The sequence below is a fragment of the Exiguobacterium alkaliphilum 12/1 genome (genome assembly GCF_000714435.1).
In the GTDB taxonomy this organism is placed as follows: Bacteria; Bacillota; Bacilli; order Exiguobacteriales; family Exiguobacteriaceae; genus Exiguobacterium; species Exiguobacterium alkaliphilum.
Map to the genome: position 1 here is coordinate 1 of NZ_JJMW01000069.1, position 57377 is coordinate 57377.

General features: G+C 52.5%; 62 protein-coding genes, 2 tRNA genes and 1 pseudogene (1 of these 65 running past the window's edge). 58 read left to right on the top strand and 7 right to left on the bottom strand.

Features of this window, described 5'->3' with window-relative positions:
• Positions 1-16: 16 nt before the first annotated feature.
• Positions 17-484, bottom strand: a complete 468-nt coding sequence (locus tag RT52_RS14455) for a hypothetical protein (RefSeq protein WP_034818075.1) — start codon at positions 482-484, stop codon at positions 17-19.
• 181 nt (positions 485-665) lie between these two features.
• Here RT52_RS14455 and RT52_RS14460 point away from each other — a divergent pair, with 181 nt between their 5' ends.
• The 22 genes and pseudogenes from RT52_RS14460 to RT52_RS14565 all read left to right on the top strand — a co-directional run bounded on the left by RT52_RS14460 (position 666) and on the right by RT52_RS14565 (position 23078).
• Positions 666-2312 carry a Na/Pi cotransporter family protein gene (locus RT52_RS14460; protein ID WP_034818076.1) on the top strand — a complete coding sequence of 549 codons (1647 nt, stop codon included), beginning with the start codon at positions 666-668 and terminating at the stop codon, positions 2310-2312.
• A 108-nt stretch (positions 2313-2420) separates the two neighbouring features.
• A tRNA-Met gene (locus RT52_RS14465) sits at positions 2421-2494 on the top strand.
• A 7-nt stretch (positions 2495-2501) separates the two neighbouring features.
• Positions 2502-2575: transfer RNA gene (locus tag RT52_RS14470), tRNA-Ile, on the top strand.
• Positions 2576-2688: 113 nt separating this feature from the next.
• Complete coding sequence (locus RT52_RS14475; protein WP_034818077.1) at positions 2689-4158, top strand: alpha-amylase; 1470 nt, start codon at positions 2689-2691, stop codon at positions 4156-4158.
• A gap of 84 nt (positions 4159-4242) precedes the next feature.
• A complete protein-coding gene (locus tag RT52_RS14480) occupies positions 4243-4851 on the top strand; it encodes a superoxide dismutase (RefSeq protein ID WP_034818078.1) in 609 nt (202 codons plus the stop codon).
• 155 nt (positions 4852-5006) lie between these two features.
• Positions 5007-7064, top strand: coding sequence for a peptidoglycan D,D-transpeptidase FtsI family protein (locus RT52_RS14485; protein WP_034818079.1), 2058 nt, complete (start codon positions 5007-5009; stop codon positions 7062-7064).
• Positions 7065-7216: 152 nt separating this feature from the next.
• Complete coding sequence (locus tag RT52_RS14490) at positions 7217-8155, top strand: PstS family phosphate ABC transporter substrate-binding protein (protein WP_034818080.1); 939 nt, start codon at positions 7217-7219, stop codon at positions 8153-8155.
• Positions 8156-8238: 83 nt separating this feature from the next.
• Positions 8239-9182, top strand: a pseudogene (pstC, locus tag RT52_RS14495) (phosphate ABC transporter permease subunit PstC).
• A gap of 1 nt (position 9183) precedes the next feature.
• The gene (gene pstA / locus RT52_RS14500) at positions 9184-10095 is read left to right on the top strand and encodes a phosphate ABC transporter permease PstA (RefSeq protein WP_034818081.1); all 912 of its coding nucleotides are present in this window, start codon (positions 9184-9186) and stop codon (positions 10093-10095) included.
• A gap of 103 nt (positions 10096-10198) precedes the next feature.
• Positions 10199-10960 (top strand): phosphate ABC transporter ATP-binding protein PstB, encoded by a 762-nt coding sequence (gene pstB, locus RT52_RS14505; protein WP_051690389.1) that lies wholly within the window; start codon positions 10199-10201, stop codon positions 10958-10960.
• Between the two features lie 15 nt (positions 10961-10975).
• A complete protein-coding gene (gene phoU / locus RT52_RS14510) occupies positions 10976-11638 on the top strand; it encodes a phosphate signaling complex protein PhoU (protein ID WP_034818082.1) in 663 nt (220 codons plus the stop codon).
• A 117-nt stretch (positions 11639-11755) separates the two neighbouring features.
• A complete protein-coding gene (locus RT52_RS14515; protein ID WP_034818083.1) occupies positions 11756-12523 on the top strand; it encodes a DUF4912 domain-containing protein in 768 nt (255 codons plus the stop codon).
• 14 nt (positions 12524-12537) lie between these two features.
• Entirely contained in the window at positions 12538-14721 is a 2184-nt protein-coding gene (locus tag RT52_RS14520; protein WP_034818084.1) for a 1,4-alpha-glucan branching protein domain-containing protein, read from the top strand.
• Between the two features lie 101 nt (positions 14722-14822).
• Positions 14823-14987, top strand: coding sequence for a 50S ribosomal protein L33 (rpmG, locus tag RT52_RS14525; RefSeq protein ID WP_255344260.1), 165 nt, complete (start codon positions 14823-14825; stop codon positions 14985-14987).
• Positions 14988-15041: 54 nt separating this feature from the next.
• The gene (locus tag RT52_RS14530) at positions 15042-15581 is read left to right on the top strand and encodes a 5-formyltetrahydrofolate cyclo-ligase (RefSeq protein WP_034818085.1); all 540 of its coding nucleotides are present in this window, start codon (positions 15042-15044) and stop codon (positions 15579-15581) included.
• A complete protein-coding gene (locus RT52_RS14535) occupies positions 15575-16345 on the top strand; it encodes a DUF92 domain-containing protein (protein ID WP_034818086.1) in 771 nt (256 codons plus the stop codon). Before RT52_RS14530 ends, RT52_RS14535 begins: the two co-directional genes overlap by 7 nt.
• Positions 16346-16514: 169 nt before the next feature.
• Positions 16515-17471, top strand: coding sequence for an L-lactate dehydrogenase (locus RT52_RS14540; RefSeq protein WP_034818087.1), 957 nt, complete (start codon positions 16515-16517; stop codon positions 17469-17471).
• 123 nt (positions 17472-17594) lie between these two features.
• Positions 17595-18647, top strand: coding sequence for a rhomboid family intramembrane serine protease (locus RT52_RS14545; protein WP_034818088.1), 1053 nt, complete (start codon positions 17595-17597; stop codon positions 18645-18647).
• A gap of 15 nt (positions 18648-18662) precedes the next feature.
• Positions 18663-19685 carry a M42 family metallopeptidase gene (locus RT52_RS14550; RefSeq protein ID WP_034818090.1) on the top strand — a complete coding sequence of 341 codons (1023 nt, stop codon included), beginning with the start codon at positions 18663-18665 and terminating at the stop codon, positions 19683-19685.
• Complete coding sequence (locus tag RT52_RS14555; protein ID WP_034805884.1) at positions 19682-19876, top strand: YqgQ family protein; 195 nt, start codon at positions 19682-19684, stop codon at positions 19874-19876. Before RT52_RS14550 ends, RT52_RS14555 begins: the two co-directional genes overlap by 4 nt.
• Positions 19877-19963: 87 nt before the next feature.
• Positions 19964-20932 carry an ROK family glucokinase gene (locus tag RT52_RS14560; protein ID WP_034818091.1) on the top strand — a complete coding sequence of 323 codons (969 nt, stop codon included), beginning with the start codon at positions 19964-19966 and terminating at the stop codon, positions 20930-20932.
• A gap of 229 nt (positions 20933-21161) precedes the next feature.
• Positions 21162-23078 carry an LTA synthase family protein gene (locus RT52_RS14565; RefSeq protein ID WP_034818092.1) on the top strand — a complete coding sequence of 639 codons (1917 nt, stop codon included), beginning with the start codon at positions 21162-21164 and terminating at the stop codon, positions 23076-23078.
• A gap of 77 nt (positions 23079-23155) precedes the next feature.
• Here RT52_RS14565 and RT52_RS14570 read toward each other — a convergent pair whose 3' ends face one another.
• Entirely contained in the window at positions 23156-23335 is a 180-nt protein-coding gene (locus RT52_RS14570; RefSeq protein ID WP_034805892.1) for a DUF2759 domain-containing protein, read from the bottom strand.
• 157 nt (positions 23336-23492) lie between these two features.
• On the opposite strand from RT52_RS14570, the gene RT52_RS14575 reads away from it, so the two are divergent.
• Positions 23493-24113, top strand: a complete 621-nt coding sequence (locus tag RT52_RS14575) for an MBL fold metallo-hydrolase (protein ID WP_034805894.1) — start codon at positions 23493-23495, stop codon at positions 24111-24113.
• 37 nt (positions 24114-24150) lie between these two features.
• Here RT52_RS14575 and RT52_RS14580 read toward each other — a convergent pair whose 3' ends face one another.
• Positions 24151-24414: a DUF2626 domain-containing protein gene (locus RT52_RS14580; protein WP_034805897.1), complete on the bottom strand. Its 264-nt coding sequence runs from the start codon at positions 24412-24414 to the stop codon at positions 24151-24153.
• 252 nt (positions 24415-24666) lie between these two features.
• On the opposite strand from RT52_RS14580, the gene RT52_RS14585 reads away from it, so the two are divergent.
• The 13 genes from RT52_RS14585 (at position 24667) to gcvPB (ending at position 33420) form a co-directional block, all read left to right on the top strand.
• Positions 24667-25053, top strand: coding sequence for a Spx/MgsR family RNA polymerase-binding regulatory protein (locus RT52_RS14585; RefSeq protein WP_034805899.1), 387 nt, complete (start codon positions 24667-24669; stop codon positions 25051-25053).
• Positions 25054-25111: 58 nt separating this feature from the next.
• Complete coding sequence (locus RT52_RS14590) at positions 25112-25930, top strand: ATPase, T2SS/T4P/T4SS family (protein WP_034818093.1); 819 nt, start codon at positions 25112-25114, stop codon at positions 25928-25930.
• A complete protein-coding gene (locus RT52_RS14595; protein ID WP_276324958.1) occupies positions 25918-26874 on the top strand; it encodes a type II secretion system F family protein in 957 nt (318 codons plus the stop codon). Before RT52_RS14590 ends, RT52_RS14595 begins: the two co-directional genes overlap by 13 nt.
• Positions 26875-26886: 12 nt before the next feature.
• Complete coding sequence (locus RT52_RS14600) at positions 26887-27198, top strand: prepilin-type N-terminal cleavage/methylation domain-containing protein (RefSeq protein ID WP_034805903.1); 312 nt, start codon at positions 26887-26889, stop codon at positions 27196-27198.
• Positions 27195-27632: a prepilin-type N-terminal cleavage/methylation domain-containing protein gene (locus RT52_RS14605; RefSeq protein WP_034805905.1), complete on the top strand. Its 438-nt coding sequence runs from the start codon at positions 27195-27197 to the stop codon at positions 27630-27632. Before RT52_RS14600 ends, RT52_RS14605 begins: the two co-directional genes overlap by 4 nt.
• The gene (locus tag RT52_RS14610; protein ID WP_034818095.1) at positions 27619-27855 is read left to right on the top strand and encodes a hypothetical protein; all 237 of its coding nucleotides are present in this window, start codon (positions 27619-27621) and stop codon (positions 27853-27855) included. The genes RT52_RS14605 and RT52_RS14610 overlap by 14 nt, the downstream gene beginning before the upstream one ends.
• Positions 27791-28285 carry a hypothetical protein gene (locus tag RT52_RS14615; RefSeq protein ID WP_156028828.1) on the top strand — a complete coding sequence of 165 codons (495 nt, stop codon included), beginning with the start codon at positions 27791-27793 and terminating at the stop codon, positions 28283-28285. The genes RT52_RS14610 and RT52_RS14615 overlap by 65 nt, the downstream gene beginning before the upstream one ends.
• A 29-nt stretch (positions 28286-28314) precedes the next feature.
• On the top strand, positions 28315-28551 hold the full coding sequence (locus RT52_RS14620) for a hypothetical protein (protein WP_162174549.1): 237 nt from the start codon (positions 28315-28317) through the stop codon (positions 28549-28551).
• Positions 28544-29029, top strand: a complete 486-nt coding sequence (locus tag RT52_RS14625; protein ID WP_034818101.1) for a shikimate kinase — start codon at positions 28544-28546, stop codon at positions 29027-29029. Before RT52_RS14620 ends, RT52_RS14625 begins: the two co-directional genes overlap by 8 nt.
• Positions 29026-29364, top strand: a complete 339-nt coding sequence (locus RT52_RS14630) for a hypothetical protein (RefSeq protein WP_034805919.1) — start codon at positions 29026-29028, stop codon at positions 29362-29364. The genes RT52_RS14625 and RT52_RS14630 overlap by 4 nt, the downstream gene beginning before the upstream one ends.
• A 148-nt stretch (positions 29365-29512) precedes the next feature.
• A complete protein-coding gene (gene gcvT, locus RT52_RS14635; protein ID WP_034818103.1) occupies positions 29513-30586 on the top strand; it encodes a glycine cleavage system aminomethyltransferase GcvT in 1074 nt (357 codons plus the stop codon).
• A 24-nt stretch (positions 30587-30610) separates the two neighbouring features.
• Positions 30611-31945: an aminomethyl-transferring glycine dehydrogenase subunit GcvPA gene (gene gcvPA, locus RT52_RS14640; protein WP_034818282.1), complete on the top strand. Its 1335-nt coding sequence runs from the start codon at positions 30611-30613 to the stop codon at positions 31943-31945.
• Positions 31945-33420 (top strand): aminomethyl-transferring glycine dehydrogenase subunit GcvPB, encoded by a 1476-nt coding sequence (gene gcvPB / locus RT52_RS14645; RefSeq protein ID WP_034818104.1) that lies wholly within the window; start codon positions 31945-31947, stop codon positions 33418-33420. The genes gcvPA and gcvPB overlap by 1 nt, the downstream gene beginning before the upstream one ends.
• Positions 33421-33510: 90 nt before the next feature.
• Here gcvPB and RT52_RS14650 read toward each other — a convergent pair whose 3' ends face one another.
• Positions 33511-33891: a rhodanese-like domain-containing protein gene (locus tag RT52_RS14650; RefSeq protein ID WP_081825815.1), complete on the bottom strand. Its 381-nt coding sequence runs from the start codon at positions 33889-33891 to the stop codon at positions 33511-33513.
• Between the two features lie 163 nt (positions 33892-34054).
• On the opposite strand from RT52_RS14650, the gene mntR reads away from it, so the two are divergent.
• Entirely contained in the window at positions 34055-34486 is a 432-nt protein-coding gene (gene mntR, locus RT52_RS14655; RefSeq protein ID WP_034805927.1) for a transcriptional regulator MntR, read from the top strand.
• 167 nt (positions 34487-34653) lie between these two features.
• Positions 34654-35181 carry a hypoxanthine phosphoribosyltransferase gene (hpt, locus tag RT52_RS14660; protein ID WP_034818284.1) on the top strand — a complete coding sequence of 176 codons (528 nt, stop codon included), beginning with the start codon at positions 34654-34656 and terminating at the stop codon, positions 35179-35181.
• Between the two features lie 36 nt (positions 35182-35217).
• Here the strand turns inward: hpt and RT52_RS14665 are convergent, their stop codons facing one another.
• Positions 35218-35628 (bottom strand): SA1362 family protein, encoded by a 411-nt coding sequence (locus tag RT52_RS14665; RefSeq protein WP_034805933.1) that lies wholly within the window; start codon positions 35626-35628, stop codon positions 35218-35220.
• Between the two features lie 15 nt (positions 35629-35643).
• Positions 35644-36585, bottom strand: a complete 942-nt coding sequence (locus RT52_RS14670; protein WP_034818105.1) for a DUF1385 domain-containing protein — start codon at positions 36583-36585, stop codon at positions 35644-35646.
• A 139-nt stretch (positions 36586-36724) separates the two neighbouring features.
• Here RT52_RS14670 and aroQ point away from each other — a divergent pair, with 139 nt between their 5' ends.
• From aroQ to spo0A, 15 genes are all read left to right on the top strand, one after another.
• On the top strand, positions 36725-37162 hold the full coding sequence (gene aroQ, locus RT52_RS14675) for a type II 3-dehydroquinate dehydratase (RefSeq protein WP_034805937.1): 438 nt from the start codon (positions 36725-36727) through the stop codon (positions 37160-37162).
• Positions 37158-38225, top strand: a complete 1068-nt coding sequence (locus RT52_RS14680) for a M24 family metallopeptidase (protein WP_034806041.1) — start codon at positions 37158-37160, stop codon at positions 38223-38225. Before aroQ ends, RT52_RS14680 begins: the two co-directional genes overlap by 5 nt.
• 29 nt (positions 38226-38254) lie before the next feature.
• Positions 38255-38821, top strand: a complete 567-nt coding sequence (gene efp / locus RT52_RS14685; protein ID WP_024371514.1) for an elongation factor P — start codon at positions 38255-38257, stop codon at positions 38819-38821.
• Between the two features lie 114 nt (positions 38822-38935).
• Positions 38936-39388 (top strand): acetyl-CoA carboxylase biotin carboxyl carrier protein, encoded by a 453-nt coding sequence (gene accB, locus RT52_RS14690; protein ID WP_034818107.1) that lies wholly within the window; start codon positions 38936-38938, stop codon positions 39386-39388.
• A gap of 7 nt (positions 39389-39395) precedes the next feature.
• Positions 39396-40739, top strand: coding sequence for an acetyl-CoA carboxylase biotin carboxylase subunit (gene accC, locus RT52_RS14695; protein WP_034805940.1), 1344 nt, complete (start codon positions 39396-39398; stop codon positions 40737-40739).
• 113 nt (positions 40740-40852) lie between these two features.
• Positions 40853-41236, top strand: coding sequence for a transcription antitermination factor NusB (gene nusB, locus RT52_RS14700; protein ID WP_024371517.1), 384 nt, complete (start codon positions 40853-40855; stop codon positions 41234-41236).
• 65 nt (positions 41237-41301) lie between these two features.
• Positions 41302-42138 (top strand): bifunctional methylenetetrahydrofolate dehydrogenase/methenyltetrahydrofolate cyclohydrolase FolD, encoded by an 837-nt coding sequence (folD, locus tag RT52_RS14705; RefSeq protein WP_034818109.1) that lies wholly within the window; start codon positions 41302-41304, stop codon positions 42136-42138.
• Positions 42131-43480, top strand: a complete 1350-nt coding sequence (gene xseA, locus RT52_RS14710) for an exodeoxyribonuclease VII large subunit (protein ID WP_034818110.1) — start codon at positions 42131-42133, stop codon at positions 43478-43480. The genes folD and xseA overlap by 8 nt, the downstream gene beginning before the upstream one ends.
• On the top strand, positions 43449-43679 hold the full coding sequence (gene xseB, locus RT52_RS14715; RefSeq protein WP_034805943.1) for an exodeoxyribonuclease VII small subunit: 231 nt from the start codon (positions 43449-43451) through the stop codon (positions 43677-43679). The genes xseA and xseB overlap by 32 nt, the downstream gene beginning before the upstream one ends.
• Positions 43676-44545, top strand: a complete 870-nt coding sequence (locus RT52_RS14720; protein ID WP_034818113.1) for a polyprenyl synthetase family protein — start codon at positions 43676-43678, stop codon at positions 44543-44545. The genes xseB and RT52_RS14720 overlap by 4 nt, the downstream gene beginning before the upstream one ends.
• Before the next feature lie 122 nt (positions 44546-44667).
• Complete coding sequence (gene dxs / locus RT52_RS14725) at positions 44668-46560, top strand: 1-deoxy-D-xylulose-5-phosphate synthase (RefSeq protein ID WP_034818285.1); 1893 nt, start codon at positions 44668-44670, stop codon at positions 46558-46560.
• Between the two features lie 6 nt (positions 46561-46566).
• Positions 46567-47388, top strand: a complete 822-nt coding sequence (locus RT52_RS14730; protein ID WP_034805945.1) for a TlyA family RNA methyltransferase — start codon at positions 46567-46569, stop codon at positions 47386-47388.
• 134 nt (positions 47389-47522) lie between these two features.
• The gene (gene ahrC, locus RT52_RS14735; RefSeq protein ID WP_024371524.1) at positions 47523-47972 is read left to right on the top strand and encodes a transcriptional regulator AhrC/ArgR; all 450 of its coding nucleotides are present in this window, start codon (positions 47523-47525) and stop codon (positions 47970-47972) included.
• Positions 47973-47985: 13 nt separating this feature from the next.
• Positions 47986-49683, top strand: a complete 1698-nt coding sequence (gene recN / locus RT52_RS14740) for a DNA repair protein RecN (protein WP_034818115.1) — start codon at positions 47986-47988, stop codon at positions 49681-49683.
• Positions 49684-50415, top strand: a complete 732-nt coding sequence (gene spo0A, locus RT52_RS14745) for a sporulation transcription factor Spo0A (protein WP_081825817.1) — start codon at positions 49684-49686, stop codon at positions 50413-50415.
• A 624-nt stretch (positions 50416-51039) separates the two neighbouring features.
• Here spo0A and RT52_RS14750 read toward each other — a convergent pair.
• On the bottom strand, positions 51040-51285 hold the full coding sequence (locus tag RT52_RS14750; protein ID WP_034805950.1) for a DUF2627 family protein: 246 nt from the start codon (positions 51283-51285) through the stop codon (positions 51040-51042).
• A gap of 131 nt (positions 51286-51416) precedes the next feature.
• Between RT52_RS14750 and RT52_RS14755 the strand changes: the two genes are divergently transcribed.
• The 5 genes in view from RT52_RS14755 to lpdA are tightly spaced (at most 41 nt apart) and all read left to right on the top strand, a layout consistent with a single transcriptional unit that may run on beyond the window.
• Positions 51417-53054, top strand: coding sequence for a sigma-54-dependent Fis family transcriptional regulator (locus tag RT52_RS14755; protein WP_034818117.1), 1638 nt, complete (start codon positions 51417-51419; stop codon positions 53052-53054).
• A 41-nt stretch (positions 53055-53095) separates the two neighbouring features.
• The gene (yqiS, locus tag RT52_RS14760) at positions 53096-54073 is read left to right on the top strand and encodes a phosphate butyryltransferase (RefSeq protein WP_260577598.1); all 978 of its coding nucleotides are present in this window, start codon (positions 53096-53098) and stop codon (positions 54071-54073) included.
• A gap of 23 nt (positions 54074-54096) precedes the next feature.
• Positions 54097-55218 carry a Glu/Leu/Phe/Val family dehydrogenase gene (locus RT52_RS14765; RefSeq protein ID WP_034818119.1) on the top strand — a complete coding sequence of 374 codons (1122 nt, stop codon included), beginning with the start codon at positions 54097-54099 and terminating at the stop codon, positions 55216-55218.
• Between the two features lies 1 nt (position 55219).
• On the top strand, positions 55220-56311 hold the full coding sequence (gene buk, locus RT52_RS14770) for a butyrate kinase (protein ID WP_034818121.1): 1092 nt from the start codon (positions 55220-55222) through the stop codon (positions 56309-56311).
• Positions 56295-57377, top strand: partial view of a dihydrolipoyl dehydrogenase gene (lpdA, locus tag RT52_RS14775; protein ID WP_034805965.1) — the 5' portion only. 327 nt of this gene lie beyond the right edge of the window; 1083 of the gene's 1410 nt are visible here — the first part of the coding sequence; it begins with the start codon at positions 56295-56297; its stop codon lies beyond the right edge, outside the window. The genes buk and lpdA overlap by 17 nt, the downstream gene beginning before the upstream one ends.

Consider the following 57377-nt stretch of genomic DNA (forward strand, 5'->3'; position numbering starts at 1 on the left):
TTAGTGTCTCATATAGCTAGGTCAGTCTAGATCTCGGTTGTCTTTTGTTTGGGACAGGTGCACGAAGTAGCGGCCATGTGACATAGACGACGAGAATGAGCAGTCCGCCAGTGAACCAATCAGGTACGGCATGATAGAGCAGAATCACGATGAACATCGGGACGATCGTCATGGCGACTGTATACGGCCAAGCTTGTCGATACGGCCAAGCCTTCTGTTGGCGCATTCTCGTGACGAGCTGGACGTAAAGCGAGACGAACGCGACCGTCATCATATAGAAGAAAAAGATAGCGAAGCCGTGTAAGAACAGCCACATCGGCGCGAAGAAATCGGGCTGTAATATGATGTAATCGACGAGCGTGACGAGAACGGTGAAGCCGATACTCGCGAGCATGTAAGCGTGGAGCGGGGCGAGACGTAGTCTGAGCGCTCGTTTCGTCGGAACGAGACTATGGCGTAAAAAAGCGGCAGTCGAGGTAAGCATAAGTTGAAACTCCTATCTGTTATAATACAATTTTTAAAAATAGATAAAAACGAGTACAGTGGTTTAATAAAACCTTAACATTAAACGTGTTTACATTCGGCGGGTGAAGAAGGCATAATGAGTAGGGCATTAACAACCAAGCAAACACAACCAATTCACAATCAAAAGGAGTACAAAAATCGTGGAATACAATTTGCAAGAAATGTTATTCATGTTTTTTGGAGGTTTAGGGATCTTCCTCTTCGGAATCAAATCGATGGGAGACGGCCTTCAAAAGTCAGCAGGAAATCGTCTGCGCGACATCCTTGATAAGTATACAACGAATCCATTTCTCGGGGTACTCGCCGGGATTATCGTAACCGTCTTGATTCAATCGTCGTCAGGTACGACCGTCATCACGGTCGGACTCGTCAGCGCCGGCTTCATGACGCTCCGTCAAGCGATCGGGGTCATCATGGGGGCGAACATCGGGACGACCGTCACGGCGTTCATCATCGGTTTCGATGTCGGTGCATACGCACTTCCGATGATTGCAGTCGGTGCCGTCTTCTTATTCTTCTTTAAGAAAGAAAAGTTCCAACATCTTGGACAAGTCGTGTTCGGACTCGGTGCACTTTTCTACGGTCTTGAACTCATGGGTGACGGGATGCGTCCACTCCGTTCAAGCGAATACTTCATCGATTTGACACAATCGATGAGTGAAAACCCGTTCCTCGGCGTCATCGTCGGTACGGTATTCACGGTTCTCGTTCAGTCGTCTTCTGCGACGATCGGGATTTTGCAAGAGCTTTACGCGGGTGGATCAATCGAACTCGATGCAGCCCTCCCGGTATTGTTCGGTGACAACATCGGAACGACGATTACGGCTATCCTTGCCTCAATCGGTGCTTCAGTGGCGGCACGCCGCACAGCAGCGGCACACGTTATCTTTAACTTGATTGGTACGGTGATCTTCTTGGTCATCTTGCCACTCTTCACACAATATATTTTCTGGATCACAGACCTTCTCGCCATCGAGTCGAAAATGCAAATCGCATTCGCTCACGGTACGTTCAACGTAGCGAACACGTTCATCCAGTTCTGGTTCATCGGAGCGATTGCTTGGATGGTGACGAAACTCGTACCGGGCGAAGATTCAATCGTCGATACGAAGGCACAGCATTTAGACCCAATCTTCATCCAACAATCACCTTCTATCGCTGTCGAACAAGCGAAATACGAAGTGATTCGCATGGGTGACTTCGCGAAGCTTGGCTTGGACGAGGCACGCAACTACATGGCGACTGGCGACAAGAAACACTCTGAAAAGTCAGCGCACATTGAAGAAGCGCTCAACTCGCTCAACGCGAAAATCACAGATTATCTCGTCAAACTCGCTGCGGTCGATTTGACAGAGCAAGAATCAAAAGAACACAAAACGTTGATGCACGCGATCAATGACATCGAGCGAATCGGTGACCATGTCGAAAACATCATCGAATTGATTGACTACAAGACGGCGACTCGCGTGACACTCTCGGAAGACGCGCAAAAAGAGTTGACGGAAATGTACGACTTGACGCGCGCAACACTTGAAAAGTCGCTTCAAACACTCGCTAGCGGGGACATGAACGAAGCCCGTCAAGTAATCGAGATGGAAGCGAAACTCGATATGCTCGAGCGTCAGTTCCGTAAAAATCACGTCGTCCGTCTCAATACGGGTGAATGTGACGGCCAAGCCGGCATGTTCTTCGTCGATATGCTCTCGAACTTGGAGCGCATCGGTGACCATGCGATGAACATCACAGAAATCACGCTTGAAGATGCTAACAACGAAATGACTGTCTAACGCCGAACCTTCGTCCACGCACTCGTGGACGAAGGTTTTTTTTCGAGTTCTCTTGATTTGATTGACAGTGGGTCTATCATTCAGTATATTATTACTGTATAACAACATGGCGGTGTAGCTCAGCTGGCTAGAGCGTACGGTTCATACCCGTGAGGTCGTGGGTTCGACTCCCTCCGCCGCTATTCATAAGGACCCTTAGCTCAGCTGGTTAGAGCAGACGGCTCATAACCGTCCGGTCGTAGGTTCAAGTCCTACAGGGTCCATTGTTGACAGCTTTCTTATATGAAAGCTGTTTTTTTTGTTTTCAAAGTCGAAGACGTGGGTAAATATTCGTTAGCATTTTGTTTTTTGAAAAATATGAAATGAGGCGAATGAGATGGAACGAAATCATACGATGATGCAATTCTTTGAGTGGCATGTCCCGGCTGACCAGAAGCATTGGAAACGGTTGAAAGAACGGGCCGAGGAATTGAAAGAAGCTGGCATTACAGCGTTCTGGTTGCCCCCGGTCACGAAAGGTCAGAGCAATGAGGACACAGGGTATGGCATTTATGATTTGTATGATTTGGGCGAGTTTGATCAAAAAGGAACGGTCGCCACGAAATATGGAACAAAACAAGAGCTGCTCGAAGCGACGGAACACGTCCAGTCGCTCGGGATGCAAGTGTATATGGATGTCGTCTTGAACCATAAGGCTGGGGCGGATGCGACAGAGAAGTTTGACGTGCTCGAAGTCGACCCGGAAGACCGGACGAAAGTCTTGTCTGCAGAGCCGTTCGAGATCGAGGGGTGGACGAAATTCGACTACGAGGCACGCAATAACAAATACTCTTCATTCAAGTGGAACTTCCATCATTTCAACGGGACGGACTACGATGCGGCGACGGAACATAGTGGCATCTTCTTCATTCTCGGGGAAAACAAGAAGTGGAACGATAACGTCGATGACGAGTTCGGGGTATACGATTATTTGATGTTTGCCAATATCGACTATCACCATCCGGAAGTGCGAGAAGAAGTGCTCCATTGGGGCAAATGGTTCATCGAAGAGACGAAATGTGACGGCTTCCGGCTCGATGCGATCAAACATATCAACTATGATTTCGTTAAAGAGTTCAGCCAGACGATGAAAGATGAGAAAGGGGAAAACTTCTACCTCGTCGGTGAGTTCTGGAAGTCCGAGCTCGAAGATTGCCGTGCTTTCCTCGACAACATCGATTATCACGTCGACTTGTTCGATGTGCCGCTTCATTACAACTTGCAGCGCGCGTCCGTCGAAGGGGAATCGTTCGACATGCGGACAATTTTTGACGATACGCTCGTCCAGTCACACCCGCTCCACTCGGTCACGTTTGTTGATAACCACGATTCCCAGCCGGCCGAAGCGCTCGAATCATGGGTCGAGGATTGGTTCAAACAAATCGCATACGGTCTAATCTTGCTTCGTCAAGACGGTTACCCGTGCGTGTTTTATGGCGATTACTACGGCATCAACGGACCACATCCGTCCGATGGGAAGAAAGAAGCGATCGACCCGCTCCTTTACGCCCGTCGTGAGAAGGCGTATGGCCAACAAGACGACTATTTCGATAACGAGCATGTCATCGGCTGGGTCCGACACGGTGTGGAAGAAATCGAGCGCTCCGGCTGCGCCGTCATCATCTCGAACTCGGAAGAGGCTGAGAAGCAGATGTTCGTCGGGGAACATCGCGCCGGAGAGAAATGGGTCGACTTGACGAATACGGTCGACGCGGTTGTCGAGATTGATGAAGACGGAAATGGGGTATTTAAAGTGGCGGCAGGGTCAATCTCGGTATGGGCGTTGCCGGAAGCGGACGTCGAGTAAAGCATTACAATTGAGAATGCCGTCACAAATCTGTTACATTTAGAACGAACGTTGTTCACACCAAATTTAAGGGGGATTTTAGTTATGGCTAAATTTGAATTACCACAACTTGATTACGCATACGATGCACTCGAACCACACATTGACGCACGCACGATGGAAATCCACCACTCGAAGCACCACAACACGTATGTCACGAACGTAAACAATGCACTCGAAGGAAAAGACGTGGAGTATTCTTCACTCGAAGAATTGCTTCAAAACCTCGATTCACTTCCTGCTGACATTCAAACGGCCGTCCGCAACAACGGTGGCGGACATTGGAACCACTCGTTCTTCTGGAAATTGCTCAAGAAAAATGAGAACGGGGCGCCATCTGGCGAACTCGCGTCAGCAATCGACGAAGCGTTCGGCAGCTTCGACGCGTTTAAAGATGAGTTCGCGAAAGCGGCAGCTGGTCGCTTCGGCTCAGGCTGGGCTTGGCTCGTCGTGAAAAACGGCAAGCTCGAAGTCACATCGACACCGAACCAAGATTCACCGATCATGGAAGGCGTTCAGCCGATTCTCGGACTCGACGTTTGGGAGCACGCGTACTACTTAAACTACCAAAACCGTCGTCCAGATTACATCCAAGCATTCTTCCACGTCATCGACTGGGATTATGTGGCGAAGCTCTACGCAGACGCGAAATAACCAGATTTCCCGAGATTCTGTCGAATCTCGGGATTTTTTATACATTTAATTATTTTGTAAACAAATTATGATATAGTGAAAAACGAGTCGAAAATAGAAGTTAACACAGCACCTATACTTATAGAAGAAATTGATTGAGGAAGGAGACAACGGAATTGGCCAGAAACCGCGTGAACGTACCGAAAAAACGGCGCAACCACCTTCCGTTACGCTTGAATTTACTATTCTTTATCGTATTCATCTTGTTCGCGACACTCATCTTCCGATTAGGCGTCGTCCAAATCGTCAACGGGGAATTGATTGCCCGTGAAGTCCAGAAGACGGAATCGAGTAAAATCAAATACGAGGTGCCGCGCGGAAAGATTTATGATCGAAACGGGCAAGTGCTCGCGGATACGATTTCGAACTACTCCGTCATGTATCGTCGCTCGCAAGTGACGAAAGCGGATGAACGGCTCGATGTCGCCCTCAAACTTGCAGAGATTTTGGACGTACCCGAAAAAGATCGCAAAGTGACAGAGCGTGACCGCAAGGATTATTGGATCGCCATCGATCCAGAGCGGTCCCAGGAACGAGTCCAAACGCTACTCGCCGACTTGTCCGAGGAAGAGCGGGCGGCGTTATCGAATCAGGACGTCGACCAATTATTGCTCGATTCAATCACGGATGAAGAGATTACGTTTGATGATGCGACAGAAGAGATTATCGCCATCAAACATAACATGGAGTCGGGCTACGCTCTCGACCCGCAGCTGATTAAAGTCGGGGCCTCACCGAAAGAGATGGCCTTGATTGAAGAGAACTTGGAACTGTTGCCTGGTGTCAGCGTCGAACCGTATTACGAGCGGGAATATCCGTTCGGACAGACGTTCCAAAGTTTCCTTGGGAGTTATCGTCAAATCCCTGCTGAGCAGCGGGCCTCGTATCAAGCGAGAGGGTATGGCTTGAACGATCGGGTCGGGACGTCTTATCTCGAGCAACAGTACGAAGACGTGTTGCGCGGGACGCCGGCCTATGACGTCTTCACGACGTATAAAGGGCAACCTGTCGGAGAGCCGACGCGCGTGAGCGGGAATCCCGGAAAAGACATCGTCTTGTCGACTGACATCGAGTTCCAAAAGGAAGTCGATGAGATTTTGAAGAAAGCGATTCGGGCAGGCCGTTCAGGAAGTCCGAACTTCGATCGTGCCTTTGTCGTCGTAATGAATCCGCAGACGGGTGAACTGCTTGCCTTGTCCGGACAAGAACTCGACTTAGAGACGAATGAATTCAAAGATGTCTCGACAGGTACCGTGCTCCGCGCGAGCCAAATCGGTTCAACGATTAAAGGCGCGACCGTCGCGTTCGGTCTCGAAGAAGGGGTCATTCGCCCAGGCGAATACATTTATGACACCCCGATTCGGATTGGGTCGTCGTTAAAATCTTCATATCGTAACATGGGGAACATTAACGACCTCGACGCGCTCGCCTTGTCGTCGAACATCTACATGTTCCAAATCGCTCTTCGTCTCGCGGACTACTATTCGACGGGACAAATCGTCGGAGACAACGTCACGCAGGCGTTTAACACGATGGAACACTATTATAAACAGTTCGGTCTCGGTATCGAGACTGGGATTGACTTGCCGTTCGAGTCGACTGGTTTCAGAAGTGTGCCGGACCGTGTCACGCTCCTGATGGATATGTCGATCGGGCAGTACATCTCGTACACACCGATTCAGTTGGCCCAGTACACGTCAGCGCTTGCAAATGGCGGCTATCGGGTTCAACCGCACTTGTTGAAAGAAATTATCGAGCCGGGATCGCTCGATGAAGCGAACAAGCAAGTCGTCAGCACGTTCCAACCGAACGCGCTCAACAAAGTCAACGTTCGAGACGAATATATCGAACGTGTGCGTCAAGGGTATCGCCAAGGTGTCGAGAGCGGTACGTCGCGTATCCTGCAGCAGACGGGGATGACGGCGGCCGGAAAGACCGGGACGGCGCAAGCCATCGCCGAAGGACCGGATGGACAGGCGAAACGGAATGCGAACGGAGAACCGATTAAGACGTTCAACTCGAACCATGTCGGGTGGGCCCCGTACGATAATCCTGAAATCGCTTGGGCCATCATCATGCCAGGTCTTGAAGGGGAAGGCGTCAACACGCGCGTCGCCCACGATATCATGAAGGCCTATTTCAATCTTGAAGATGTACAAGCGCAACTCCAGTAAAGGAGCCACTTCGGTGGCTTCTTTTTTTGTCTTTACAATTCTTTTACGTTCCGTTCATTTCTCGTTAATAGTAGTTTATTAGGATGTTAATTGTAGGACAGAACAACAGAGCTACAACCAAATTCAAAGGAAACTCAAGGAGGACGTCAGAAATGTCTTGGATGAAAAAATCGGCACTACTCGCTTCAATCACTTCGGTGGCACTTGTAGGTGCAGCATGTGGGAACAATGAAGAAGGAAATGGCGCAGCCGAAGGTGACGCACTTTCAGGAAAAGTCGTCATGGACGGATCGTCAACCGTATTCCCGATCATGGAAGCTGTCGCTGAAGAATTCTCGGCAGAGCAACCAGACGTTGAAGTGACGGTCGGTGTGTCTGGGACGGGTGGCGGATTCAAACGCTTCGTAACAGGCGAGACAGACTTCTCGAACGCATCACGTGAAATCAAAGAAGAAGAAGCGGCGGAAGCGGAAGCGAACGGCGTGGAGTTTACACAACTATCGGTCGCACTTGATGGACTTTCACTCGTCGTCAACCCTGAGAACGACTGGGCACAAGACATCACAATCGATGAGTTAAACAAAATGTGGACAGACACGAACGTGAAGACGTGGCAAGACGTTCGTTCGGACTGGCCGGATGAAGAAATCACATTCTTCGCACCAGGTAAAGATTCTGGAACGTTCGACTTCTTTAACGAAGCGGTGCTTGACGACACAGACATCCGTCAAGACGCACAGTTGTCAGAAGATGATAACGTCCTCGTCACTGGGGTAGCTGGAACGAAAGGTGCAATCGGGTTCTTCGGTTACGCGTACTACATCGAGAACGAAGGCACGCTTCGCGCGTTGGCGGTCGAAGGGGTAGAGCCGAACCAAGAGACAATCAACGACTTGTCTTACCCGCTCTCACGTGAGATTTACACGTACGTTAACAACGCGTCATTGAACGAAAAACCACAAGTTGCAGCGTTCGCACGATTCTTGAACGAGAACGCGGCCGAGTTGTCGGAAGAAGTTGGCTACGTCGGAATGGAACAGGCACGTTACGACGAGAACGCCGGTATCATCGACGAGCTCGCCGGAGAATAAGTAGGCAATCGGTGGAAGGCGAGAGTCGATCTCGCCTTCTCGCCGTGCTTTCTAGTATGAAGAGGTAGGGAGCGATACACGAGATGAATCAACCAAACAAAGATTTTTCGATTCGAGAGATGATCGAATCCAATAAACAAAAAAATACAGTACGACGAACGTATTTGATAAAGTCATGCCGTTCTTACTATTCTTGAGCGCATTCGTGTCGGTCGTTACGACCATCGGCATCGCCTTGACGCTCGGATTTGAACTGTTCAAGTTTTTCGAACGTGTCCCGGTCAGCGAGTTCCTCGGGTCGACCGAATGGTATCCGCTAAGTGCCGATCCACGCTTTGGCGTCTGGGCGCTCGTCGCCGGTACGTTGAAGATCACCGTCATCGCGATGATCGTCGCGGTACCGCTCGGCCTTGCTTCTGCGGTTTATTTAAGTGAGTACGCCTCGGAACGGGCACGTACGATTTTAAAGCCGATTCTAGAAGTGCTCGCCGGTGTCCCGACAATCGTCTTCGGATTTTTCGCCTTGTCATTCGTCACGCCAATCTTGCAGGCGCTTATTCCGGGCTTAAAGATTTATAACGCCCTCAGCCCAGGGATTGTCGTCGGAATCATGATTATCCCGATGATTGCCTCGATTTCGGAAGACGCGATGAGCGCCGTACCGAAAAAGATTCGTGACGGTGCGCTCGGACTCGGTGCGACGCGACTTGAAGTGGCCGTAAAAATCGTCATGCCAGCCGCCCTCTCAGGTATCATCGCCTCGATCGTGCTCGGTATGAGCCGTGCCATCGGAGAAACGATGATCGTAACAATCGCCGGTGGATCGCAGCCGAACTTCGAGTTCAACCCGCTCAACGCGATTCAAACGATGACCGCTTATATCGTCCAAATCGCCAAAGGTGACGCCGGATATGGCACGATTGAATATTACAGTATCTATGCGGTCGGTGCGTTATTGTTCGTCTTCACGCTCGTGATGAACTTGTTCGCCAACTGGGTGACGCGCCGCTTCAGAGAGGAGTACTAATATGGCATTGCCGAACAGTGAGTTCAAGAATGGAAAGAACTATATCGACCATGAGACGGTTTCCCGTCGCATCAAGAGTCGGTTACGATTAAATGAGATTTTTAAATATGTATTTTTGGCGGGTCTCGTGTTCGCCTTACTCGTCTTGTCGACGCTCATCTATGACGTCGTGACAAAAGGTGGCGGTTGGGTCAACCTCGACTTCCTACGGAACTTCCCGTCACGCCGTGCGGCCCAGGCCGGCCTCTACCCGGCGTTGATTGGTACGCTTTGGCTCATGATGCTCATCGTACCGATGGTGTTCATCGTCGGGGTCGGTGCAGCGATTTATCTAGAAGAATACGCCCCTAAAAATCGGGTCACGTCGTTCATCGAAGTGAACATCTCGAACTTGGCCGGTGTCCCGTCAATCGTCTTCGGTTTGCTCGGTCTCACGTTCTTTGTCCGGACGGCGGGCTTTGGGAACTCGGTCTTGACCGGGGCGTTGACGCTCGGGCTGATGAGTTTACCGATCGTCATCGTCGCGTCGCAAGAAGCGCTACGTTCCGTCAAGATGGAACTACGTCACGCCTCGCTCGCGCTCGGTGCCTCGAAGTGGCAAACGACGTTCAACGTCGTGTTGCCGTCGGCACTCCCAGGGATCATCACCGGTATCATTTTGGCCGTGTCCCGTGCAATCGGTGAGACGGCACCGCTGATCATGATTGGGGCGGCGACGTTCATTTCAACGACACCGAACAATATTTTCTCTGACTTCACGGCACTGCCGATTCAAATCTATAACTGGACGAGCCGTCCGCAAGCTGAATTCCAAAACTTGGCCGCAGCCGGAATCATCGTCTTGATGACCGTGCTCATCACGATGAACTCGGCCGCAATCTATATCCGGAACAAGTATACGAACCGACATTGATGTCGAAGCAGTAACGAGGAGGACTCTCGAGATGATGAAACAAAAAGAACAAAAAGGAGCTCACAACGTGAACACTACGACGATTCAACCGACTGAGACGGTGATGCAAAAGGACAGCGCCTACGTCGTGAATAACCTCAACTTATGGTATGGGGACGACCAAGCGTTAATCGACGTCAACCTAGACATTAAAAAGAATGAAGTGACGGCCATCATCGGTCCGTCCGGTTGCGGGAAATCGACGTTCATTAAAACGTTGAACCGGATGGTCGAGCTCATCCCGTCTGTTCGGACGAACGGAGAGATTCTATATCATGGCCGCAACATCTTCGATCGCGACTATCGGGTCGAAGACCTCCGTACATCGGTCGGAATGGTGTTCCAACAGCCGAACCCGTTCCCGAAGTCGGTCTATGACAACGTCGCTTACGGGCCACGGACACACGGCATCAAAAACAAGAAAGTACTCGATGAGATTGTCGAACGTTCGCTCCGAGGAGCAGCGATTTGGGACGAAGTGAAGGATCGCTTGAACGAGAACGCCTACGGTCTCTCAGGCGGTCAGCAACAGCGTCTCTGTATTGCCCGGACACTCGCGATTGAACCGGACGTCATCCTCATGGACGAACCAACGTCGGCACTCGACCCGATTTCGACACTCAAAGTCGAAGAGCTCGTCCAAGAGTTGAAAGAAAAGTATTCAATCATCATCGTCACGCACAACATGCAACAAGCGGCGCGCGTGTCAGACAAGACGGCATTCTTTTTGAACGGGGAAGTCGTCGAATTCGATGCGACCGACAAAATCTTCTCGAATCCAACGGACAAGCGGACTGAAGATTACATCTCAGGCCGGTTCGGTTAAAAAGGGGAGACAATCATGGCACAAAATCGCACATTTTTTGATACGAAGTTGATTGATTTAGAAGACAAAGTAGTGAAGCTCGCCAATCTGACGATGCGTCAGACGGCGACGGCAATCGAGGTGCTTGAAAAACACGACCTCACGCTCGCCCAGACCGTCATCGACAACGACAATGAGCTCGATGACCTCGAACTTGCAATCAATGATGAGGCCATCCTGCTGATTGCGAAGCAACAACCGGTCGCGACCGATCTTCGTCGCTTGATCGTCACGATGAAGTCGGCGACCGACCTTGAGCGCATCGCGGATTACGCGACGAACATCGCGAAAGCCGTCACACGCATTGAGCACGTCCCGTACGTCCTCGATATCCGACCGCTCAAACAGATGGCCGAACAATTGATCGATATGCTTGAACTCGCGACACGCGCCTATCGCAAAGGGGAAGTGAGCCGGGTCCGTGAATTGAACGAGATGGATAAGGTGATTGATGACTTGAATTTGCAGGTCATCAAGCAATACATCGGTAATCTTCCGAACATGACGGTCGGCACGAACGATGTTTATGAGTTTTCGAACATTGCTCGCTACCTTGAACGGATGGGTGACCACGTCACCAATTTCGGAGAACATTTGATATTCCTTGAAAAAGGGAAACATTATGATTTAAATCAGTGACAAAAGTGGTAAAGGACAACAGACATGTTGTTCTTTACTTTTTTTGTGCAGGAAATCACGGAACAAAGACGAATAGTAAACTACATGCATTTTTTTTAGGAAGGGAGCCACATATAGATGGAAGAGAAAATCGTGTCCTTGAAGGAAAAAGGGCTTACGTTAAAACAGATTGCAGAACAATTAGACATGCCAATCGGAAAAGTCCAATATGCTTGGCGAAAATGGCGTGCCCAACATGGGGACGTCACAGCAGCTACGGCCGCACCGACACGAAAGGCCGAAGGGAAGAAACAGATGAAATCTAGCAAGAAGGCAACTAAATCAAAATCAACGAAGCAAGTTTCTACAACGCTTCAGTCTGACACGTCACACCAATCACCGCTCCTCGAACAGGCGCCTGACGGCTTTTGGAAACTTCCGGACCGTTACGATGTCGATTTGATGCATGCCGTCGTTCAATCGCCGAACTCGGTTTACGTCTATTGGGAAGTGTCGGATACTGTGAAAGAGACGCTGGCGATGCAGTTCATGCGCCCGTGGGAGGACTTGCCGAAAGCGTTCCGAATCTTAGACGTCACGCTCCTCGACTATACGAGCGGGCACGCGAACCGTTCATACACGTTCGAGTTGCCGGAAATGACGAATAGCTGGTTCGTGCGTCCGCTCGACCCGAACACGACATACGTGTTCGAGTTTGGCATCCGGACGATGGAAGGCGAATTCTTACCGCTCGTGGCCTCGACTCCGCTCGACACACCTCGGGCAGAACCGGCTGGAGTCGGGCGATTCGCCGAACCGGTCCGTCGTTGGCAATACGGTGAAGTCGAATCACCGGAACTACTCGACACGTTACCTAAATACGCTGCATACCGATTCGTGCGCTAAGGAGGACTTTTTAGATGAAACCAGGTTATTTTTCACTCGTCCTTCATGCCCACCTTCCGTACGTCCGGCATGAAGAAGAACATCGTTTAGAAGAGAGATGGGTGTACGAAGCCATCTCCGAGACATATATCCCGATTTTATGGCAAGTCGATCGCTTAAAGCGGCCGCTCAATTGGACGGTCAGTATCTCACCGCCAGTCGTGGAGATGCTCGCCGACCCGCTCGTCCAAGATCGATACGTCGCCCATTTAGATGAGATGCTCGAACTGATCGCGCTTGAACTGTCCGGGGAACGAAGCGAGGCGGAAGTCGGCACGCTCCATTTCTACGAGCGTCGCTACCAAGATTTGAAGAACACGTTCCTGCATTGGGATAAAAACTTGAACCAGGCGTTCCGTACATATCGTGAGCACGGATACATCGACATGGTGACGTGTACGGCGACACATGGGTTCAACCCGCATCTGTTCACCGACCAAGCCGCCCGAACCGAGATTCGCAGTGGTCTGAACTGCTTCGAGCGTCATTACGGATTCCGTCCGACCGGCATTTGGTTGCCAGAATGTGCCTACACGCCTGGAGTCGATCGCATCTTGTACGAGGAAGGGGTACGCTATACGTTCGTCGATGAACACGCCCTCCTTGATGCCGACCCGACACCGAGCAAAGGTATCGGGGCACCGGTCTATTCACCGCATGGGGTGGCGCTCTTCCCACGCGACCAAATCATCTCCGGTAAAATTTGGAGTTCGATGATCGGATACCCGGGTCACCCGGACTATCGTGAATTTTATCGCGACCTCGCCTATGACCGCGATTGGGATTACATCCAGTCGTTCATGCATCCGGAAGGGATCCGGTTCGATACCGGCTTGAAGATGCATCGCATCACCGGCGATACAGACGAGAAAGATTATTACGTCCGTGATTGGGCGGAACATCAAATCGCAAACCATGCGACCGACTTCGCCGAGACGCTCGAAGCGCATCTCGAGGCGCACGGTGCTCAAACGTTCCCACCGTTTCTCGTCACGGCACCATTTGACGCGGAGCTGTTCGGGCACTGGTGGTTCGAAGGACCTGAGTTTTTAGGGCAAGTCGCAGAGCGGCTTGAACAGTTCGGGATTGAGACGATCACGCCGGCGTTGTTCCTCGAACGTCATTTCCAAGACCTTGAGACGGTCCACGTATCGATGAACACGTGGGGACGTAAAGGCTATGGGGACGTCTGGATCAACGAGCGCAACGAATGGATGTTACGGCACCTTCACATGATGGAAACGCAACTCGTCAAAGACGTGGCCGATTATCGAGGTACGTCACCGCTCGCCGACCGCGCACTGAAACAATTGATTCGGCATTATGTGCTTGCCGTCTCGAGCGACTGGGCGTTCATCTTGGACGGACAGACGACGGCACAGTATGCAGCGGATCGTTTCCGTGAACATACCCGCCTCTTCGCTGAACTTGAGACTGCCCTCTATGAGAATAAGCTGACAGACGAGGTGCTCGACGCACACTTCCGTGCGTATCCGTTCTTGCAGGACGAAGACCTTGAAGTCGACACGTTCCTCTCGCCACACGACTACTATGTGACGAAAGAACGTGAGGCGGAAGCTGACGCGATTCTCGTCTTGACTCCAGAATATACGGGCAACGTCGTCGGTGGCCTCGGACAACGCGTCGTCGAAGAAGTGGAGGCGCGAGCGAAACAAGGTGAAACGATGTATGTCCTTACCCCTTATAAAGAAGGGTTGCTCGAGTACGAACGTCATGACAACGTCCACGTCTATCGCGTCCGCTTGACGAGCCCGTTTTTAGAGCATGTGATGAATCAAGTCGCCGCACAAAACGTCGGTTACGTGAAGCTCGTCCATGAACTCGTTAACGCGGTCCGTTTCAAAGCCGTTCATCATTTTGATTGGATGACGATTCCGGCGGCACGTTCACTTGCGAAATCGCTGGCTGTTCCGTTATACTCAACTATGTTGTCATTTGAAACGACGCGCAATCCCCATGGTCATGGTGGCTTGTTCGATGCGATTCATCGAATTGAGAACAGTGTCCTTGCCGAGGCGGACACCGTCTATGTCGGTGCCGACGTCTCAATCGATGAGCTCGCTTCGCGCTATGCGGTCAAAGATAACGTCACAAACTGCTTGTCGCTCGATGCCTCGCCGTACAAGCAGAACGTTTGAAAAAGTACGTGAAAACACCTTGCTTTTTCAATAAAAAATTGGTAGGATAATTGAGTATGCTTAGACTGTAAAGCAAAAGCACTTGATACAACATCAGTAAGATGGGAGTGAACGAAATGCGCGTTAAAATCACACTAGCTTGCACAGAAACAGGCGATCGCACGTACATCACGAAGAAAAACAAACGTAACAACCCTGAGCGCCTCGAATTGCGCAAATACAACCCACGTCTCCGCCGTCACACGCTTTATCGCGAAGTGAAATAATGAGACTGGCCGTCACTCATGTGGCGGCCTTTTTTTTCGAAAGGAGCGAGTGATATGGATGCGAAACAAGCACTCAGACGAGCGGTACATGCTCGGATTACTGAATTAGCTAATCGCGATGAGGCCGATGCCGCCATCGTACATAACGTGATGAGACTACCGGAGTGGATTGAGGCGAAGGCGGTTGCCCTGACCCTCTCGTTCGGACTTGAGGTCGACACACGGCCATTGATTGAAGCAGCTTGGCAGGCAGGAAAAACGGTACTCGTGCCGAAAGTAACGACAGAGGGGCTCACGTTCCATCGAATCGAGTCTTATGATGACCTCGAACCTGGGGTCATGGGGATATTAGAGCCGACGACCCAACAAATCGACGGTGACGTCGACTTATGCGTCGTCCCGGGGCGTGTGTTCAACCGCTCTGGCTACCGAATCGGATGGGGCGGGGGATATTACGACCGCTTTCTGGCGTCGTATGCCGGCCAAACGCTATCCCTTGCCTACAGTGTCCAAGTGTTAGACGACATACCAATTGAAGCGCATGACATTCCGGTCGGAGTGATCGTGTCGGAAAGGGAATTGATTCGATGTTAGCCATATTTCTCGTAACCTGCTTGGTCGCCTATGCCGGATACCGGCTGAAGTCGCTCACGTTATCCGGTGCCGTATTGACGGTCGTAACGGGGACGGTGATTGGCTATGGTTTCGGCTGGTTCGGTCTCTATTTACTAGGCGTGTTCTTCTCGACATCTTCGCTCGCCTCGAAGTATCGTGCCGTCGACAAGGCACCGGTCGATGAAATCGTTGAAAAATCCGGTCCCCGTGACTACGTCCAAGTTCTCGCAAACGGCGGAATTGGCATGTTAACCGCGCTCGCGATGGCATACACGTCGAATGAGGCATGGCTCTATGCCTACATTGTTTCGATTGCCGCAGCGACGAGTGACACGTGGGGCTCTGAGTTCGGTGTGCTCGCAAAGCGAAAGCCGCGCTCCATCCTCACGTTTCGACCGGTCGAACCGGGGACGAGCGGCGGTGTGTCACTATATGGGACGGTCATGTCGATTGTTGGAGCCGCCACAATCGTGTTGGCGACCTATCCGTTTATGACGCTCGATTTCGAAGTGACGCTCGCGTTAATCGCACTCGGGTTGATTGGTAGCGTCGTGGATACGTTGCTCGGCGCGACCGTCCAACGGAAGTACCGATGCCGAGTATGTGGAAAGCAGACCGAGAAGCAGATGCACCACGGAGAAGCGACCGAATACGTCAAAGGTTGGCATTGGCTCGGGAACGATGCGGTCAACTTCGCTTCGATTACGGTCGCCGCCTTGATTTGTTTTTTCGTCTTCGGATAAGGGTAGTACAGTGAATGAAGATGTTTCAAACGAATGTGAATTTCGTCACAATATTGCCAAAGTGAAAACGGTTTCTATTGTATTGAGTGTTTGTGAATGATGTTACAATCTTTATGTAACAGATATTACTAAAACATGAAACAGATTGTTCGAAGGGTGGAAAATCAACATGGAAACATTAAATCATGCAAAAGTAACACGCGTCGCGCTCGTCGGTGCCGGTGCAGTCGGTGCGAGCTTCGCATACCAATTGACAACAGCGAGCCTTTGTGAAGAACTCGTAATCATCGATATTAACAAAGCCAAAGCAGAAGGGGAAGCCATGGATTTGAATCACGGCGTCTCGTTCGCTTCTTCACCGATGCGTGTATGGGCCGGGGATTATGCGGACTGTGGGGCGGCAGATATCGTCGTGATCACGGCAGGGGCACCGCAAAAGCCGGGTGAAACGCGTCTTGACCTCGTCGAGAAGAACGCGAAAATCATGAAGTCGATGATTGGGGAAATCATGGCATCAGGATTTGACGGGATGATCATCATCGCATCGAACCCGGTCGACATCATGACCCACTTGGCGTGGAAATATTCTGGACTTCCGAAACATCGCGTCTTCGGATCAGGCACGGTGCTCGACACGTCACGTCTCCGTTACATGCTCGGTGATTACTTCAACGTCGACCCGCGCAACTGTCACGCGTACATCATGGGTGAGCACGGGGACACGGAGTTCGCGGCATGGAGTAACGCCCGAATCTACGGCAAGTCGGTCGAGCAGTTGCTTGAAGAGAACGACGAATACACGTGGGAAGACCTTGAAGATATTTATGTCAACGTCCGTGATGCGGCTTATCATATCATCGAGCGTAAAGGCGCGACGTATTATGCGATTGGTCTCGGACTGCTTCGCCTCGTCAAAGCGGTGCTCCGGAACGAGAACACGCTTCTCACGGTCGGGGCCTACTTGGACGGTGAGTACGGGCTACATGACATTCATATCGGCGTCCCGGCCATCATCAATCGCCAAGGGGTGCGCCAAGTCGTCGAAATCGAATTGTCTGAAGAAGAGAAACAAAAGATGCACCATTCAGCAGACGTCTTGATGAAGACGATGCAGCCCGTGCTATAAGTGAACGAGAGAGTGCAGCCGGCTTCGTGCCGGCTGTTTTTTTGACGGGCATATAAGGGAGGTCTCCTTTTTGTCGCCGCTTCAGAATTGGATTACAATTATAGGGAAGGGAGGGGATTTCAGATGACGAGCTCATTTTGGGAAGACATCTATCAGAACGTGTTGGCGGGGGGGCGCGTCGAAGGGATCCTCGAGCCGTCTCGGGCGCTACTCTTGTTTGACACGAAAGCGGGAGACGTCTATCACCTGTACATAAGGACCGATAAGGCGTGGGCTAACCACGTCGGGATGGACATCGAGGCGATTATGAATTCGTTCCGCCTTGCCCGTCTAGGGAAGAGTAAGTTACGCATCCATCTGTATGGGGAGCCGCTCGTCGACGAAGAGCGAGTCGCGTCGCTCACGTTCAAGATTCCGGCGAAAGTGACGATTGAGCGGCATATCACGTCAGAAGACATCGGGGAGGCCGACTATCGTCCGCTCGCGCTCGCGCTTGATCAGGAGCGCAAAGCGGAATTGAAACGACGGTTTGCGTTTGGGAAGCCGCAGGCGGTGTATGTATTTATGTTTGTGACGTTTTTCATCATGTGGCTTGCCGAGTCGGTCGGGTCGACGCTCGACCCGAACACGCTCATTCGATTCGGGGCGAAAGTGAATCCGTTGATTGACGAAGGGGAGTGGTGGCGTCTTCTGACGCCAATGTTCCTCCACATCGGTTGGTTCCATTTCGGCATCAACATGTTCGCGCTCTGGTCGCTCGGGCCGCTCGTGGAACGGATGTACGGGTCGCCGCGCTTCGTCATCATTTATCTGTTGGCGGGCATCATCGCGTCGACGGCGTCGTATGCGTTCAGTGATGCCATCTCGGCAGGTGCGTCGGGTGCGCTTTTTGGACTCGTCGGCGCCTTGCTCTACTTTGGGATTCGGGATCGATCACTTTTTATGAAGACACTCGGTCCGCCGTTATTCATTATGTTAGGATTGAATGTAGGACTTGCGTTCGTACTCGGGGCAAGCCTCGACCATTCCGCCCACGCCGGCGGTCTCGTCGGCGGCTTCTTGATGGCGGGTGTCGTCGGTCTCCCGGACGAGACGCGATACATGCGACGCGTCGTGTTCCTCGTTAGCGCAGTCGCGCTTACTGTCGCCTGTTTCCTGTATGGCTATTTTCGATGACAAAGGGGTAATCAAATGATTGATACGTTGAAACAACTTGTAGAAATACCGAGTCCATCGGGGATGACCGATGAAGCGATTGAGTTTGTCGAGCAACAGCTCGCGAAGCTCGACGTAAAGACGAAACGTCTGAATAAAGGGGCGCTCCTTGCCACGTTCGACGGAAAGGTGGGCCCGGCCCGCTTGCTGACGGCACACGTCGACACACTCGGGGCGATGGTGAAAGAGATTTTACCGAGCGGCCGCCTTCGCCTCACGCAAGTCGGCGGTTATGCGTGGACGGCGATTGAGGGGGAGAACTGTCTTGTGCACCGCGAGTCGAATGAAGCGGTCGAAGGGACGATTTTGGTCCATCAATCGAGTGTCCACGTTTATCGAGATACGAATAGCGCCGAACGCTCTGCCTCGAACATCGAGGTCCGGCTCGATGCTGACGTTCATTCTGAGGAAGATGTGCGAGCGCTCGGCATTGAAGTCGGAGATTTCGTCTCGTTCGATCCCCGTTTCAAGCAAACGGACACAGGATACATCAAGTCACGTCATCTCGACGATAAGGCATCGGTGGCGATTTTGCTCGATTTGGCCCGTGACCTCGTTGCCGCCGAGTTGCCGCATCCGGTCCACTACTTGATCTCGAACTATGAGGAAGTCGGGTTCGGCGGCAACGCCGGGATTCCGGACGATGTCGTCGAATATATCGCCGTCGATATGGGGGCGCTTGGAGACGGTCAACACTCGGACGAGTATACGGTCTCGATTTGTGCCAAAGACTCGTCTGGTCCGTACGATTTAAAGTTACGTCGCCAATTCACTTCGATTTGCAGAGACGAAGGCATCGCATTCAAAATCGACGTCTATCCTTTTTATGGTTCGGATGCATCAGCGGCAGTCAGTGCCGGCCATGACGTTCGGCACGCCCTCGTCGGCCCGGGAATCGAGTCGAGCCATAGTTACGAACGGACACACGTTTCTTCGCTCGAGGCGACACGTAAGCTGTTGCATCGATACGTACTCTCGCGAATGGAGGGGCATGTATGAAAAACTTCTATGACGTGCAACAGTTTTTGAAAGGATTTGGGACCATCATTTACATTGGTGAGCGGGATGCTGAAATCAGCTTGATGATGATGGAACTAGATGAACTTCATGCGGGTGGCATCATCGAGCAGCGCGATTATGACACGGCAAAGATCATTTTGACACATGAATTAAAAAATTCGATAGATTGACAGAAAAACCCCTTGTGCAAATGTTTGCACAAGGGGTTCGATAGTGTAAACTATTGAATGAAAGCGATTTATTTGACATGAGGAGTGATGGATATGAAATGGTTATTAGGAATCGACATCGGTGGTACGACGGTGAAAATGGCCGTCCTTGATATGAATGGCATCATTTCGGACAAGTGGGAGATTACGACAGATATTCGTGAGAACGGGGTACATATTCCAAAAGATATCGCGACTTCTTTCAATGCTTATCTTGTAGAATCAGGAAAGTCTAAAGAGGACTTTGCCGGGGCCGGCATCGGGGCACCAGGATTCATCAACTTCTCGGAGGGGATTGTCGAGTATTCACCGAACATCGGATGGAAAAACTTTGCGCTCGTCAGCGAGTTCGAGAAAGCGGTCGGATTGCCGGCTGTTCTCGAGAACGATGCGAACGCGGCCGCGCTCGGCGAGATGTGGAAAGGTGCCGGAGAAGGGGCGTCGGAGCTCCTCGCCGTCACGCTCGGTACAGGCGTCGGAGGCGGTGTCATCACGAATGGAAACATTGTCCACGGGGCAGCGGGAATGGCCGGGGAAATTGGACATATCACCGTCGAGCGTGATACGGCGAAAGCGGTCAAGTGTGGATGTGGCCGCACCGGATGCATCGAGACGATCGCCTCGGCGACGGGCGTCTCGCGTTTGGCGCTACAAAAACGTAAAAATCGGACAACGTCGTTGAATGAATTGAAAGAAGTGACCGCTCGCGATGTGTTCGAAGCGTACAAAGCGAACGATGAAGTGGCAACCGAAGTCGTCGAAGAGATGACGGAATACCTCGGTCTGACGATTTCGAATATCGCCAACACGCTCAACCCGAAGATCATCGTCATCGGTGGCGGCGTCTCGAAAGCGCGTGAAGCACTCCTTGAACCGCTCGATGCCCAGTTCAAACGATTCGCGCTCGAACGCGTGTATGAGTCGACGACGTTCAAAATTGCGGAACTCGAAAACGATGCCGGTGTCATCGGTTGCGCCTGGCTCGCCCGGAAACACTTCTTGCCGACACGCGTCTAACTCGATGTCAGACTGTCACGCCTATGCGACTCGCATAGGCGTGTTTTTTACGTGGAACGGGTATTGAGTAATGTAAATTTTGTAATCGTGGAGTTGATTTTTTGTTAAAAAAGGGGTAAGATTTGAACTTGATACTGGACTGATACCGTTCGTGAAAAAGAGAACAAACTATACACGAACCTCATACGACTGCGGTCGTTAAAAACTGAAAAGAGGAGGAGACCGTCAGATGAAGTCATCTCAACGCTTCTCGAAGCTAACTATGCGACTGAATGAAACGGTCCGCGCTTCGTTTCAAGAATATCGTTTATTCTGGATTTTTACTTTATTGCTTTGGACGAAGACGTACATCGTATACCAATTTTTCTTCAACATTCCGATTGAAAACACTGCGCAAGCCTTCATTTTACTAATCAGCCCGATTAGTTCGACGCTGTTCCTGTTCGCGTTCAGCTTCTTCTTCAAAGGCAGTAAACAAAAATGGGTGATTTTCACGCTCTATGCGTTCGCCTCGTTCATCTTGTTTGCGGATGCTGTCTATTATCGGGAGTTCACAGACTACTTGACGATGCCGGTCATCTTGCAACCGTCGAACATGGAGACGTTGTCGACATCGTTCACGTCATTGCTTGAATGGAAGGACTTGATCATCCTTGGCGATGTGCTCGTGTTGCCGTTCATCCTTTGGAAAGTGAACACGCGTCAGAACGCGGCATCCCATCGACGTGCGCTCGTCACATTCGTGGCGGCCGTCGCGGTGTTCCTCTTCAACTTGTCGCTCGCGGAGACGGAACGCCCAGAGCTCTTGACACGCTCGTTCGACCGCGAACTGCTCGTCAAAAACATCGGGACGTTCAACTTCCACGTGTACGACGCGATGCTCCAGACGAAGACGTCGGCGCAAAAAGCGATGGCAGATGGGTCGGAGCTTGCTGAAATCGAACAGTTCACCCGTCAAAACTATGCGGCGCCGGACCCGGAGCTGTTCGGGAAGTATAAGGGCAAGAACGTCATCGTCGTCTCATTCGAGTCGGCTCAAAACTTCACCCACAACATGAAGGCTTCAAACGGCGAGTACATCACGCCGAACTTGAACAAACTGATTGAAGAGTCACACTTCTGGCCGAACTATTATCACACGGTCGGACAAGGCAAGACGTCCGATGCCGAGTTCGCCCTCGACAATTCGCTCTACGGACTTCCGCGCGGAGCCGTCTACTTCACGAACGCCGATAACGAATATCAGGCCCTTCCTGAAGTGATCAAAGAAGATAATTATTATTCGGCCGTGTTCCATGCGAACAACAAATCGTTCTGGAACCGCGACCATATGTATAAGAACGTCGGGGTCGACGAATTCTTTGACGAGAAGAGCTATGACCTTGGGAACCCAGAAGACATGACCGAGTGGGGACTGCTCGATGATAGTTTCTTCGAACAGTCGATTCCGATGCTTGAAGAGCTTCCGCAACCGTTCTATGCAAAGTTCATCACGCTCACGAACCATTTCCCTTACACGATGCCGAGCGAAGACTATGAGCTCGTGCCGAAGTTCGAGACGAACTCGACGACGCTCAACAACTTCCCGCAGGCGCTCGCCTATCAGGACTATGCGCTCGGGCTGTTCATCGACGAGTTGAAGGCGAACGGCATGTGGGACGACACGATCTTCATCGTCTACGGGGACCATTATGGCATTTCGACGAACCACAACGCCGCGATGGCTGACTTGCTCGGGAAAGAAGAATTGACGCCGTATGACGTGGCGAAACTTCAACAAGTGCCATTCGTCGTCCACCTACCTGACCAAACAAAAGGTGAAGTGCATGAAACGATCGGCAGTCATGTTGATATGAAGCCGACAATTCTCCACTTGTTAGGCATGGATACGTCCGACTTGATCGGATTCGGAAACGACCTGTTCTCGAAAGAACGGAACAGTCGCGCCATCTTCCGGGACGGCACCGTGTTGACCGACGAGTACGTTTGGACGCAATCGACATGTTATGATGCGCAGACAGGCGAAGTCGTCGAGGACGCTTCGCTCTGTGGACCAGTCAACGAAGAGGCAGAGTCGATTCTACAGATGAACGATGATTTGATTTACTCCGATTTGTTGCGTTTCAAAGAACAGTCGAATAACTGATTGAGAAAAGCGTCGTCCGTTCGGACGACGCTTTTACTGTACAAAAAAAACGACCGAAGTCGTTTTTTAGTACTTCATTAGCTTGGAATTCCACCGTAAATCAATGTCGCGATACCGAAAAATCCGAAGACGAGCACGGTGACGGCTGCAAAGGCGAGTGGAAAGAATTGACGCTTCTTGAATGAACGGGCCATTCCCCAAATCGCAACGAGTGCCACGATGAGTGAGATCCATCCAAATGGCTCATACAAATGCATGACGAGTTCCCCCTTTATTATACGTCATGAAATTCATAAAAATTTCACTGAAATATCACTATTATTTTATCCGAAATATGTGACGCTGTCGAGCAAAGAAAGGCGCTGCTACAATTTTGCCACAATATCGATTAGAATGGATACGGAGGTGTTCATAATGAACGTTGTAAAAATCACATCCGGCTTGGCACAAGAGAACGGTTATGTCGTCGAACAGGACGGAACGGTCGTCATCATCGACCCGGGGACGGATGATAGTCGGTTCTTTGAGGCGGTCGAACGGTTCGGCGGATTACACGCCATCTTGTTGACCCACGCCCATTTCGACCATATCGGCGGCATTGATGCGTTACGCGATCGCTTTAACGTGCCCGTGTACGTCCACGAAGCAGAGCGGACGTGGTTAACCGATGACGAAAAGAACGGGGCGGCCAAATTTCATTTGCCATCCGCTTCGATGCGACCTGCGGAACGAACGTATCAAGGAAAAACACTTGAGATTGGGGCGCTCGCGTTTGAGCTGCATCACACGCCGGGACATTCACCTGGGAGTGTGACACTCTATCTTCCAAGTGACAAAATCGCGTTTTGCGGCGACTTGATCTTTAAGCAATCGGTCGGGCGCACCGATTTGTATGGCGGCGACCAGGCCACGTTGCTCGGATCGATTGACCGGCTTCGCCAACTGTTACCAAAAGAGACGGTGCTCTATTCAGGTCACGGCCCGAAAACGACACTCGGGGCCGAAATCACGTCCAATCCTTTCTTTAGCCGATGAACGAAAAAAGATTGTCTCGTCATGAGACAATCTTTTTTTACATTTGGAAGTTACTCCAATACGTGAAGACGATGAAGAAGACCGTCAAATAAGCGCCAAACACGTAGACATACGTTTTTTCAGTCAGTTTCAAATAGCCGAGTGCGACGAAGAAAATAGTTTGAGCCAAAAAGACAAGACCCATAACGATAAAATCATTCGTGTAATGACTGTCGCTTTGATCTCCACCGAGCGCGCCCACGAACGCAAGCGCTGCGATCAACCCAGTCCAAAATCCAAGGACACGGTACATTCTCGCCATGTTAATCCCCCCATACGTACATTATTCCATTCTCATTCACTATTTTACCAACACATTAAAAAAAATGCTACGGAAACGTGTGAATTGAGCAAAATAATCGTGAAAAATATGTGAAATCTTATCGTTGAACAATCTTGTACAAAAAAATAAAAAAAGTTGTACAAACACTGTACATTATTGTCTAACCATTGTATAATCATCTTACACACAACATGTACGAGCGGAAACCGAACTTATAAGGAGGCAATTATAATGGCAAATGAATTGATGTTTTATACGTATCCAAGTTGTACGTCATGTCGAAAAACGAAGGCGTTTTTGCAAGAACAGCAACTCAACGTGAGTGAACGTCATATTTTCCGTGACGCTCCTTCGGTAGATGAATTGAAGACGTTGCTCACATTGTGTGACAACGGCGTCGAATCACTGCTAGCGACAAGAAGCCAGGCGTTCAAGCAATTGAACGTTGACGTCGATGATTTGAAATTGAGCGAGTTGCTTCACTTGATGAGTGAAAATCCAAAGTTGCTGAAACGTCCGATTTTGACGGACGGTAAAGAAGTCATTGTCGGATATGACAAAGTGTCAATCGAGACGTACGCACGTCGCCATGATTTAACTTCAGCTAACGTTTCATAACACAAGTCCACTTTCCTACAGGTGGGCTTTTTTTTATGCTTATCGCGAGGTGGGGACAATGCGTACAGTTACGAGGCGATTGATTGAATTGGCGCGGGAGCATCGGGCAAGTGATGTGCATTTCATGCCGAATGAGCATGATGTGGCGGTCCACTTTCGGTCTGGGACGCGGTTGGACGTGGTCGAGACGTTAGGCAGGACGGAGTATGAACGATTGACGCTACATATGAAATACTGGTGTTCATTGACGGAAACCGATCAACGGGTCCCGCAATCTGGAATGTACAATGCGGAGACGGCGATGATTCGAGTCACGTTCTTGCCGTCGTTCGAGCATACGTTAATGTCATGGCGTATGCCGAACGTGTCGTTCGATTTACATGAACTAGTGGGAAAGGAAGATCAAATGCTGTTTGAGCGATTCGCGATGATGCGACACGGACTCTTTTTAATTGGCGGAGCGACCGGGGCAGGGAAGACGACGGTGTTATACGCCTTGCTCGAGCGGATGAATCACCGACGGATTGTCACGATTGAGAACCCGCCGGAACAACCGATTACCGGTGTTATCCAATTAGAGGTGAACGCGAAGGCGGGCCTCGATCATCGCAGTCTTCTGAAAGAGACGCTGCGGGCCGACCCTGATGTCATCGTCATCGGCGAGGTTCGGACGAGCGAAGAATTGAAAGTCGCGCATGATGCAGCGCTTAGCGGGCATCTGACGATTGCGACGTTTCACACATCCACGATTGAAGACGGGGAACGCCGTCTCAGAGAGTTAGCGGGCGACATGGAAATCAATCGATACTGGTGTGTGCTTCACCGAGGAGAGGAGATGACATGTTCATGGTCACTACCCGAGTCATGTGTGAACTGAACACGATCCGTCGATTTTTAAGGTTACAGTCACGAGGTGTCGGATTGAAAAAGGCGTTTGAGACGCTCGAGATGCATGAACGTGGAAAGCGTCGCCAAAGCGTGACGAACATGCGTGTCGCGCTCGAAGAAGGGGCGTCACTCGCCGAAGTGTTTGCGACACTCGTCTCGAACGAGCGGATGCGAGAGTTGCTCGAGACGGCGGAACGCGGACACCATTTTATTGAAGGGCTCGAGCAAGTGCTCGCCTTGTCGGAAATGCGGTCCTCCCTTGAACAGGAGTTGAAGCAGCTAGCCCGATACCCGCTCGTCATTATGACGATGTTGTTTGGTCTAGGCACGATTTACGCCCTGTATATTTTTCCTAAGCTGTTGACGATGGTCGAGCTCGAACGGTTGAGCGGCATGAACGCGATTTTGTTATCGAAGTGGTTCTTCCCGGGCTTGTTCGTCTGTTTCCTTGTTGCGGCGGCCGGTCTCTATCGTCTTGGAAAAGCCGGGGTCATCCGCATTCCGCTCATAGAGCGGGGGCAGCGACTATACGTCACGTACTTGTTCGTCAGTGAACTTTCGCTACTTCAGGACGGAGAGGCGTCAGTGCGCCACATCGTTGAGCGGTTGGCTGTAGGGGACGGCGAAGTGGCGATGATTGCGAGACGAATACATGACCGGATGTCGGCCGGCTATGAGCTTGAAGCGGCCGCGAGGGACGAACCGTTTTTAGACCACGAAGTTGTGAGTCTGTTTGGCGTCGGTTCCGTCAGCGGGGAGCTGGGTACGATGATGGCCGTCCATCGGGAACTCGTCTTTGAAGAGATGGAAAGTTATTGGAAAGAACTGATTGCCAAGGCGGAACCGGCGTTATATGGTGTGTTAACGGTCATGGTGACGATGATGTTTTATACGATTTATTTACCGGTACAACTGATTATGGGTCAACTATGAGGAGGAATTAAGATGATCAATCGGGATACGGAACGCGGTTTCACACTTGTCGAGATGGCAGCGGTCTTGTTGATTATTTCTGTTTTGTTGTTACTGCTCGTCCCGTCGATGACGGACGGGAAGAGCCGAGCCGACAGCGTCAGTTGCGAAGGGAGTGTCCGCATCGTCGAGTCAGAGATTAACCTCTATTATGCGGAGCATAAAACATATCCTGAGACTCTCGCGGTCATCAAACGCGGCGGCGCGACGGATCCACTCACGTACAGTTGTCAGTCGACGGCGTATACGTACGCGCCGGCAACAGGCACGCTCACAAAAAAATGAGGCAAGATGGCTATACGTTCATTGAGATGGCGGCGGTGCTGCTCGTCTTGTCATCGATGCTACTACTGGCAATGCCGGCGGTACGTTCGATTGACCGCCTCGCTTTAATCGACTTCACTGAAGGGCTCTTGTCCGACATCGCGGAGGTGGGCCAGTATCCTTATGTCGCCGCTGACGAGAAATGCGTGCCGCGCTTGCGCTGGTACGTGAAAGAACGGCGCTATCATATCACATGCGGATTGACGTCGATTAAGACGGTCCCAGTTCCAGATGGGATTGTGCTCAGTCTGCCGACGTCAAGCGAGATTGTGTTCTCGAAGACGGCGGCTTCGTATGCCGGGCAATGGAAATTTTCTTCAGGCACCCAATCGATCACACTAAAGTTTCGGATGGGGACGTACGAACCGGAGGTGATTCGAAGTGAGGGGTTTTGAACGAGGTGTCACGCTATGGGAGATTTGTCTGAGCCTGGCATTGCTACTTGGATGGATCGGAGTACTCGTCCCGTTTATCGTGAACGGCAATGAACGAATCGAACGATTGGAAGCGACGGTCCGGCAGTATGAAGCGTTGCAACGGGAGGTGTTGATCGATGCAGCTAACCCGAGCGGGCGAGGACGTGTCTGTGTTGAAGAGTTATGTCTGCCGACCCTTTGAGCGCGGGTACACGATGTTAGAACTGACGTTTGTACTCATGCTCGTCCCGTTGTTCGTCGGACTTCTCGTCCATCTGCTCTCGCTCGGTGAGACGTTGTATGAGCAGCCGAGAGGAAATGTGACGACGACTTCTCAGCTGTTCGTCCGTAAAGTCATCGACAGTCGGGATTGTGCCGTCAAGGACGGCCGTCTCATCGGTGTATACGTGCGTCCGGACGAGACGACGTGGTCGTGGACGTTGAAACAGATTAACGGCAACTTGGTCATGGTCGGGGACGGGGGAGGGAATCTATTATTCGTCAGAGGAATCGAACAGTATCGTGTCGAATCGGTAGGGCAGGGGTATCAAATCCGGTTCGACGATCGGCATGGGAAGCGGGAAAAATACGTGATGTGCATGAGAGCGGCTTCTTCCTCCTCTCTTCCTTGATTGTCGTGACATGGATACTTGGCGCATCGTTGTTTTGGTATACTGATATTGAACGAAGTACGGAACGGCTGTCCCGTGATATTCTCGCCATCCGGTTCGAAGCGCACTTGCTCGTGGCGAAAGCGAACTGCAAGGCGAAAGCTGCCGCCATAACGAGACCGACCGGGACAGTCTCGTGCCGACCGCTCGGGAGCGGGACGACGGAAGTCGAAATCCGGCTCGTGACGGGCGAGCGACATAAAGAGGTGATTTATTTCGATGAGTAAGCCGTTTTATATCATCGGGTTTATGGGTACAGGTAAAACAAGCGTAAAACGATATCTTGAAACAACAAATCATGTCGTCGACTTAGACGAACAGCTAGAACGACATGCCGGTATGGACATTCCGTCCTTCTTTGATCAACACGGGGAAGTTGCCTTTCGTGAACTCGAGAGTGAGCTTTTGCGATCGACGAAGGCGGAGTATATTATGACCGGCGGGGGCATCGTGGAGCGTCCGGGAAACATTAAATGGATGAAGGCGCACGGTACGGTCATTGCGCTAGATTTGCCGTTCGAATTGTGTTGGGAACGGATTCGTCATTCAAGCCGCCCGCTCGTCAAAGGCGGCAAAGAGAACGTACGCGCCTTATATGACCGTCGTCTACCGCTTTACCGGGAGGCGGATATCGTCCTCGATGCCTCACGTGGTACAGAAGACGTCGTTCGACAATTAAATCGATTGAAGGAGGAGAACGAATGATTTGGATTAACTTGGGCATCGTCGTGCTCGCGCTAGTCGGGCTCGGCTTATATGGCTTTCTTCTATACAAAAAGAAGATGGCAGGGGACGTCCGGCGCGTCAAACGCCTGACCGAACGTTTTCAGATTCGGATTGGCGTGATTCAACAGTTGATTGATGAGATTAAACGTCACGTCGACACGGTGAACGCGTCCGTCGCCGAAATGAAACGGTTATCGGTCAAAGTGAAGACGGAGTCGGTCGAGCTGAAAGATGCATCGATCGGTTTGACACAAGAAATCAAACGGACCGCAGGAATTGAAAGCTCGCCCGTTTCCACTGAGAGCAAAATATGAAATAATGAGGATGAAAACGTTTCCGTTTTCCATCCTCTTTCTTTTTGGTCGTTTTAGGCTAGGCAGCAGCTGTGAAAATTGATAGAGTGATAGTGGAAACGAAATATTTCATTTGTTTTTATTTTTATGTTCGGGATTGGGGGATAATATGGAGAAAGTTACGCTTAAACGTACGCCTTTGTATGACTTGATCGCACCGAAGGCGAAAATGGTGGAGTTTGCGGGGTTTGATATGCCGATCATGTTTTCAACGATTAAAGAAGAGCATATGGCCGTCCGCGAAAATGTCGGGATGTTCGACGTCTCGCATATGGGGGAAATTCGGATCGAAGGGCCTGACGCGTTACAAAACGTCCAACGGCTCGTGACGAATGACGTGTCAAAACTTCAAATCGGCCAAGCCCAGTACAACTTGTTCTGTTTACCTGACGGCGGTGTCGTCGACGATCTGCTCGTCTATCGATTAGACGAAGACGCGTTCTGGCTCGTCGTCAACGCCTCGAATATCGAAAAAGATGTCGCGCACGTCAACGCTTACGTCGAAGGGGACGTCACTGTGACGGATGAGTCGGATGCATACGGTCAAATCGCAGTCCAAGGGCCAAAAGCAGAGGAAATCCTATCCAAATTGACGGATTTACCGCTCGCAGAGATTAAATTCTTCCGTTTCCTCACAGGAGACGTGGCTGGTGTGTCGACGATCGTCTCTAGAAGTGGTTACACCGGCGAGGATGGTTTTGAGTTATATGCGCGGGCAGAACACATCGGTCGGATTTGGTCAGCGCTCGAGAACGAGCAAGTGACACCGTGTGGGCTCGGTTCGCGTGACACGTTGCGATTTGAGGCATGTTTACCGTTATATGGCCATGAACTCGACGAGACGGTCACGCCGTTCGAGGCGAACGTGAACTTTGCGGTGAAGCTCGATACAGACTTCATCGGGAAAGACGCACTCGTGAAACAAAAAGAGGATATTCCGCGCCGGATGATTGGCTTGAAGCTACTTGGGCGAGGCATCGCCCGTCAAGGCGCGACTGTCGAGTTTGACGGAGAGACGATTGGCGTCGTCACGACGGGTACGATGCCACCGACCGTGAACGAATCAATCGCCTGGGCTCGGATCGATCGCCGCTTCGTGGAAGAGACGCACTTCATCGTCGACGTCCGGGGGAAAAAAATAGAAGCCGAACGCGTACCGACACCGTTTTATAAACGTAAATAAACAGGGGGATTCAGAATGAACAGAATGGAATTTCGCTATTTGCCGATGACAGAACAAGATGAGCGTGACATGTTGCACACGATCGGCGTCGAGTCGATTGATAACTTGCTTGAAGACATCCCGGCCTCATTACGAGAGTCGGCATCGCTGTCAGCGATCGGGGCACCGCTCCCTGAAGTGGATCTCGTCCGTCATATGACGAAACTCGCCGAGAAAAACATGCATACGAAATCGCATCCGAGCTTCCTTGGCGCGGGCATGTACGATCATTTGTCGCCGAGCGTCATGAACCATATGTTGCTTCGCTCTGAGTTTTACACGGCATACACGCCGTACCAACCTGAAATTTCACAAGGAGAACTTCAAGCGATGTTTGAGTTTCAGACGATGATTTGTGAATTGACAGGGATGGATGTCGCCAACTCATCGATGTACGATGGCATCACGTCGCTCGCTGAGGCAACATATCTCGCGAGCGCCCACACGAAGAAAAAACGTATCGTCGTCTCGGGGGCGGTCCATCCTGAAGCGAAAGACGTGATTCGGACGTATGCTGGCGGCCCAGGGCTTGACGTAGAAGTCACACCGGTCGTCGACGGCTTGACGTCGGGCGATCTCGATTTGACAGATGCCTCGTGTCTCGTCGTCCAGTACCCGAACTTCTACGGTCGAATCGAAGATTTGGCGTCGCTTGCGAAAGCGGCACACGATGCGGGGGCGCTCTTCGTCGTCTCGAGTAACCCGCTCGCGTTGGGCGTACTCGAATCACCAGGTGCGCTCGGGGCCGACATCACGGTCGGTGATGCGCAACCGTTCGGGATTCCTCAAAGTTTCGGTGGGCCATCGTGTGGTTACTTTGCCGTCAAAAAGGCACTCATGCGTAAACTGCCAGGCCGACTCGTCGGTCAGACGGTCGATGAGGACGGCAAACGTGGGTTCGTGTTGACGCTTCAGGCGCGGGAGCAACATATCCGCCGTGATAAAGCGACGTCTAACATCTGTTCGAACCAAGCGCTCAACGCCCTCGCTGCATCCATCACGATGTCGGCGCTCGGGAAGTATGGGATTCGCGACATGGCGGTCCGCAACATGCAGACGGCGCACTACATGAAAGAGTCATTGAAGGCAGCCGGTTATGCCGTGATTGATGAAGGTCCGATGTTCAACGAGTTCGTCGTCGATTTCGGTGTCGACGCCGACGACGTGTCGCGCCACTTGCTCGACCATGGCATCATCGGCGGATTACCGCTCGGGACGTATGAGGCGGAGCGCCGCACACAGATGCTCGTCTGTGCGACCGAGCTCCGGACGAAAGAGGAAATTGATCAATTTGTTGAAGTGGTTGGGGGGATGAACTGATGCAACACGAACAAACGCTCATTTTTGAAGTGTCACGTGCCGGCCGGACCGGCTACAACTTGCCGACACCGACAGTACCAGAAGTGGACCTCGAGTCGCTACTACCGGCATCGATGATTCGAAAACAAACGGCTGAGCTACCGGAAGTATCTGAACTCGACGTCGTGCGCCACTATACGTCGCTCTCGACGCGGAACCATGGCGTTGACTCTGGTTTCTATCCGCTCGGGTCGTGTACGATGAAGTACAACCCGAAAGTGAATGAAGACATGGCACGTCTTCCTGGCTTCGCCCACATCCACCCGCTCCAACCGGTCGAATCGGTTCAAGGGGCGCTCGAGATGATGGTCGATCTTCAAGACAAGCTCGCTGAAATCACGGGAATGGACGAAGTGACGCTTCAACCGGCCGCAGGTGCCCACGGGGAATGGACGGGCCTCATGCTCATTAAAGCGTTCCATCATCATAACGGGGACATGCAGCGGACGAAAGTACTCGTACCGGACTCTGCTCACGGTACGAACCCCGCTTCCGCTGTCGTGGCAGGATTCGAGACGGTGACGGTCAAATCGGATGCGCGTGGTCTCGTCGACTTGGACGATTTGAAAGCGAAAGTCGGGGATGACACGGCAGCGCTCATGTTGACGAACCCGAACACACTCGGCTTGTTCGAAGCGGACATTCTCGAAATCAGTAAAGTCGTCCATGAGGCGGGCGGGAAGCTGTATTACGACGGTGCCAACTCGAATGCGATTCTCGGAATCGCCCGTCCGGGGGATATGGGCTTTGACGTCGTGCACTTGAACTTGCACAAGACGTTTACAGGACCGCACGGCGGTGGTGGACCGGGATCGGGTCCGGTCGGTGTCAAGCGGGACTTGATACCATACTTGCCGACGCCGATCGTCCGAAAAGCGGAATCGGGCTACACGCTCGACTATGACCGTCCGCAGTCGATTGGCCGAATCAAACCGTTCTACGGAAACTTTGGCATCAACGTCCGGGCGTATAGTTACATCAAGACGATGGGTGCGGAAGGATTGACGCGCGTGTCGCGTGAAGCCGTCTTGAACGCCAACTACATGTTCGCCCGATTGAAGGACGCGTTCGATGTGCCGTACGACACGTATTGCAAACACGAGTTCGTCTTGTCCGGCAAACGTCAAAAAGCGCTCGGCGTCCGTACGCTCGATATCGCCAAACGCTTGCTCGACTTCGGCTATCACCCGCCGACGATTTACTTCCCGCTCAACGTCGAGGAGTGCATCATGGTCGAGCCGACGGAGACCGAGTCGAAAGAGACGCTCGACGCATTCTGTGACGCGATGCTCCAAATTGTGAAGGAAGCAGAAGAGAATCCTGAAATCGTCCAGACGGCGCCGCATACGACCGTCGTCAAGCGACTCGACGAGACGCTCGCTGCCCGGAAGCCAGTGCTCAAATATGAGCACCGACAGCCTTCATCAATCAATTGACCAATGAAACGAGGCCCGCTCCCGTCAAGAGAGTGGACCTCGTCCTAAAAAAACGGCCGATCCTCTGCGATGAGAATCGGCCGTTTTGGCTTAATCTTTTTTGATTTTGCCTTTCCAGTTCTTGAATCCGCCTTCGAGCATATAGACGTCCGTGAATCCGTTCTTCAATAGCAGCTTGGCCGCCTGGTTCGTCCGGGACTTCCCTTGGCAGTACATGAGGATCGGTTGGTCCTTACGAAGTTCTTTCATGCGTAATTTCATCTGACCGACGGGGATGTTCCGCGCGCCGATGATGTGACCACCTTTGTATTCGTTCGGTTCGCGGACATCAATCAATTGTCCTTTTCGGAGCGAGGCCCGGAATTCTTCTTGCTTCATCTTTTTCAAACCACGTGCTGGCATGAAGCGCCATACGATGTATGCGATGAGTGCACCCCATAGGATGATGACGAGGATTGTTTCGATTCCCATTACTGTTCTTCCTTTCTCTACTTGAGTTACCACCATTCATTATAAAGAAGATAAGGTCATGAGACAATGATTGACTCACGGATTTCCGCCTCGCGCTTTCGGTTTATGGGTCGTTACGCTAAAATAAAGATTGGAGAATGGAACTGAAGGGGAGGCCACGCCCATGCCGACACCGAGTATGGAAGATTATTTAGAACGAATCTATTTATTGATGGAGGAAAAAGGGTACGCCCGAGTATCCGATATCGCGGAACATTTAGGGGTGCACCCTTCTTCAGTCACGAAGATGGTCCAAAAGCTCGACCGAGAAGACTATTTGGTTTACGAAAAATATCGCGGCCTCATGTTGACGCATAAAGGTCAAAAGATTGGAAAGCGGCTTGTCGAGCGCCATACGATGTTGGAATCGTTTCTCCGGCTCATTGGAGCAGACGAAGCGCACGTCTATGAAGACGTTGAGGGAATCGAGCATCACTTGAGTTCGGATACCCTCGACTGTATGACGGGATTCGTGGAGTTTTTCGAGGATAAGCCGGAATTGATGGAGCAGTTTCATGAGTTCCAGCAACATCGTCGCACCCAAGATGAATCATGAAAGTGAGGTGTCGGTCGTCGGACCGGTGCCTTTTTTGATGGATACCCTTCTAAAACCGAACATTAAAAATAAATTTAAGAATAACATCTGGTTTTTTACTAGTGTTGTGATAGAATGGGGGCTGGATAGATTGAAGAGGGGGTGACGGCGCGCGATGCGCCGACATGATGAATATTCAGATTAAAGGAAAATTATTTGATGAGGATCAGATTAAACACCGTGTGCGCGAACTTGCAGAGCAGATTGAACGGGATGCGGCGGGGACGCCGATCGTTCTTGTTGCCGTCCTTAAAGGGTCGATGGTGTTTGCGGCTGACTTGATGCGACAGATGAACGGGAGCGTCCAACTCGATACGGTCGCGGCGTCTTCATACGGCAAAAAGTCAGTCTCGAGCGGAAACGTCCAATTACGAAAAGATCTCGACTTGGATGTCGAAGGCAAATACGTCGTCATCATCGAAGACATCATCGACACGGGTCAAACACTGAAATTCTTATGTCAGCACATGTCGCTCCATCAACCGGGCGAGTTGAAAATCTGTACGCTCCTCGACAAGCCGGCCCGTCGTCTCGTCACACTCGAAGCGGATTATGTCGGTTTTGAGATTCCGGATGAGTTCGTCATCGGCTATGGGATTGATTACGCCGAGCAGTATCGCAACTTGCCTTACATTGGTTTCGTGGAGACGGACTAAAAAACAGGAGGGACACATGATTGTGTCGCCTCCTGTTTACATATTCGCTTTTTTCTTCTTCTTGCCCTTTTTGCCTTCGATGACGGTGAGTTGCGGTCTGTCCGTCCGATTCAAGGACGGGCGTTTTGACAGTTTCGTCACGTTCGATCCAGGCTTTTGCTTCACTTTTTTCTTCGCGGCCGCCGAAGGTTTCACTTGAGGGCTGTTCGGACGTTGCATCCGCTTTTTCGAGGCTTGGGCCGTCTTGCGGTAACGCATGTCTTCAGCCGAGATTTTAGGCGCCATGAACACTTTGTAAATCACATAAAAGATTAACCCGAAAATACCGATGAAAAGCAACTGTCTGAACAAACGACCGGGGTCGGTCGCGAGCATGTGCCCGACACCGATGAAGCCTAAGATGAACACGATGGTCGCTGCGGTCGAGCCGATTCTTTGTCTGATCATGGCGTTTCCTCCTCTTTAACCCTCTCTTTTAACGGCCGGTTGAACGGTTTCGGCGCGCTCCCACGTCTCGAACGCCTCGATGGCGACTTGGATTTGTTCATCGTTTGGCTCACGTGTTGTCAACAACTGAAGTGAGAGGCCGGGTTTGCCGAGAACCGACAAATAACGATGATCGCGGAAACGGTTCGTAAATTGAAGTACTTCGAATGAGATGCCGATGACGACCGGCAACAGTGCGATGCGGCTGACGAGTCGGACCCAGAGCGGGTCAATCGGCACAATCATATAGACGCCGATGCCGACGAACACGGTGAACAAGATGAAGCTCGAACCGCAACGATAGTGCAGTCGTGAGCTCGCGCGAACGTTCTCGACCGTAATCGGTCGACCGGACTCGTAACAATTGATGACTTTATGCTCGGCACCGTGATACTGAAACACGCGCTTGATGAGCGGAGTCAAGGAAATCAAGTAGAGATAACTGAGCAGTAATACTAATTTTATTCCCCCTTCGAGGAGGTTTTGAATCACGTGTCCGGACAATGCCGGCACGCTTTGAAACATGGCGGCCAATAATGCCGGGGTGACGTTGAAGATAAGCTTCCCGAAAACGTAGGAGATGACCCCGACGATGGCAATCATGAGCACCATAAAGATGTTTTGTTTTTTCTCGGGTTTCTCGACTGCATCTTCGCTCGGGTCGACATCGTAGCGGTCACTCGCGAACGTCATGTGGGCCGAGCCGTTCTTCAACGACTCATATAACGCGACGATGCCGCGCAGAAATGGGACTTTCTTTAAAGACTGTACCCAAGGCACGAGGATGCGAGGTTGACTGAACGTCTCGATTGACCCGTCTTTACGCCGGATCGCCGAAGCGCTCTCGCTCCGTCCTTGAAACATCACACCTTCAACGAGCGCCTGCCCGCCGACGGGGATGGATGGTTTAGTTGTCATACGATTTCCTCGATTCTAGCCGTAGTATAGTTGAATTATACCGTGATTCGTTCGAAAAACGAAACCTTAGGTGACTCGATTCACGCACTGTGTCTAAATTTGTTACAATAGAAGCGACTTGACGAAGGGGGAATGTAGATTGCGTATTCTTGTGTTGAACGGACCGAATTTGAATCTGCTGGGCAGACGGGAACCTGACGTGTACGGAAACGTATCATTGAAGGGGTTAGCCAGTGAGTTGATGCTCGTTGCGCCTGATGACGTCGAGCTCACGTTCGTCCAATCGAATCATGAAGGCGCGTTACTCGATGCGTTGCACGAGGCGTTCGATTACGAAGGGGTCATCTTCAATGCCGGTGCCTACACGCATACGTCGATCGCGCTTCGAGATGCCATCGCGGCCATCTCCGCCCCTGTCGTCGAAGTACATATCTCGAACGTGCATGCCCGTGAGTCGTTTCGGCATGAATCGAAGCTTGCCGCCGTCTGTCTCGGCGTCATCAGTGGCTTCGGCTTGACGAGTTATACGCTCGCGTTGCACGCATTAATCGAACATTGGAGGAATCGCCATGATTGAACGTGTCAGTAAGTTACAACGTGAACTCGCCGCTAACGGGATTGACGGACTACTCGTGACGAAACGAGAGAACATCCGTTATTTGTCTGGCTTCACCGGGTCGAGCGGTGTCGTCTTGATCACACCGGAATCGGCAAGCTTTATTACCGATTTCCGTTATACAGAGCAAGCTGCGAGCCAAGTGAAAGGCTATTCGATCGTCGAACTCAAAACGTCGCTCGTCAAGTCGGTCGCTGAAATCGCTGCGCATGAGTCGGTGAAGCGCCTCGGAATCGAGCAAGACGATATGACGGTCGGATCGTACCGGACATATGAGAAGGAAGTGACGGCAGAGCTCGTCGAGACGTCAGGAATTGTGGAAAAGCTACGCTTGATTAAGGATGAGGCAGAGCTTAAGATAATGAAGGAAGCTGCGGCGATTGCCGATGCGGCTTTCGAACATATCCAAACGTTCATTCGTCCAGGTCGGACCGAGAAAGAAGTCGCGAACGAACTCGAGATGTTCATGCGTGGCCAAGGAGCGGACTCATCATCGTTTGATATGATCGTCGCCTCAGGATGGCGCTCAGCTCTCCCGCACGGCGTAGCGAGTGACAAGGTGATTGAAGCGGGCGAACTCGTCACGCTTGATTTCGGCGCATATTACAAAGGCTACTGTTCGGATATCACCCGGACACTCGCGGTCGGCGATATCTCGGACGAACTGCGTAACATTTACGACACGGTGCTCAAAGCGCAGCTCGCGGGCGTAGCCGGGACGAAAGCCGGCATCTCAGGAATCGAGGCGGACGCGTTGACGCGTGACGTCATCAAAGATGCCGGTTACGGGGAGTACTTCGGTCACTCGACCGGGCATGGACTCGGTATGGAAGTGCATGAGGCGCCGGGGCTGTCATTCCGCTCCGAGACGATTCTCGAGCCGGGCATGGTCGTCACGATTGAGCCGGGCATTTATATCGCGGGTGTCGGCGGTTGCCGCATCGAGGACGATGTCGTGATCACGGAGGACGGATGTGTTCGTCTCACGCAATCGCCAAAAGAGTTAATCACGATTGAGGCGTAAGCCTCGTCTGAATTTAGGAGGAAATCAACATGGTATCAGTAAACGATTTAAAAACAGGCCTCACGGTCAAAACGTCAGACGGTTCAATTTGGCAAGTCATCGAATTCCAACACGTCAAGCCAGGTAAAGGCGCTGCCTTCGTTCGGACGAAGATGCGTAACTTGCGCACAGGTGCGATCCAAGAAACGACGTTCCGTGGTGGGGAACGCATCGAACGGGCTCACATCGAGCGCAAACGCATGCAGTATCTTTATCCGATGGGTGACACGTACGTGTTCATGGACAACGAATCGTACGAGCAACTCGAATTGACGAGCGAACAAGTAAAAGCGGCCCTTCCATACATGCTTGAAAACATGGAAGTGAGCATTGCGGACTACAACGGCGAGATTCTCGGTATCGAGCTCCCGACGACGGTCGTCTTGACGATCGTTGAAGCCGACCCAGGCGTCAAAGGGGATACGGCATCGAACGTCAAGAAAAACGCGACGGTCGAAACGGGCCACATCATCCAAGTGCCGCTCTTCATCGAGCCGGGTGAAAAAGTTACGGTCGATACACGGACTGGTGAGTTCACGGGCCGTTATAACGGGTAAAGATTAGGGTGTTCATTCTTCGGAATGGACGCCCTTTTTTGTCGTTGCATTCACTGGTCTGACCAGTTATAGTAGAGTAGAGTTTAGTACCAGGTATAAACAGGGGGTATATTCATGCAAATCGATCATATTAAAGAGCTGATGGAATTGCTCGATCAAACGTCAATCCATGAAATGGAACTTGAGACGTCTGATTTTAAATTGTCATTGAAAAAAGAGGCGGTCCCACAAGTCGTCACACAAGCCGCGCACGCAGTCCCGGTCACGCCGGTTGCAGCACCTGTCGTCACGAACGACGTGGAAGAAGTGGCTGCACCTGTTGCCACGCCAGCCTATAAAACGATTACCTCGCCGATGGTCGGGACGTTCTATTCACGCCCGGCACCGGACAAAGAAGCGTTCGTGAACGTCGGAGACCGAGTCGAGACAGGTCAAGTCGTCTGTATTCTCGAAGCGATGAAGTTGTTTAATGACGTCGAAGCGGAAATCAGTGGCGAAATCGTCGAAGTGCTCGTGGCCGACGGTGATTTGGTCGAATACGGTCAAGCGCTCTTCAGCGTGAAGTGAGGTCGCTATGAAACTACTCATTGCAAACCGTGGTGAAATCGCTGTCCGAATCATCCGAGCAGCGAAAGAATTGAATATTCCGACCGTCGCCGTCTTCTCGGAGGCAGATCGGGAGGCGCTTCATGTCAAGCTCGCGGACGAGGCGTATTGCATCGGACCGAACCCGTCGAAAGACTCGTATTTGAATATCCCGAACATTTTATCGGTCGCTTGTGCGGTCGATGCGACGATGATTCACCCGGGATATGGCTTTTTGGCGGAAAATGCGGAATTCGCCGAGATGAGCGAAGCGTGCGGCATTCAGTTCGTCGGTCCGAGCAGCTATGCGATTCGAAAGATGGGCATCAAGGACGAAGCAAAACGGACGATGATCGAGTCGGGCGTCCCGGTCGTACCGGGTTCGAGCGGCGTCGTGACGGACGGGGAGGCCATCGAACTCGCCCGTGAGATCGGCTACCCGGTCATCATCAAAGCGACAGCCGGCGGTGGCGGACGCGGGATTCGTGTCGCGTTCGATGAAGCGGAACTGATTAAAGGGCTCAGCGCGACGCGTAAAGAAGCGAAGCAGGCGTTCGGGAACGGCGACGTCTATTTAGAGAAATATATCGAATCGTTCCGTCACGTCGAAGTACAAGTGCTCGCCGATCAATATGGAAATGTCATCCACTTAGGCGAACGGGATTGTACGATTCAGCGCCGCATGCAAAAACTCGTCGAAGAAGCGCCGTCTCCGGCCATCGACGAAGCGACAAGACGGGCGATGGGCGAAGCGGCCGTCAAAGCGGCGAAGGCGATCCGGTATTCAGGTGCCGGGACGATCGAGTTCATCTACGTCCCGGAAGTGAACGAATTCTACTTCATGGAGATGAACACCCGGATTCAAGTTGAACATCCGGTGACCGAGATGATCACTGGGTTTGACCTCGTCCAAGCGCAGCTTGAGGTCGCGCTCGGTCATCCGCTCGCCATCTCGCAAGAAGACATCACTTTTTCCGGTCACTCGATTGAATGTCGCATCAACGCCGAAGACCCGTTCTCGGACTTCCGGCCGATGGCTGGGAAGATCGATCAATACATCATCCCAGGCGGTATGGGGGTCCGCGTCGACAGTGGGCTCTATGCCGGTGCCGTCATCCCGCCGTTCTATGATTCGATGGTCGCGAAGTTGATCGTCCATGCCCCGACTCGGGAAGAGGCGATTGCGAAAATGCTCCGGGCCCTCGATGAATTCACGGTATCGGGCATCCATACGACAATTCCGTTCCACCAGCAAGTGATGGCGCACGAGCGTTTTAAAACCGGTTCGTTCGACACGAAATTTGTCGAAAAAGAAATGACGCTCTCGAAATAACGACTTTCAGGAAGCCCGAACATTATTTCGGGCTTCCTTGTTTTTTGTACTGAATTTATGAGTGCTTTATGCTAAACTATCACAATGAAAGCAAGCAAAAGGAGAGTATCTGAATGAAACGTCATGAAGCACGCGAAAAAGCGATTCAAACGCTTTTTCAAATCGAAGTATCAAATCTTGAGGTCGAGGACGCGATTGAGTTCGCGCTCGACGGGACAGAGTCTGACCCGTTCTATGAGCAACTCGTCACGGAGACGCTCGAGCATAAAGAAGAGATTGACGCCCTGCTCGTCGAGAACTTGAAGAACTGGCGCCTCGATCGACTCGGAAACGTCGAGCGGACGATTCTCCGTATGGCGACGTACGAGTTGCTCTACGTCGAGACGATCCCTGAAAGTGTCACGATCAACGAGGCGGTTGAACTCGCCAAATCGTTCGCAGACGAAGAAGCGGCAAAGCTCGTCAACGGCGTACTCGGCAATATCATCAAAGCGTAAATCAACTAAAAGAGAAGACACCACACCAACTACAGAGAAACCTAACATAACGGGGGATGAGAGAGATGGCAGTAGTGATCGACGGGAAACAAATCGCAACATCGTATCGGGAGACGTTGAAAGAGCGCGTTTCGGCGCTCCGCGCACGAGGCATCGTGCCGAAGCTGAAGGTCGTCCTTATCGGGGATGACCCGGCGAGCCACAGCTATGTACGCGGGAAAGAGCGGGCGGCAGCGGAGATTGGAATTGATTCACAAGTGCTTCGATTTGATGCATCGATTTCGGAACGAGAATTGCTTGAACTGATTGATTCGATGAATGACGATTCTGATTTGCATGGGATTCTTGTCCAGTTGCCGTTACCGAAACATATCGACGAGAATCGCGTCATCATGCGCATCTCGCCTGAAAAAGATGTCGACGGCTTCCATCCGGAAAACGTGGGCAAGATGATGCTCGGGCTCGAGACGTTGCTTCCATGCACGCCGCACGGGATTCTTCATCTCGCGAAAATGCAGACGGACCTCGTCGGTAAGCACGTCGTCGTCGTCGGCCGCAGTCAAATCGTTGGCAAGCCGGTCGGGATGTTGTTCTTGAATGAGTCGGCGACTGTGACATACTGTCATTCTAAGACGAAAGACCTCGGAGCGATGACGCGTCAGGCCGACATTCTCATCGTCGCTGTCGGTCGGGCCGGTCTCGTCACGAAAGACATGGTCAAACCGGGCGCCGTCGTCATCGATGTCGGGGTCAACCGTGTCGAGAACCGTCTCGTCGGTGACGTCGACTATGAGCCTGTCAAGGAAGTCGCAAGTGCCATCACCCCTGTTCCTGGTGGTGTCGGCCCGATGACGATCACGATGCTCATGCACAATACCGTCGAGGTCGCGTCTCGTGGCTAATCCGCTTCCCGTCTCCGAAGTCGTCCGTTATGTGAAACGTCAGCTCGACGGGGACCCGGTGTTGCAACAAGTCGCCGTTATCGGTGAAATCTCGAACTTCAAGCGCTACGCCTCCGGTCATTGTTACTTCACGTTAAAGGACGAATCGTCGCGCATGAAAGCCGTCATGTTCGCACGTGATGCGAAGACGCTCACGTTCGACCCGACGGACGGGATGAACGTCATCGTCGTCGCCCGTGTGACGATGTATGAGTCGACCGGCGATGTGCAGTTGTACGTCGAATTGATGCGTCAAGACGGCGTTGGGCAACTGTACGAACGTTTTGAGGCGAGGAAACGCGAACTCGAGGCCAAAGGCTGGTTCGACGACGAGCGAAAACGCCCCTTGCCAGCCTTCCCGGAACGAATCGGGATCGTGACGTCGCCAAAAGGCGCCGCGCTTCATGATATCGCCACGACGCTCAGACGTCGGGCTCCACACGTCGCCATCACGTTCGCTCCGGTCGCCGTCCAAGGTGCGACGTCGGCCCCGCAAGTAGCGAACGCGATTCGCTGGATGAATGAGCGGACCGACTGTGACGTCTTGATCGTCGGCCGAGGCGGTGGCTCGATTGAAGAGCTATGGGCGTTCAATGAAGACGCGGTCGTCGAGGCGATCTTTGAATCGGACATCCCCGTCATCTCCGCCGTCGGTCATGAGACGGACTTCACGCTAGCCGATTTCGTAGCGGACGTCCGAGCGGCGACGCCGACGGCAGCAGCGGAACTTGCCACGGCGACGATTGAGGCGCAGCGGAAAGATGTGGAGCGGCTCGGACTTCAACTCCATCGTGTCGTCACGACGCAAGTGGCATCGTTACGTGAACGCGTGGAACGCATGCAACAAAGCTATGGGCTGAAGTCTCCTCGATATACGATTCTTCAAAAGCGGGAACGTTTTTCGCAAGCGGAGATTCGGCTCGAGCAAGGCGTGTTGAAACAAGTGGCGACGGCCCGGCATCAACTCGTCCATTCGAGCCAACGTTTAGATGTCCGCAACTTGCAACACGTGTTCCGGGCCCAACAGGCCCGTTTCGGCCAGTTTGAAGAACGGCTCGTCCGACTTCGGCCTCTCGAGCGCCCGACAGACCAATTCGCTCGTCTAACGGGGCGGCTCGCATCCGTCAGCCCGCTCGCCGTGTTGGCGCGCGGCTACACCCTCGTCGAACAAGACGGTTCTTACGTGAAAGATGTCAAACAACTACATGACGGCCTCGTGACGATCCGTTTTCGAGATGGTCACGCCGTCGCGGAAGTGAAGGAGAGACACGATGGCGAAGAAACAAGAAGAACAGACGTTTGAGGCGGCACTCGCCCGCCTTGAAGACATTGTAGCGAAGCTTGAGGCTGGTGACGTCGCGCTGGAAGAAGCGATGACACTTTATGAGGAAGGTGTGCGTTTATCCGCCTTCTGTCAGGCGAAGCTCGCGGCAGCCGAGAAGAAGATGGACGAGATTCTCGAACTTGACGGGACGCTCCGTGAGAAAGGAGGTCCGGCATGAAGACGTTACAATCGTGGAAGCACGAAGTCGAACGCTCGCTTGACGTATTCAATGAACGCGAATCGATGCCGGATCGACTTCACGATGCGATGATGTACTCGCTCGAGGCGGGCGGGAAACGAATTCGCCCGGCACTCGTCTACGCCGTCCTAGAGACGTATGACCGTCCGCTCTCGCTCGGTGCCGAAGTGGCCGCCGCACTCGAGATGGTGCATACGTACTCGCTCATCCATGACGACTTGCCGGCGATGGACGATGACGATGTCCGCCGCGGACGTCCGACGAACCATCGTCAATTCGACGAGGCGACGGCGATTTTAGCCGGTGATGCCTTGTTGACCGATTCGTTCCGCATCCTCGCCGAAACGAAACTCGAGGCACACAAAGTCGTCGAATTGATCGGTTTGTTCAGTCAGGCTGCCGGGAGTCGCGGCATGGTCGGTGGACAGCTCGACGATATGCTCGCAGAAAAACGAGCCGACGTATCGCTTGAGACGCTTCAGTCGATTCATGAGCGGAAGACCGGTGCGCTTCTCGTCTACGCGCTTGAAGCGGGTGCCGTTTTAGCCGACGTCCTCCCGTCCGATCGCGCAGCGTTAAAGGCGTTCGGTCGACACCTCGGAATTGCGTTCCAAATCCAAGACGATATTTTGGACGTCGAAGGTGACGAGGCCGTCATCGGGAAGCGAGTCGGATCGGACGAACAGAACGATAAGACGACGTATCCGAAACTTCTAGGCCTTGACGGCGCGAAACTTGCGCTCGCACGAGAGGTCGAGTTGGCAGAGGCGGAACTGACGTCTTTATCGGTTAAGGCGCCGCTCTTACAGGCGATGCTCGACTTCATCGTCAAACGAAACCATTGACAAAGGTGACACGATTGCACATCGTGTCACCTTTGTTTTTGTGAATGTATGGCATCCTTGGACACATTCTTGTAAAATGTAAGGTACGAATCAGTAATAAGATAGGAGAAAGGATGGTCATCATGGACTTGACATCCATTCAAGACCCGTCATTCCTGAAGCGAATGTCGGTACCCGAGATGGAAGCGCTTGGCGCTGACATTCGACGGTTCTTGATTGAAAAATTGGCAGAAACGGGAGGGCATTTGGCGCCGAACTTAGGCGTCGTCGAATTGACGCTCGCCCTGCACCGTGTATTCGACAGTCCGAAAGACCAGCTCGTATGGGACGTAGGTCACCAAGCCTACGTGCATAAAATCTTGACGGGACGGACGAAACAGTTCGACACACTCCGTCAGTACAACGGTTTATGCGGGTTCCCGAAACGTTGTGAGAGCGACCATGACGTCTGGGAGACCGGTCACAGCTCGACTTCGCTTTCGGCGGCCATGGGGATTGCCATCGCCAACGAATTGAAGGGGCGATCGGAAGACCGTGCCATCGCCATCATCGGGGACGGGGCACTCACCGGCGGAATGGCGCTTGAGGCGCTCAACCACATCGGTGCCGAGAAACAAAACGTGATCGTCATCTTGAACGACAACGAGATGTCAATCGCCCCGAACGTCGGGGCGATGCATAACATGCTCGGTCGGATGCGCGCTTCGCGTAAACTTAAGCATGCGCGGGAAGAAGTCGAGTCGCTCATCAAGCACATCCCGATTGTCGGGGGGCCGCTTGAACGGAGTGGTGAACGAGTCAAAGATATGTTGAAATCAGCGCTCATTCCAGGGACGTTCTTTGAAGAGCTCGGGTTCACCTACTTTGGACCGGCTGACGGACACGACTTGAAAGACTTGCTCGAGACGCTCGAGTATGCGAAAAAAATCGACGGTCCTGTCATCGTCCACGTCATCACGAAAAAAGGGAAAGGCTACCGTCCGGCAGAGCTTGACGGCGTCGGTACGTGGCACGGGCTCGGGCCGTATAAAATCGAGTCCGGCGAAGTGATTAAAGGCAAAGTGAAAGGACCGAGCTATTCGAAAGTCGTCGCGGAGACGGTGACGAAAGTCGCGGAGACGGACGAACGCGTGACGTTAATCACGCCGGCGATGAGTGTCGGGTCGAAGCTCGATTGCTTCTCGAAGAAGTTTCCTGAGCGTATGTTTGACGTCGGAATCGCCGAACAGCATGCGGTCACGCTCGCGGGTGGTCAGGCGACGCAAGGGTTGAAACCGGTCGTCTCGATTTATTCGACGTTCTTCCAACGTGCGTATGACCAACTCGTGCACGACATCTGTCGTCAAAACTTGAACGTCGTCTTCACGATCGACCGTTCAGGACTTGTCGGGGCCGATGGGGAGACGCATCAAGGCGTGTTTGACATCGCGTTCATGCGCCACGTGCCGAATATTCGCATCCTGATGGCGAAAGATGAAGAAGAATTGCAACAGCTCGTCTACTCGGCCTTGCGCTATGACGATGGCCCAATCGCGATTCGCTTCCCGCGCGGGGAAGGGATCGGCGTGCCGATGAGCGGCGCGCTGAACGAAATTCCACTCGACGTCTGGGAAGTCGAAGCGGAAGGGACGGACGTCGCCATCTTGACGTTCGGTCCGCAAGTGCAAGACGCCCTTGAAGTCCGTGAGCAGCTCGCTGGCACGCTCAGCGTCCGCGTCATCAACTGTCGGACGATCAAACCGCTCGATGATGTGATGCTCACCTCACTTTACGAGGAAGGCATCCCGCTCGTCACACTTGAAGAAGCGGCGCTCGCCGGAGGATTTGGTAGTAGCGTGCTTGAGCATGCGAGTGACGCGAGACAGTTCCCGCGTGTATTACGGCTTGGCATCCCGGACCGTTACATCGAGCATGGCGGCGTCAATCAACTTCTTGAAGAGATTGGCCTCAGGCCGTCACAAATCGCTGAATCGGTTCAGCAATTCGTCCAAGCGACAAATCGACAGAATGTGTGAGGAACTATGGAAAAAAGAAAGAAAACAAGATTAGATGTACTGCTCGTCGACCGTGGTTTAGCGGAGACGCGCGAGAAGGCGAAGCGAGCCGTCATGGCTGGCCTCGTCTATAGTGGCACGGAACGGCTCGACAAGGCGGGCGATAAAGTATTCGATGACATCCCGCTCGACGTGAAGGGGCAAGTTCTCCCATACGTCGGCCGCGGCGGGTTGAAGCTCGAGAAAGCGCTCGACGTCTTCCCGCTCGACGTGTCTGGTAAAATCGGGCTCGATATCGGGTCGTCGACGGGCGGCTTTACCGACTGTGCCCTACAGAACGGGGCGCAGCAGATGTATGCCGTCGACGTCGGGTACAATCAATTGGCGTGGAAGCTCCGGAGCGATGACCGCGTCGTCGTCATGGAACGGATGAACTTCCGCCACGCGACGGCTGACCAGTTTAAAGACGCACCGGACTTTGCGACGATCGATGTCTCATTCATCTCGCTTCGATTGATGTTACCGCCGCTCAAACAGATTTTGAAACCGGACGGTGTTGTCATGGCGCTCGTCAAACCTCAGTTTGAAGCCGGAAAAGCGGACGTCGGTAAAAAAGGGATTGTCCGCGACCGCGCTGTCCACGAGCGTGTCGTCGACGACATGGTCCGGTATTTCGCGTCGGAAGGATTCCACGTCGAAGGGCTCGACTACTCACCAATCACCGGGGGGGACGGCAATATTGAATTTTTATTGTTTGCCCGCCTCACAGATGTCGGAGGAATCGACCCGACGATTGACGTGCCGGCCGTCATCGACGCCGCGCACGCACAACTGAAGAAAAACGTGTAACCTGCAGCTTGTCTGCAGGTTTTTCTAATGCGTGCCGAGCCGTTTGAAATCGTTCGCCGAAAGCTAGACCTTTTTTCGACAATACTTTAGAATGAACATGAGTATGTGAAACGAAAAATGAGGTGTCAGCGAGTATGAACAAAGGACAGCGCTTGATTAAAATCCGAGAGATCGTCACGAATCGTGAAGTCGAGACGCAAGACGAACTGGTTGACGAATTACACCGTGCCGGCTATCCGGTGACGCAGGCGACGGTATCACGAGACATCAAAGAGCTCCATCTCGTCAAAGTGCCGCTCAACGATGGACGGTATAAATATAGCCTCCCGGCCGACCAACGCTTCAATCCGTACGGGAAGATGAAACGGATCCTCGGGGACAGTTTCGTCTCGGTCGATTCGGCTCAAAACTTGGTCGTCATGAAAGTGTTACCGGGGAACGCAGATGCGATTGGCGTTTTGATTGACCACTTGTCATGGGATGAATTGATTGGGACGGTTTGCGGGGACGACACGATTTTGATGATTGCCCGCGATGAACGACAAGCGAAACAAATCATCGAGCGACTACTCGGAATGTTATGAGGTGAATGGACGTATGTTAGCAGAACTATCGATCAAACAATTTGCGATCATCGACGAGTTGAACATCGACTTCAATCGAGGGATGACGGTCCTTACCGGTGAGACCGGGGCGGGTAAATCAATCTTGCTCGACGCGATAGGACTGCTTGTTGGGGGGCGTGGCTCGAGCGAGTTCGTCCGATACGGTCAAGACAAGGCGGAAATCGAAGGGTTGTTCATCGTGGAAGCCGGACATCCGATTTTCGAGGCGGCATCGCAATACGGAATTGAGATTGAGGACGGGACGGTCATCTTGCGTCGTGATTTACATAGTAGCGGCAAAAGTGTTTGTCGCGTCAACGGTAAGATGATGCCACTCTCGACGCTTCGTGAGTTCGGACGACAACTCGTCGACATTCACGGGCAGCATGAACATCAACATTTGATGGACGCTGAGTATCATCTCGGCATTTTAGATAGCTTTGCGGAAGGAGACGTCGCGCCGCTGCTCGAACAGTATCGGGAAGCGTATAAGGCTTGGAATGATGTCGCGAGCGAACTGAAACGGCTCAGTCAAAGCGAGCAGGAGCTGGCGCAACGGATGGATTTGCTCGCCTTCCAGACGAATGAAATCGAGGCCGCCGCTCTGCAAGTCGGGGAAGAACAGGAGCTCACGGAAGAGCGGGACGAGCTCGCCAACTTCGAGCGGATCCATCAGCACGTTCGGTTGTCATATGAGGCGGTCGCGGATGAGTCGCGCGGCCTTGATCAAATTGGCGTCGCGATGCGGGAGATGGAAGAGGCGTCGACGCTCTCGACGTCACTTTCACCGATGGCCGAGACGATCTCAAACGCTTATTTCTTACTCGAGGATGCAAAGTTCCAACTTCGGGACCAGCTTGACTCGCTCGAGTTCGATCCAATCCGTCTCGATGAGATTGAGACGCGGCTCGCCTTGTTCCAACAATTGAAACGAAAATATGGCGCCACAATCGATGAAGTCATCGCATACGGAGAAAAAGTGGCCGAAGAGTTAAAATCGATGACGAATCGGGAAGAACATTTGCAAGAACTGACCGAAAAGCTCGAGCGACTCGAGGTCGATGTGCGTGAGAGCGGGCTTGCCTTGTCGGCAGCCCGGAAACGAGCTGCGACCGAGCTCGAGCAAGCGATTCATCGCGAACTGCAAGAGTTATACATGGAGAAGACCCGATTCGAAGTCCGGTTCAAAGAAGGTGCGTTTAGACAAGACGGCCTCGACCAAGTCGAGTTTTACATGATGACAAACGTCGGAGAACCGTTCAAACCGCTCGCGAAGGTCGCTTCTGGTGGAGAACTGTCACGGGTCATGCTCGCGCTGAAATCGATTTTCTCTCGGACGGTCGGCGTCGCCTCGATCATCTTCGACGAAGTCGATACAGGTGTGTCGGGTCGCGTCGCGCAAGCGATGGGGGAGAAGATTTTCCGCCTCTCGGTCGGCTCGCAAGTGCTCTGCATCACGCATTTAGCACAAGTCGCTGCCATGGCAGACCAACACCTCTACATTACGAAGTCGGAGACGGACGAACGGACGAAAACGAACGTGAGCGTACTCGACCGTCAACAACGGATTGACGAGCTCGGACGCATGATTGCCGGACCGCAGATGACAGAGTTGACGAAACAACATGTAGAGGAACTGCTCGACATGTCGTTGCAATTAAAACGGAAGTTCATTGAAGGGGTGTCTTAATTGATTACATTATGCATCGCGGACGACAATCGAGAAATCGTCGATTTGTTGACCCGCCAACTTGAGACCGAGACCGATTTGAAGGTCGTCGGGACCGCCTTTGACGGCGAGGCGTGCTTAGACGTCGTCAAGACACACCAACCGGACGTGTTACTACTCGACATCATCATGCCGCACTTGGACGGGATTGGCGTATTAGAACGCCTGCAAGATGAATTGGCCGACGCAAAGCCTGAGGTGATCATGCTCAGTGCGTTCGGGAAAGACGAAGTGACAAAACAAGCCGTTCAACTCGGTGCTTCTTACTTTTTAGTCAAACCGTTCAATATTCAGCAATTGATTGCTAAGATTCGAGAATTGGCCGCCGGGTCGAATCGTGAGTTCGAGGCGATGTCGCCGGAAGAACTCGATATCTCACTCTTACTGCAACAGCTCGGGATCTCACCGCGCATCAAAGGATTCAAATATATTCGTCAAGCTGTCATCTACGTGCGCGAGCGACAAGAGTTGCTCGGCCTCATCACGAAGGAACTTTATCCGATGGTGGCCAAAGAGCATGAGACGACGTCGTCACGCGTCGAGCGGGCGATGCGTCATGCCATCAAGACGGCATGGGAGAACGGGATGCGCGACCATGAGATGTTCAACGGGCGACCGGAACGGGAACGGAGTCCTAAAAACTCCGAGTTCATCTCTTATTTTGTGACGTACCAGTCATTGAAGCAACAATGAAAGGTCAGGGGCTCCTCTGACTTTTCTTTTATTTTGTGAAAGAAAGCGCTTGCAATTCAGCGCGAGCTTGTTATAATAAAGGTGTACCAAGTTACTTGGACGAGCGTCAGATGAACGCTTTCTAATCTGTTCCGGAACAGGTTAGAGCAAGAAATCATCTCGGACCGCTATCCGTTAATAGCTCAGAGGTGGGAACGACATCTCAAATCGCCTATACGTCCCGACGAGAGGTCGCGACGTTCGCTCATTCGCGAGGTGGTTCTGAATTCGATTCGAAGCTAGGGATCGTTTCAGGGAAAACAAATCGTTCAGTTGACCAAAAGGAGTGTTGTCAACCGTTGAACAGTTTATGGCAAGCGTTCGACTTCACGATGGATGGTTGGACATGACCCGATGAAAAACCGTTAGTAACTCGAATGGGTACGTTTCCGTTCACGCAAGACGGCAGTTACTAGTTTCTTTCAAACTTCTTCATTAAGAAGACCATTGGTGAATCATGTCACATGAAGTGCAGTAAGTTATGAGAGGAGATCATCCGTAGTGATCACAATTCAATATGAATAAAAAGGTTCCGCACTTGAAATGAAGTCAAGTTAGGGAACCTTTTTTTGTGCGTCCGGATGATTAAGAATCTATAGGGACTTTTCCAGTTTTTTTATCACGGTTGAAGATATAGCCTGCGACGAACCCGATTCCGCCCATGGCGATCAACAATCCGAACGTCCCTTGTAGCATCGAAGCGGCCGCGACCGATTCAATCCATGAGAACGGGGCGCTCGTTTTCAAGAAGAAACTGTCACGTAACAGCTTGATTCCATATACACCGAGCAGGCCAGGGACGATTAGGATTAGAAGCGCGATGACTCGCATAGTATCTCCTCCTTTTCCACTCATTATTTTAACAGAAAAGGGGCGGCCCGACACGGTCTTTTTACGGCAGTTGCGAAACGTGACGGGTTTCAGTAGCATGAATGCAGATAGAGAAATGGGGGAATGGTTCAATGAAGAAACGACTGCTCATTGTCGGGGCCGGAAAAGGCGGCACGGAAGTATTGAAGATGTTGCTCGATTCGCCGCTCGTGCGGATCGTCGCGGTCGTCGATTCGGCCGACTCGGCCGAGGGGCTGAAGCTTGCACGAAGTCGGGGAATTCGAGTCGAACGTGACTGGCGCGATTGTGCGGGAAAACAAGTGGACTTCGTCATCGAGACGACGGGGAAAAATGAGACGTTCCATGAATTGAAGGCACACTTCACGGAGGCGGTCGTCTTACCGGGTGAGTTCATCCGCGTCGTGGTCGAGCGGTTGCAACAGAATCAACAGATGCTCGAGGCGATTATCGATTGCACGAGCGAAGCGATCTCGGTGGCGGACCATCACGGCAATACGATTTTAATCAACCCGTCCTATACGCGTCTTACAGGATTTAAGAAAGAGGACGTCGTCGATAAGCCGGCGACGGCCGATATCGGGATGCAAGAGAGCGTGCATTTAAAAGTGTTGTCGACCGGTAAAGGCGTCCGCGACATTCGGATGCAAATCGGCGCGACGCGGCGTGACATCCTCGTCAACGCCGAACCGATTATCGTGGAAGGGAAGCTACGGGGTTCTGTCGGGGTCATCCGAGACGTCTCGCAACTTCGGGCGCTCCGTGACGAACTGCAAGAAGCGAAGACACGGATTCGAAACCTGGAAGCGAAATATCAGTTTTCAGACATCATCGCCACGAGCGATGCGATGCGCTTCGTCATCGAACAGGCCCGTCTCGCAGCGCTCACACCGGTGACCGTGCTGATTCGGGGTGAGTCCGGTACGGGCAAAGAGCTGTTCGCCCATGCCATTCACGGTGAGTCGCCGCGAAAGTATAATAAATTCGTTCGCGTCAACTGTGCCGCCATCTCACCGACGTTGCTCGAGAGTGAGCTATTCGGTTATGAGGACGGGGCGTTCAGCGGGGCGAAGCGTGGCGGGAAGGTCGGATACTTCGAGGAAGCGGACGGAGGGTCGCTTTTCTTAGACGAGATCGGGGAGTTGCCGCTCGACGTGCAAGTCAAACTGCTCCGTGTCCTCCAAGAGCATGAAGTCGTCCGTGTCGGTGGGACGAATGCGATTCCGGTCGACGTCCGAATTATCGCGGCGACGAACGCGGACCTTGAACAAAAAGTGGCCGACGGCTCGTTCCGTGAAGACTTGTATTATCGGATCAATCGCATGCCAATCTATATTCCGCCGCTTCGGGACCGATTGGAGGAGATTCGACCACTCGCAGAACGAATCATCCGTAAATTGAATCAAGAATATGGACGGAGCGTGCACGGAATCGAGGCGGAGGCGATCGAGTTGCTAAAAAGCCAGTACTGGAAAGGGAACGTCAGGGAGCTCGAAAACGTGCTCGGTCGGGCGATGATCTACATGTCGAATAACGATCAAGAAATCGCGCCGCATCATCTTCAACTCGCCCCGCGCCGAACGGTGACAAAACAAACGGACACGGCGACACTCCAAGAATTGGTCGCCCGCTATGAGCGTGATTTGATTGAGCGGGCAATCGAAGAGGCCGACGGGAACAAGTCCGAAGCGGCACGACGTTTACACATTTCGATTCGGACATTGTATAATAAGCTTGACCGTATGCAATAAATTACCTGCAATAAAATGCATGGCATGAAATAAAATACATGATGAATGACGGTTTAAAGCGCTTTCAATATTGGAACGTAAATTGCATAGATATAAATGAAGCATCGTTAGGGGGGACACGTATGAATTTTGAACGGATGCTCGCAAAGGCTAAGCAGTTGGACGGATGTACCGTCTCGATAGCCGGAGCTGCTGATGTGGAAGTGATTCGGGCGGTCAAGCTCGCAACCGATCACGGTCTATCGCGGTTCATCTTGATTGGGGATGCCCGTGAGATTAAGCGTTTATGTGATGACGAAGGCATCGACGAGGCGGCCATCGACATTTTGCATGTGAAAGGTGAGGCGGACGTTGCAAAGCGCGCGACGCTAGCCGTCAAAAATGGTGAGGCCGACGTGCTCATGAAAGGGATGGTTGCGACGTCAACGTTCATGAAGGCGGTGCTCAGTCGGGAGACGGGTCTTCGGACGAGCAGAACGCTCAGTCATGTCGCCTTGTTCCAAATCCCGAACCGTGAGCGGTTGATCGGGGTGACCGATGCGGCCATCCATATCGCCCCCACGCTTGAGGAGAAGGTGGACATCATCCACAACGCCGTCGGGGCGATGCGAGACATCGGTTACGAGTCGCCGAAAGTCGCAGCTATCGGCGCTGTTGAAGTCGTCAACCCACAGATGACGGCGACGGTCGATGCGGCCTTGCTCACACAAATGAACAGGCGCGGCCAAATCAAAGGCTGTGTCGTCGACGGACCACTCGCCCTCGACAATGCCGTCGACATGGTCGCGGCCAAACAAAAAGGGATTGACAGCGATGTTGCCGGCCAAGCCGATTTATTGCTCGTACCCTACATAGAGGTCGGCAACGTCCTTTATAAGTCAATCATGTACTTCGCGGGGGCAAGCGTGGCAGCCATCGTCGTCGGCGCCACTGCCCCTGTTGTCTTGACGAGCCGGGCCGATACGGCCGAGGCCAAGCTATACTCGCTCGCTTTCGCATTGTTGCACGCAAAAAACTAACCACTTCCTAGGAGGAATCACCCATGATGGAAACTAATATCGAACCACGTTTTCGGATCTTTGACGTCTTGCAAGCGGAGGACTACGAACAAATCGTCTTTTGCCAAGATCAAGCGTCAGGCTTGAAGGCGATTATCGCGATTCACGATACGACACTCGGACCTGCTCTCGGTGGGCTGCGCATGTGGAACTATGACTCGGAAGAGGCGGCGCTAACAGACGTGCTCCGACTCGCTAAAGGGATGACGTATAAGAACGCGGCTGCCGGTTTGAACCTCGGCGGCGGTAAAGCGGTCATCATCGGCAATGCGAAGACGGACAAGTCCGAGGCGCTGTTCCGGGCGTTCGGGCGTTACGTCCAGTCGCTTAGTGGCCGTTACATCACGGCCGAGGACGTCAATACGTCCGTGGCCGACATGGACTTCATCCATATGGAGACGGATTATGTGACCGGCGTCAGCCCGGCGTTCGGCTCAAGCGGCAACCCGTCACCGGTGACGGCGTATGGCGTATATCGTGGCATGAAAGCGGCAGCGAAGTGGAAGTTCGGTTCGGACTCACTCGCAGGTAAGACGATTGCCGTTCAAGGAGTCGGCAATGTCGCGTATAACTTATGCCGCCACCTTCATGAAGAAGGCGCTCACTTGGTCGTCACGGATATCAACGAAGAGGCGCTCAAACGGGCCGAGACAGACTTCGGGGCAACGGTCGTCAAACCAGATGAGATTTACGCGGTCGAGTGCGACATCTTCGCACCTTGCGCGCTCGGGGCGGTCATCAACGACAAGACGATTCCACAGCTGAAAGCCAAGATTGTCGCCGGCGCGGCGAACAACCAGCTCGCTGAGGACCGTCATGGGGACGTATTAGAAGAGCAGGGGATCCTCTACGCACCGGACTTCGTCATCAATGCGGGCGGGGTCATCAACGTCGCGGATGAACTCGAAGGGTACAACCGAGAACGGGCGATGAAGAAAGTCGAGCTCATCTACGACAACATGATGCGCGTCTTCGAAATCGCAGAGCGCGACGGTGTGCCGACCCACGTGGCGGCAGAGAAGATGGCGGAGGAGCGGATCGCGATGATGTCTCGTTCACGCAGTCAGTTCTTGAAAGTCGAGAAAAGCTTGCTTGGGGGACGCTGATATGGCACGTCAACTCATCCTCGCCATCAACCCTGGGTCGACGTCGACGAAAGTCGGCTTGTTCGACGGTTCAGACGAGATTTTGACGAAAACGGTCCGACACGGAGAGGACGTCACCAGATTGTCACTTCCGGACCAACTGCCCTACCGGGAACGAGAAGTTCAGGCCGTCTTGACCGAGGCCGGCATCGCAGGCGAACAGTTGTCTGCGATCGTCGGCCGCGGCGGCTTGCTCGCGCCGATGCCGTCCGGTACGTACGAAGTCAACACCCTTATGCGGGAGGACTTGACGAGCGGGCGCTTCGGCATGCACGCCTCGAACCTAGGCGGCTTGATCGCCTATAAGCTTGGCAGCGCCTCGAACGTACCGAGCTTTATCGTCGACCCGGTCGTCGTCGATGAGCTCCAGCCCGTGGCACGTCCGACCGGGATTCCGGAAATCGAACGTCGCAGCATCTTTCACGCCTTGAACCAAAAAGCGGTCGGGAAACGATTCGCCGCAGAAAATGGAAGCGATTACAAATCGTTGAACTTGATTATCGCCCATCTCGGGGGAGGGATCACAGTCGGGGCCCACGCACGGGGACAGGTCATCGATGTGAATAACGGTCTCGACGGAGACGGACCGCTCGCGCCAGAGCGAGCCGGCTCGATTCCTGTTGGACAGGTGATAGAACTATGTTATAGTACCAGGTATAAAGAATCGGAGATGAAACAGAAAATCGTCGGTCGCGGTGGACTCTATGCGCACCTTGGCACGTATGACGCGATTGAAATCGAGGAACGCGTGGCGACGGGAGACGAACAGGCATCCCGGCTTTACGAGACGATGGCATATCGGGTCGCCCAAGAGATTGCCAAGCATGGGGCGACGCTCTTCGGGGAAGTCGATGCGATCATCCTCACGGGAGGAATCGCTTATTCCGAGTGGTTGACCGACTATATTAAACAGCGGGTCAGTTACCTCGCACCCGTTCACGTCTATCCGGGCGAAGATGAGCTGAAAGCGCTCGCTGAAGGCGCGCTTCGAGCCATCCGCCAAGAAGAAGCAGTTCGACAATATGAGGGGGATACACATGGCACGAGAATTTGAAGTCGTCGTCATCGGCGGCGGGCCGGGCGGATATGTGGCTGCCATCAAGGCGGCCCAGGCCGGGAAAAAAGTGGCAATCGTGGAAGCGTCAAAACTCGGGGGGACATGCCTACATAGAGGATGCATCCCGACGAAAGCGTTGTTGAAAGCCGCCCACGTCTATCAGACCGCGAAACACGGGGCGGCGTATGGCGTCGAGACCGGGACGGTCACGTTCAACCTCGAGCGGGCTCAGGCGTTCAAGCATGACTTGGTCGCAGGACTTGAAAAAGGAATTGAACACTTGATGAAGCAAGGGAAGATTGAAGTGTTCCGCGGGAAGGCGTCCATCCTTGGACCGAGCATCTTTTCGCCGCAACCGGGGACGGTCGCGGTCGAGGACGAGACGGGTGAGTCTGAACTCATCTTACCGAATCAACTGATTATCGCGACGGGATCGATTCCACGTGAACTTCCAGGTCTGCCGTTTGACCACGAACGCATTTTGAACTCGGACGACTTGCTTCGTTTTGAACAGCTCCCGAGCTCAATCGCAATCGTCGGTGGTGGCGTCATCGGGGTCGAATGGGCATCGATGCTTGTCGACCTCGATGTTGACGTGACGTTGATCGAAGTCGGAGAGCGTCTGCTCCCACTCGAAGATAAAGCCGTTTCGCGTGAAGTCGAACGGTTGCTCAAAAAACGCGGTGTCCGCGTGAAGAAGAACGTGACGGTCGACCCGGAACAGACGACGGTCAAAACGGACGGTGTCGAGTTGGTCGTCGGAGAAGAGACGCTCGCTGTCGACCGTGTGCTCGTCTCTGTCGGGCGCGTCGCGAACACGGAACACCTCGGATTACAGAACACGTCAATCGTCGTCGAGAACGGCGTCATCCAAGTCGATGCGCAATATCGGACGAAAGAACGACATATCTTTGCCATCGGTGACTGTATCGGTAAATTACAGCTCGCTCACGTCGCCTCGGCTGAAGGTGTCAAAGCCGTCGAGACCATCCTCGGTCACGAGCCGACGCCGCTCGACTATGACTTGATTCCACGTTGCGTCTACGGCGTTCCTGAAGTCGCA

Coding starts and splice junctions, on each gene's coding strand:
- RT52_RS14520 (WP_034818084.1), top strand. CDS start 12,538: ATGAAACCAGGTTATTTTTCACTCGTCCTTCATGCCCACCTTCCGTAC.
- yqiS (WP_260577598.1), top strand. CDS start 53,096: ATGAATGACGGTTTAAAGCGCTTTCAATATTGGAACGTAAATTGCATA.
- gcvT (WP_034818103.1), top strand. CDS start 29,513: ATGGAGAAAGTTACGCTTAAACGTACGCCTTTGTATGACTTGATCGCA.
- RT52_RS14755 (WP_034818117.1), top strand. CDS start 51,417: ATGAAGAAACGACTGCTCATTGTCGGGGCCGGAAAAGGCGGCACGGAA.
- gcvPA (WP_034818282.1), top strand. CDS start 30,611: ATGGAATTTCGCTATTTGCCGATGACAGAACAAGATGAGCGTGACATG.
- rpmG (WP_255344260.1), top strand. CDS start 14,823: ATGGGAGTGAACGAAATGCGCGTTAAAATCACACTAGCTTGCACAGAA.
- RT52_RS14720 (WP_034818113.1), top strand. CDS start 43,676: ATGAAGACGTTACAATCGTGGAAGCACGAAGTCGAACGCTCGCTTGAC.
- RT52_RS14530 (WP_034818085.1), top strand. CDS start 15,042: ATGGATGCGAAACAAGCACTCAGACGAGCGGTACATGCTCGGATTACT.
- RT52_RS14625 (WP_034818101.1), top strand. CDS start 28,544: ATGAGTAAGCCGTTTTATATCATCGGGTTTATGGGTACAGGTAAAACA.
- RT52_RS14555 (WP_034805884.1), top strand. CDS start 19,682: ATGAAAAACTTCTATGACGTGCAACAGTTTTTGAAAGGATTTGGGACC.
- RT52_RS14650 (WP_081825815.1), bottom strand. CDS start 33,891: ATGGGAATCGAAACAATCCTCGTCATCATCCTATGGGGTGCACTCATC.
- RT52_RS14595 (WP_276324958.1), top strand. CDS start 25,918: ATGTGTGAACTGAACACGATCCGTCGATTTTTAAGGTTACAGTCACGA.
- RT52_RS14455 (WP_034818075.1), bottom strand. CDS start 484: ATGCTTACCTCGACTGCCGCTTTTTTACGCCATAGTCTCGTTCCGACG.
- xseB (WP_034805943.1), top strand. CDS start 43,449: ATGGCGAAGAAACAAGAAGAACAGACGTTTGAGGCGGCACTCGCCCGC.
- RT52_RS14515 (WP_034818083.1), top strand. CDS start 11,756: ATGGAAGAGAAAATCGTGTCCTTGAAGGAAAAAGGGCTTACGTTAAAA.
- RT52_RS14765 (WP_034818119.1), top strand. CDS start 54,097: ATGATGGAAACTAATATCGAACCACGTTTTCGGATCTTTGACGTCTTG.
- RT52_RS14750 (WP_034805950.1), bottom strand. CDS start 51,285: ATGCGAGTCATCGCGCTTCTAATCCTAATCGTCCCTGGCCTGCTCGGT.
- RT52_RS14590 (WP_034818093.1), top strand. CDS start 25,112: ATGCGTACAGTTACGAGGCGATTGATTGAATTGGCGCGGGAGCATCGG.
- RT52_RS14605 (WP_034805905.1), top strand. CDS start 27,195: ATGAGGCAAGATGGCTATACGTTCATTGAGATGGCGGCGGTGCTGCTC.
- RT52_RS14550 (WP_034818090.1), top strand. CDS start 18,663: ATGATTGATACGTTGAAACAACTTGTAGAAATACCGAGTCCATCGGGG.
- folD (WP_034818109.1), top strand. CDS start 41,302: ATGGCAGTAGTGATCGACGGGAAACAAATCGCAACATCGTATCGGGAG.
- RT52_RS14630 (WP_034805919.1), top strand. CDS start 29,026: ATGATTTGGATTAACTTGGGCATCGTCGTGCTCGCGCTAGTCGGGCTC.
- mntR (WP_034805927.1), top strand. CDS start 34,055: ATGCCGACACCGAGTATGGAAGATTATTTAGAACGAATCTATTTATTG.
- buk (WP_034818121.1), top strand. CDS start 55,220: ATGGCACGTCAACTCATCCTCGCCATCAACCCTGGGTCGACGTCGACG.
- recN (WP_034818115.1), top strand. CDS start 47,986: ATGTTAGCAGAACTATCGATCAAACAATTTGCGATCATCGACGAGTTG.
- RT52_RS14565 (WP_034818092.1), top strand. CDS start 21,162: ATGAAGTCATCTCAACGCTTCTCGAAGCTAACTATGCGACTGAATGAA.
- RT52_RS14560 (WP_034818091.1), top strand. CDS start 19,964: ATGGATATGAAATGGTTATTAGGAATCGACATCGGTGGTACGACGGTG.
- nusB (WP_024371517.1), top strand. CDS start 40,853: ATGAAACGTCATGAAGCACGCGAAAAAGCGATTCAAACGCTTTTTCAA.
- accC (WP_034805940.1), top strand. CDS start 39,396: ATGAAACTACTCATTGCAAACCGTGGTGAAATCGCTGTCCGAATCATC.
- pstA (WP_034818081.1), top strand. CDS start 9,184: ATGGCATTGCCGAACAGTGAGTTCAAGAATGGAAAGAACTATATCGAC.
- efp (WP_024371514.1), top strand. CDS start 38,255: ATGGTATCAGTAAACGATTTAAAAACAGGCCTCACGGTCAAAACGTCA.
- RT52_RS14580 (WP_034805897.1), bottom strand. CDS start 24,414: ATGGCGAGAATGTACCGTGTCCTTGGATTTTGGACTGGGTTGATCGCA.
- phoU (WP_034818082.1), top strand. CDS start 10,976: ATGGCACAAAATCGCACATTTTTTGATACGAAGTTGATTGATTTAGAA.
- RT52_RS14540 (WP_034818087.1), top strand. CDS start 16,515: ATGGAAACATTAAATCATGCAAAAGTAACACGCGTCGCGCTCGTCGGT.
- RT52_RS14665 (WP_034805933.1), bottom strand. CDS start 35,628: ATGATCAGACAAAGAATCGGCTCGACCGCAGCGACCATCGTGTTCATC.
- gcvPB (WP_034818104.1), top strand. CDS start 31,945: ATGCAACACGAACAAACGCTCATTTTTGAAGTGTCACGTGCCGGCCGG.
- RT52_RS14615 (WP_156028828.1), top strand. CDS start 27,791: ATGCAGCTAACCCGAGCGGGCGAGGACGTGTCTGTGTTGAAGAGTTAT.
- accB (WP_034818107.1), top strand. CDS start 38,936: ATGCAAATCGATCATATTAAAGAGCTGATGGAATTGCTCGATCAAACG.
- ahrC (WP_024371524.1), top strand. CDS start 47,523: ATGAACAAAGGACAGCGCTTGATTAAAATCCGAGAGATCGTCACGAAT.
- pstB (WP_051690389.1), top strand. CDS start 10,199: ATGCAAAAGGACAGCGCCTACGTCGTGAATAACCTCAACTTATGGTAT.
- hpt (WP_034818284.1), top strand. CDS start 34,654: ATGAATATTCAGATTAAAGGAAAATTATTTGATGAGGATCAGATTAAA.
- RT52_RS14545 (WP_034818088.1), top strand. CDS start 17,595: ATGACGAGCTCATTTTGGGAAGACATCTATCAGAACGTGTTGGCGGGG.
- RT52_RS14570 (WP_034805892.1), bottom strand. CDS start 23,335: ATGCATTTGTATGAGCCATTTGGATGGATCTCACTCATCGTGGCACTC.
- RT52_RS14670 (WP_034818105.1), bottom strand. CDS start 36,585: ATGACAACTAAACCATCCATCCCCGTCGGCGGGCAGGCGCTCGTTGAA.
- RT52_RS14535 (WP_034818086.1), top strand. CDS start 15,575: ATGTTAGCCATATTTCTCGTAACCTGCTTGGTCGCCTATGCCGGATAC.
- RT52_RS14575 (WP_034805894.1), top strand. CDS start 23,493: ATGAACGTTGTAAAAATCACATCCGGCTTGGCACAAGAGAACGGTTAT.
- RT52_RS14600 (WP_034805903.1), top strand. CDS start 26,887: ATGATCAATCGGGATACGGAACGCGGTTTCACACTTGTCGAGATGGCA.
- RT52_RS14475 (WP_034818077.1), top strand. CDS start 2,689: ATGGAACGAAATCATACGATGATGCAATTCTTTGAGTGGCATGTCCCG.
- RT52_RS14585 (WP_034805899.1), top strand. CDS start 24,667: ATGGCAAATGAATTGATGTTTTATACGTATCCAAGTTGTACGTCATGT.
- dxs (WP_034818285.1), top strand. CDS start 44,668: ATGGACTTGACATCCATTCAAGACCCGTCATTCCTGAAGCGAATGTCG.
- RT52_RS14480 (WP_034818078.1), top strand. CDS start 4,243: ATGGCTAAATTTGAATTACCACAACTTGATTACGCATACGATGCACTC.
- RT52_RS14490 (WP_034818080.1), top strand. CDS start 7,217: ATGTCTTGGATGAAAAAATCGGCACTACTCGCTTCAATCACTTCGGTG.
- RT52_RS14730 (WP_034805945.1), top strand. CDS start 46,567: ATGGAAAAAAGAAAGAAAACAAGATTAGATGTACTGCTCGTCGACCGT.